This is a genomic window from Gemmatimonadota bacterium, assembly GCA_040882465.1.
Lineage (GTDB): Bacteria > Gemmatimonadota > Gemmatimonadetes > Longimicrobiales > Gaopeijiaceae > JBBEBG01.
In genome coordinates this window covers 106,519-149,835 of the sequence record JBBEBG010000008.1, presented here as the reverse complement: position 1 = coordinate 149,835, position 43,317 = coordinate 106,519, and the positions used below count along the sequence as shown (strand labels likewise).

Annotated in this window: 42 protein-coding genes (1 of these 42 only partly in view); 21 read left to right on the top strand and 21 right to left on the bottom strand. The window is 66.5% G+C overall.

Annotation, left to right across the window (positions count from 1 at the left end; genetic code table 11):
- Nucleotides 1–214: 214 nt before the first annotated feature.
- Together WEG36_02955 and WEG36_02950 are read right to left on the bottom strand one after the other, a co-directional pair.
- Nucleotides 215–514, bottom strand: coding sequence for a type II toxin-antitoxin system RelE/ParE family toxin (locus tag WEG36_02955; protein MEX1256557.1), 300 nt, complete (start codon nucleotides 512–514; stop codon nucleotides 215–217).
- On the bottom strand, nucleotides 511–786 hold the full coding sequence (locus tag WEG36_02950) for a type II toxin-antitoxin system ParD family antitoxin (GenBank protein ID MEX1256556.1): 276 nt from the start codon (nucleotides 784–786) through the stop codon (nucleotides 511–513). Before WEG36_02950 ends, WEG36_02955 begins: the two co-directional genes overlap by 4 nt.
- 463 nt (nucleotides 787–1,249) lie before the next feature.
- On the opposite strand from WEG36_02950, the gene ggt reads away from it, so the two are divergent.
- Nucleotides 1,250–3,019, top strand: a complete 1,770-nt coding sequence (gene ggt, locus WEG36_02945; GenBank protein MEX1256555.1) for a gamma-glutamyltransferase — start codon at nucleotides 1,250–1,252, stop codon at nucleotides 3,017–3,019.
- A 169-nt stretch (nucleotides 3,020–3,188) separates the two neighbouring features.
- Here ggt and rsgA read toward each other — a convergent pair whose 3' ends face one another.
- The 5 genes from rsgA to WEG36_02920 form a co-directional block, all read right to left on the bottom strand.
- A complete protein-coding gene (rsgA, locus tag WEG36_02940) occupies nucleotides 3,189–4,124 on the bottom strand; it encodes a ribosome small subunit-dependent GTPase A (protein ID MEX1256554.1) in 936 nt (311 codons plus the stop codon).
- 61 nt (nucleotides 4,125–4,185) lie between these two features.
- Entirely contained in the window at nucleotides 4,186–5,106 is a 921-nt protein-coding gene (locus tag WEG36_02935) for an RNA polymerase sigma factor RpoD/SigA (protein ID MEX1256553.1), read from the bottom strand.
- 263 nt (nucleotides 5,107–5,369) lie between these two features.
- Nucleotides 5,370–6,656: an HD domain-containing protein gene (locus tag WEG36_02930; protein ID MEX1256552.1), complete on the bottom strand. Its 1,287-nt coding sequence runs from the start codon at nucleotides 6,654–6,656 to the stop codon at nucleotides 5,370–5,372.
- Nucleotides 6,657–6,777: 121 nt separating this feature from the next.
- A complete protein-coding gene (locus WEG36_02925; GenBank protein MEX1256551.1) occupies nucleotides 6,778–8,883 on the bottom strand; it encodes a PQQ-binding-like beta-propeller repeat protein in 2,106 nt (701 codons plus the stop codon).
- Nucleotides 8,884–9,015: 132 nt separating this feature from the next.
- A complete protein-coding gene (locus tag WEG36_02920; protein ID MEX1256550.1) occupies nucleotides 9,016–9,774 on the bottom strand; it encodes a hypothetical protein in 759 nt (252 codons plus the stop codon).
- Nucleotides 9,775–9,911: 137 nt separating this feature from the next.
- On the opposite strand from WEG36_02920, the gene WEG36_02915 reads away from it, so the two are divergent.
- The 7 genes from WEG36_02915 (at nucleotide 9,912) to WEG36_02885 (ending at nucleotide 15,770) form a co-directional block, all read left to right on the top strand.
- Entirely contained in the window at nucleotides 9,912–10,760 is an 849-nt protein-coding gene (locus WEG36_02915; GenBank protein ID MEX1256549.1) for a transglutaminase-like domain-containing protein, read from the top strand.
- Nucleotides 10,757–11,884 carry a hypothetical protein gene (locus tag WEG36_02910; protein ID MEX1256548.1) on the top strand — a complete coding sequence of 376 codons (1,128 nt, stop codon included), beginning with the start codon at nucleotides 10,757–10,759 and terminating at the stop codon, nucleotides 11,882–11,884. The genes WEG36_02915 and WEG36_02910 overlap by 4 nt, the downstream gene beginning before the upstream one ends.
- A gap of 3 nt (nucleotides 11,885–11,887) precedes the next feature.
- Nucleotides 11,888–13,297 (top strand): magnesium transporter, encoded by a 1,410-nt coding sequence (gene mgtE, locus WEG36_02905; GenBank protein MEX1256547.1) that lies wholly within the window; start codon nucleotides 11,888–11,890, stop codon nucleotides 13,295–13,297.
- Nucleotides 13,298–13,395: 98 nt separating this feature from the next.
- Nucleotides 13,396–13,866, top strand: coding sequence for an SRPBCC family protein (locus WEG36_02900; GenBank protein ID MEX1256546.1), 471 nt, complete (start codon nucleotides 13,396–13,398; stop codon nucleotides 13,864–13,866).
- Between the two features lie 190 nt (nucleotides 13,867–14,056).
- Nucleotides 14,057–14,725 (top strand): epimerase, encoded by a 669-nt coding sequence (locus tag WEG36_02895; protein MEX1256545.1) that lies wholly within the window; start codon nucleotides 14,057–14,059, stop codon nucleotides 14,723–14,725.
- Between the two features lie 145 nt (nucleotides 14,726–14,870).
- Entirely contained in the window at nucleotides 14,871–15,071 is a 201-nt protein-coding gene (locus tag WEG36_02890) for a dodecin family protein (GenBank protein MEX1256544.1), read from the top strand.
- Nucleotides 15,072–15,143: 72 nt separating this feature from the next.
- Nucleotides 15,144–15,770 (top strand): DUF998 domain-containing protein, encoded by a 627-nt coding sequence (locus tag WEG36_02885; protein ID MEX1256543.1) that lies wholly within the window; start codon nucleotides 15,144–15,146, stop codon nucleotides 15,768–15,770.
- On the opposite strand, the gene WEG36_02880 is transcribed toward WEG36_02885, so the two are convergent.
- From WEG36_02880 to WEG36_02860, 5 genes are all read right to left on the bottom strand, one after another.
- The gene (locus WEG36_02880) at nucleotides 15,767–16,417 is read right to left on the bottom strand and encodes an NAD(P)-binding domain-containing protein (GenBank protein MEX1256542.1); all 651 of its coding nucleotides are present in this window, start codon (nucleotides 16,415–16,417) and stop codon (nucleotides 15,767–15,769) included. The genes WEG36_02885 and WEG36_02880 overlap by 4 nt on opposite strands.
- A 302-nt stretch (nucleotides 16,418–16,719) precedes the next feature.
- Entirely contained in the window at nucleotides 16,720–17,061 is a 342-nt protein-coding gene (locus WEG36_02875; protein MEX1256541.1) for a hypothetical protein, read from the bottom strand.
- A gap of 27 nt (nucleotides 17,062–17,088) precedes the next feature.
- Nucleotides 17,089–17,622, bottom strand: a complete 534-nt coding sequence (locus WEG36_02870; GenBank protein ID MEX1256540.1) for a hypothetical protein — start codon at nucleotides 17,620–17,622, stop codon at nucleotides 17,089–17,091.
- A gap of 127 nt (nucleotides 17,623–17,749) precedes the next feature.
- A complete protein-coding gene (locus WEG36_02865) occupies nucleotides 17,750–20,257 on the bottom strand; it encodes a M28 family peptidase (GenBank protein ID MEX1256539.1) in 2,508 nt (835 codons plus the stop codon).
- Nucleotides 20,254–21,249, bottom strand: coding sequence for a YpdA family putative bacillithiol disulfide reductase (locus WEG36_02860; protein ID MEX1256538.1), 996 nt, complete (start codon nucleotides 21,247–21,249; stop codon nucleotides 20,254–20,256). Before WEG36_02860 ends, WEG36_02865 begins: the two co-directional genes overlap by 4 nt.
- A gap of 72 nt (nucleotides 21,250–21,321) precedes the next feature.
- Here WEG36_02860 and WEG36_02855 point away from each other — a divergent pair, with 72 nt between their 5' ends.
- Genes WEG36_02855 through WEG36_02845 form a run of 3 tightly spaced genes read left to right on the top strand, consistent with a single transcriptional unit; the run spans nucleotide 21,322 to nucleotide 24,126 of the window.
- Nucleotides 21,322–21,627: a hypothetical protein gene (locus tag WEG36_02855; protein ID MEX1256537.1), complete on the top strand. Its 306-nt coding sequence runs from the start codon at nucleotides 21,322–21,324 to the stop codon at nucleotides 21,625–21,627.
- A gap of 16 nt (nucleotides 21,628–21,643) precedes the next feature.
- Nucleotides 21,644–22,789 (top strand): hypothetical protein, encoded by a 1,146-nt coding sequence (locus WEG36_02850; GenBank protein ID MEX1256536.1) that lies wholly within the window; start codon nucleotides 21,644–21,646, stop codon nucleotides 22,787–22,789.
- The gene (locus WEG36_02845) at nucleotides 22,786–24,126 is read left to right on the top strand and encodes an acyl-CoA reductase (GenBank protein ID MEX1256535.1); all 1,341 of its coding nucleotides are present in this window, start codon (nucleotides 22,786–22,788) and stop codon (nucleotides 24,124–24,126) included. The genes WEG36_02850 and WEG36_02845 overlap by 4 nt, the downstream gene beginning before the upstream one ends.
- Nucleotides 24,127–24,176: 50 nt before the next feature.
- Here WEG36_02845 and WEG36_02840 read toward each other — a convergent pair whose 3' ends face one another.
- The gene (locus WEG36_02840; protein MEX1256534.1) at nucleotides 24,177–24,368 is read right to left on the bottom strand and encodes an AbrB/MazE/SpoVT family DNA-binding domain-containing protein; all 192 of its coding nucleotides are present in this window, start codon (nucleotides 24,366–24,368) and stop codon (nucleotides 24,177–24,179) included.
- A gap of 284 nt (nucleotides 24,369–24,652) precedes the next feature.
- Between WEG36_02840 and WEG36_02835 the strand changes: the two genes are divergently transcribed.
- Entirely contained in the window at nucleotides 24,653–25,639 is a 987-nt protein-coding gene (locus WEG36_02835) for an ATP-binding cassette domain-containing protein (GenBank protein ID MEX1256533.1), read from the top strand.
- Nucleotides 25,636–26,892 (top strand): ABC transporter permease, encoded by a 1,257-nt coding sequence (locus WEG36_02830; protein MEX1256532.1) that lies wholly within the window; start codon nucleotides 25,636–25,638, stop codon nucleotides 26,890–26,892. Before WEG36_02835 ends, WEG36_02830 begins: the two co-directional genes overlap by 4 nt.
- Before the next feature lie 356 nt (nucleotides 26,893–27,248).
- Here the strand turns inward: WEG36_02830 and WEG36_02825 are convergent, their stop codons facing one another.
- Genes WEG36_02825 through WEG36_02815 form a run of 3 tightly spaced genes read right to left on the bottom strand, consistent with a single transcriptional unit; the run spans nucleotide 27,249 to nucleotide 29,391 of the window.
- Nucleotides 27,249–27,536, bottom strand: a complete 288-nt coding sequence (locus WEG36_02825; protein MEX1256531.1) for a hypothetical protein — start codon at nucleotides 27,534–27,536, stop codon at nucleotides 27,249–27,251.
- Nucleotides 27,533–28,495: a mechanosensitive ion channel family protein gene (locus tag WEG36_02820; GenBank protein ID MEX1256530.1), complete on the bottom strand. Its 963-nt coding sequence runs from the start codon at nucleotides 28,493–28,495 to the stop codon at nucleotides 27,533–27,535. The genes WEG36_02825 and WEG36_02820 overlap by 4 nt, the downstream gene beginning before the upstream one ends.
- Complete coding sequence (locus tag WEG36_02815) at nucleotides 28,492–29,391, bottom strand: DUF432 domain-containing protein (protein ID MEX1256529.1); 900 nt, start codon at nucleotides 29,389–29,391, stop codon at nucleotides 28,492–28,494. Before WEG36_02815 ends, WEG36_02820 begins: the two co-directional genes overlap by 4 nt.
- Before the next feature lie 142 nt (nucleotides 29,392–29,533).
- Between WEG36_02815 and WEG36_02810 the strand changes: the two genes are divergently transcribed.
- The 6 genes from WEG36_02810 to WEG36_02785 all read left to right on the top strand — a co-directional run bounded on the left by WEG36_02810 (nucleotide 29,534) and on the right by WEG36_02785 (nucleotide 37,134).
- Complete coding sequence (locus tag WEG36_02810) at nucleotides 29,534–30,187, top strand: cytochrome c3 family protein (protein MEX1256528.1); 654 nt, start codon at nucleotides 29,534–29,536, stop codon at nucleotides 30,185–30,187.
- A gap of 79 nt (nucleotides 30,188–30,266) precedes the next feature.
- Entirely contained in the window at nucleotides 30,267–33,266 is a 3,000-nt protein-coding gene (locus WEG36_02805; protein MEX1256527.1) for a molybdopterin-dependent oxidoreductase, read from the top strand.
- 33 nt (nucleotides 33,267–33,299) lie between these two features.
- On the top strand, nucleotides 33,300–34,682 hold the full coding sequence (nrfD, locus tag WEG36_02800) for an NrfD/PsrC family molybdoenzyme membrane anchor subunit (GenBank protein ID MEX1256526.1): 1,383 nt from the start codon (nucleotides 33,300–33,302) through the stop codon (nucleotides 34,680–34,682).
- The gene (locus tag WEG36_02795) at nucleotides 34,679–35,206 is read left to right on the top strand and encodes a DUF3341 domain-containing protein (protein ID MEX1256525.1); all 528 of its coding nucleotides are present in this window, start codon (nucleotides 34,679–34,681) and stop codon (nucleotides 35,204–35,206) included. The genes nrfD and WEG36_02795 overlap by 4 nt, the downstream gene beginning before the upstream one ends.
- A complete protein-coding gene (locus tag WEG36_02790; GenBank protein ID MEX1256524.1) occupies nucleotides 35,199–35,825 on the top strand; it encodes a cytochrome c in 627 nt (208 codons plus the stop codon). The genes WEG36_02795 and WEG36_02790 overlap by 8 nt, the downstream gene beginning before the upstream one ends.
- A 1-nt stretch (nucleotide 35,826) precedes the next feature.
- Nucleotides 35,827–37,134 carry a hypothetical protein gene (locus tag WEG36_02785; protein ID MEX1256523.1) on the top strand — a complete coding sequence of 436 codons (1,308 nt, stop codon included), beginning with the start codon at nucleotides 35,827–35,829 and terminating at the stop codon, nucleotides 37,132–37,134.
- Here the strand turns inward: WEG36_02785 and WEG36_02780 are convergent.
- From WEG36_02780 to tatA, 5 genes are all read right to left on the bottom strand, one after another.
- The gene (locus WEG36_02780; GenBank protein MEX1256522.1) at nucleotides 37,118–37,936 is read right to left on the bottom strand and encodes an inositol monophosphatase family protein; all 819 of its coding nucleotides are present in this window, start codon (nucleotides 37,934–37,936) and stop codon (nucleotides 37,118–37,120) included. The two genes, WEG36_02785 and WEG36_02780, sit on opposite strands and share 17 nt — an antisense overlap.
- A gap of 19 nt (nucleotides 37,937–37,955) precedes the next feature.
- Nucleotides 37,956–39,446 carry a diguanylate cyclase gene (locus tag WEG36_02775; GenBank protein MEX1256521.1) on the bottom strand — a complete coding sequence of 497 codons (1,491 nt, stop codon included), beginning with the start codon at nucleotides 39,444–39,446 and terminating at the stop codon, nucleotides 37,956–37,958.
- 174 nt (nucleotides 39,447–39,620) lie between these two features.
- A complete protein-coding gene (locus WEG36_02770) occupies nucleotides 39,621–39,926 on the bottom strand; it encodes a hypothetical protein (GenBank protein MEX1256520.1) in 306 nt (101 codons plus the stop codon).
- A gap of 266 nt (nucleotides 39,927–40,192) precedes the next feature.
- Nucleotides 40,193–40,966: an RNA methyltransferase gene (locus WEG36_02765; protein ID MEX1256519.1), complete on the bottom strand. Its 774-nt coding sequence runs from the start codon at nucleotides 40,964–40,966 to the stop codon at nucleotides 40,193–40,195.
- Nucleotides 40,967–41,012: 46 nt separating this feature from the next.
- The gene (gene tatA, locus WEG36_02760; GenBank protein ID MEX1256518.1) at nucleotides 41,013–41,210 is read right to left on the bottom strand and encodes a twin-arginine translocase TatA/TatE family subunit; all 198 of its coding nucleotides are present in this window, start codon (nucleotides 41,208–41,210) and stop codon (nucleotides 41,013–41,015) included.
- A 254-nt stretch (nucleotides 41,211–41,464) separates the two neighbouring features.
- Here tatA and gcvH point away from each other — a divergent pair, with 254 nt between their 5' ends.
- Nucleotides 41,465–41,851 carry a glycine cleavage system protein GcvH gene (gene gcvH / locus WEG36_02755; protein MEX1256517.1) on the top strand — a complete coding sequence of 129 codons (387 nt, stop codon included), beginning with the start codon at nucleotides 41,465–41,467 and terminating at the stop codon, nucleotides 41,849–41,851.
- A gap of 87 nt (nucleotides 41,852–41,938) precedes the next feature.
- Nucleotides 41,939–43,317: the beginning of an aminomethyl-transferring glycine dehydrogenase gene (gcvP, locus tag WEG36_02750; GenBank protein ID MEX1256516.1), read on the top strand. It continues 1,546 nt past the right edge of the window; only the first 1,379 of its 2,925 coding nucleotides appear in the window; the start codon lies at nucleotides 41,939–41,941; the stop codon falls past the right edge of the window.

The following is a 43,317-nucleotide window of genomic DNA, read 5'->3' as shown; positions in this document are numbered from 1 at the left end:
TCGCGCCACCTTCACGGCGCACTATAACGTTCCAGCGTTGCCGAACCCTGAGTCTTGGCGCGGGCCGTGCTTTGCACGGCGCGTGACAAGGCGAAGGGTTGCAGTGGAGGGCCGTAAGGCCCGGAACCGGCACACGCGCAGTTATACGCCGGTTTCACTCCCGAGGACTGATCAAGCTGCTAAGAAATTCAGGCACCCCTTCCAAGTGCAACGTTCATTCAAGAAGGGTGCTCTCGACATCGCGCCGTTCGTGGAGGATTCGTACGATTTCTACTTCGTGCCCCGTGTACCGAAAAAAGAGGACGTGAGGGGGCACGGAAAAACTACGAACTCCTGCACGGATGTCAGGACGCAAGACTCCAATTTCTCCCACCGTGTCGGCGAGAAGTCGGCACTTCTCGCGGATTCGCACGATCATCTCGCCGGCAATCGTCGGTCCCGCCGCGTTCGCGATGTACTCCGCGATTTCCGATAGGTCTCGACGGGCAGAAGGCGAGAGATAAAGTTCTCTCAAGCCGCCTCAGATCGGCCCAGGGCCTTGAGAATGTCTCGGAACGCGTCGTCGGCTGAAATCTTGTCGCCAGAATTCAGCTCCTTGATACCCTGGCCAATGCTTTGACGCAGCGCCTTCAGCTTTGCGCGTCGCTCCTCCTCCTGATCCTGAAGCGTACGGACTGCAGCGCGCACAACCTCGCTTGCCGAACGATACTGTCCGGCCTCCACCAACTTGCTAATGTACTGCTCGAGCTCTGGCGTGAGCGAAACGTTCACGGCCGCCGCCTCCATGAAGGAAGTCCTACCTGCTACCCCTTCGAAGCTAAGCGTCGAAGGCTGCGATGTCAAAGATTGTTATTGCGCCCCTCCACTCCTCCCCGGTCTTCCAAACAAAGTCAGAAAAGTGAAACTGGCGTATAACGGCCACATTGTCGCACTAAGGCTCGTGAAACATCCCTCTTTCCGGGGATGGCCGAAGGCGGGTTCGCAAATGTGGCTTCGTGGCGAGTCATTCGGCAACGATATCCGATCGCTCCCCGTCCCTCCCGATCCCGGGAGCAGGAAGCCCGTCGATGCTTACGGCGTTCCACTTCCGGTGAGGTCCAGGTAAGCGGCTCCGGATCGGCGAGACCGTATTCCCCAGCCCCCTTTCGGTGAAGTTGTCCGACCCTTCGGTGCCAGGGTGATGGGGATAGTGTTGCTCTGCCGGCGAGGCCGACGCATAATTTCATCCCCAACCTCGAAGGAGGCACTCATGATACGTCGCCGTTTCGTCCTCGTCCTCGCTTGCGGCGTCCTGGCCGCGAGCGGGTGTAGCCAGACCATTGGTTCCGGCGGCTCCGCCACCCTGTCCTCGCAGGACCTGCCGGGAGAGGGGCCGCTCGGGCTTCCCTCGACGGCCGGCCTCGTCGTCTCCCAGTCGGAGATCGGCTCGGAGGTGGGCGCCTCGATCCTGCGGCGGGGCGGAAACGCCGTGGACGCCGCGATCGCCACGGCTTTCGCGATGGTGATCACGAACCCGTCCAACGCCAACCTCGGCGGCGGCGGCTTCATGATGGTCCAGCTACCCGACGGCCGGACCGAATCGATCGACTTCCGGGAGAAGGCGCCGCTCGCCGCCTCCGCCGACATGTACGTGGATCCCGCGACCGGCGGGTCTGCCTGGCAGTCGTCCGGGTACCGCGCGCCCGGCGTTCCGGGGACGGTCGCGGGGATGTACCTCGCGCACCAACGCCACGGGAGGCTCCCCTGGAGAGAACTGGTGATGCCGGCCGCCGAGCTCGCCGACGGTGTGGTGCTCCCGTCGCTCGCGAACGCGATCAACGGCCTGACCCAGGGCACCGGGCGGATGACCCAGTTTCCCTCCTCGATGCGCGCCTACGCCAAGCCCGATGGCTCGCCCTGGGGCGCGGACGAGACGATTCGCCTTCCGGACCTCGCCCGCAGCATGAGGGCGATCGCCGAGGGGGGGCAGGACGCCTTCTACCGTGGCTGGATCGCCGACAGCATCGCCGTGGACATGAGCCGGAACAACGGGCTCATCACCAGGGAGGACCTCGCCCGTTACGAGGCGGTGGTGCGGGCGCCCATCACCACGACGTACCGAGGGTATGAGCTCGCGATGATGGGACCGCCCAGCGGAGGCGGGGTGATCATCGCCGAGTCCCTGAACATCCTTGAGAACTTCGATCTCAAGGGCATGGGGCAGACCTCCCCGCAGGCCGTCCATCTCGTGATCGAGGCCATGCGGCGGGCTTTCCTCGACCGAGCGCGGCACCTGGGTGACCTGGACTTCGACCCCTCCATGCCGATCGCGCGCCTCACCTCCAAGGAATACGGGAGGCAGCTCGCCTCGGAGATCAACCGGAGCCTCGCGTCGAACAGCGCCGACCTCGGCTCGGACATCCTCTCGATGGCCATGGTTCCGGAGACCAATGAAACGACGCACTACTCGGTCATCGACGGGGACGGGATGGCCGTGTCCGTCACCTACACGCTCGAGGGCGGGTACGGCTCGGCCGTCGTCGCGTCGGGCACGGGCTTCATCCTCAACAACGAGATGGGAGACTTCAACCGGGTTCCGGGCCTGACCGACACCGGCGGCAGCGTGGGCACGCTGCCCAATCAGATCGCTCCCGAGAAGCGCATGCTCAGCTCGATGACGCCCACGATCGTGACGCGCGACGGCAGGGTGGTGCTGATCACCGGTTCGCCGGGCGGGCGCTCGATCCCCAGCACCGTGCTCGGCGTTGTCTTGGGGTTCATGGAATTCGAGCGGAACGGTCGCGAGGCCGTCGACGGACCGCGCATCAACCACCAGTGGATGCCCGACCGGGCGAGCGTGGAGGTCGACGCGACGCCTACGATCCCGCAGGCCACGATCGACGCCCTCACCGCCATGGGACACGAGGTGCGCCCAGGTGGAGGCGGTCAGGCCAACTCCATCTGGGTGGATGTCGGGTCGGGAATTCAGTACGGCGTGCCGGATTACCGGAACAGCTCGGCGAGCGCGGCGAGGCCGTAGCTCCGCGGGTTCGGACACAGCGGGCGCGGCTCGAGCCATCGTGATTCGGTGGCCCGGGCCGCGCCCGAGTGTTTTTGGAGGGGCGAAGGCGCCCCAGGCGCGCTCGGCCCACGCCATTCCTGCGTCGAAGAACCGGGAAAGGCTTTCGGCCGCCTGATTCAGCGACCCGTCATGCCCTGCTAACCTCGGCCATCCCGCGGTAGCTCGCGTATCGGCTCTGGGCGATTTCCCCCGCCTCCACCCGCTCGCGGACGGCGCAATCCGGCTCGTGCAGGTGGGAGCAGCCGCGGAAGCGGCACTCTGTCGCAGCCGCCGCGATCTCCGGAAACGCGGCAGAAAGGGACTCACGCGCCACATCCCAGAGCCGGACGTCCGAAAATCCCGGCGTGTCGGCGACCCATCCCCCCGAGGCGAGAGGAAGGAGGCGGGCGCTCACCGTCGTATGCCGCCCTCTTCCCCCCTTCGAGCCCACCTCCTGGGTCCGAAGCTCGAATCCGGGGTCGAGTGCGTTCAGGAGGCTGGACTTCCCGACTCCGGACGGCCCGATGATCGCTGAAACCCCACTCGACAGGAGAGTCCGGAGCGCGGGCAATCCTTCGTCCGCACTCGCCGACGTCAGGACGACCTCATACCCGATCGCCCGATAGAGGGGCGCCAGGGCCATCGCGCGCTCGCGCGCACCCGGGAGATCCACCTTGTTCAGGACGAGGGCCGGAGAGATCCCGCAACTCTCCGCAAGAGCGAGAAAGCGGTCCGCGACTTCGGCTTCGAGGGGCGGATCCTCCCCCGAAAGGACGACGAGGCAACGATCCAGGTTGCTGGCCACGACACGTGCGCCCCGGCCCCCGGGTCCGGCGCGCACCAGCTCGTTTTCGCGGGGGAGGACCTCTTCGATCGCCTGGCTCTCCGGGCCCGTCGTTCCGGACACGAGAACGTGGTCACCGGGAACCACGCGGTCGCCCGTCCGGCTCCCTCGGCGGACGCGGCCGCGCAGCACCGCTTCACCCTCCGTGCCATCTTCGAATCGGATCCGGTAACGGCCGCCCACGGCCTCGAGAACTGTCCCCGCCCGAAAAGACGAAGCGCCCCGCCCGCCCGCAGTCATTCCTGACGACCTGGGCGAGCGGGGCGCGACGCCTCACTCTTCCGCGGCGACCTGCTCGAGCTCAGGCGGCGAACGACTCCAGCGCCGAGCCCTTCTCGCCCTCGCGAAGGCGCCGGAGCGCCCGATCCCGGAGCTGGCGGATCCGTTCACGAGTGACGCCGAGCATGTTGCCGATCTCTTCGAGCGTGTGCTCGCGCTCGCCGTCGAGTCCGAAGTAGAGCCGGAGCACCTTCGCGTCCCGCGCCTCGAGTGTATCCAGCGCACCCGAGACCGCTTCCGTCAGGAGCCGCATCTCGACCTCCTGCTCGGGCTCGGCGGCCTCCTCGTTGATGAACCGCTCGACGAGCTGCGAGTCCTCGCTGTCCCCGATGGGGGCGTCGAGACGGATCTCCGCGGCATTCAGCGTTTGGAGCGATTCGATGAGCTCCGGAGTCAGGTCGGTCGCGGCGCTCAGCTCGTCCGGATTCGGGTCGCGCCCCAGCTCCTGCTTGAGGCGCTCCTTCTCACGGAAGATGCGCGCGAGATCCGAGGCCCGGTTGAGGGGCACCCGGACGGAGCGGCCATGATTCGCCAGCGCGGCGAGAATCGCCTGACGGATCCACCAGACCGCGTACGAGATGAACTTGACCCCCTGCTCGGGATCGAACTTCCTCGCCGCGGTCACGAGCCCTACGTTCCCTTCCTGGATCAGGTCCGTGAGGGAAACGCCCCGGTTCTGGTACTTTTTCGCGACGCTGATGACGAAGCGCAGATTCGCCCGGGCAAGCTCCTGCACCGCCTCTTCATCGCCCGCCTGCGCGAGGGCGCCGAGCTCCTTCTCCCGGGCAGGGGTAATGAGCTCGTGCCGGCTGACGTCACGAAGGTATTGGTCCAGGGCGGTCTGCTCATCCAGGGCGGAATCGAATCCACCCAGGGATCCCCTAGAGCGCCCCTTCCTCTTGCCCGCGGCGCGGCCGCTAGTCGCGGTGCTGGCCATCTTCATCTATCTCCGTAGAGGCTCCGGGGATCTGCAAATCCGCAGTCTCGTGAATACTCCTAACATCTCCACCAAGCGACTCGTACCCGCCACCGGGGCGCAAGGTCCACAGCCATGAAAGCTAGTCTGTTCCAACCCTTCTGTCCATCCGGACCGAACTCAGCCGGGCGACCGCCTTCCCCTGGTCGTCGCTGCGGTTCCCAGGGCGGCTTGCGGGCCTGGTAACCCGCCCATCCCCCCTTGTTCCGGAGCGGCCTTGCGCGTCGCCCTCATCCTGCCGCGAGGTAACCCAAGGCCTCTTCGGCCTCGATGGTGCGCGGGCCCACGGTGAAGATCCGGAGGACGCGCGCCGTTCGATAAAGCTCTTCCGCCATCCGGGGAAGATCGATGACTCCCCGGAGCCCTCCGCTCCGGAGGCGCTCCACGGCACCTCCCCGCCGTTCGACAAGCAGGTCGAGATCCAGCATTCGCGCCTTGGCTGGGTAGTCGAGCATCACCTCGCCGGCTTCGAGACCCAGTTCGTCCGCGATCCGGTCCTCGACCCCCCGGCGCACCGGCGAATCCTGCGAAAGCCAGTCGGGGAGGGCAATCCCTTCGAGCTCCGCGGCCGTCAGCTCGCACGCGCGCTTCGGAAGCCTGCGCGACCGGAGATTCGGGATCCAGCGCTCTCCTATCCGTCGAACCATCGGATTTCCGTTGGAGTAGGTCCGCTCCTGAATCCGGTAGAGAAGCTCCTCATCCGTCGGTCCGACCAGCTCGTCCCTCCCAAAAACCCCGAGGCGCACGGACTCGTCCACGATGCGCCGATATAGTGCAGTGGCAGCCCTTACCGCATGGTGCCAGTAAACATTTCGGAACATCTGGTACTTGGCGAAGAGAAGGGACTCGAGCGCGCTCACCGCCTTCTCCTGCACGCCGACTTCGATTCGGCCGGATTCCGGATCTCTGAGGAGCACAAATCCCTGCAAAAGTCGGTCCACATCCACTTCCCCGTAAGGAACGCCGCAGAACCGAGCATCGCGCCGGAGATACTCCATCTTGTCGAGGTCGAGACTTCCGCTGACGAGCCCTCCGAGGGGGTGGTCGCTCTCGCCCCGGATGAGTGCGTGAATCTGCCCGGGCGCCTCCCCTCCGAGAGGTGCGAGCGCCTCGGCGAGCTCCGCGGATCCGAAGAAGCGTTCGCTCACCGCCTCATGGCTCCCCGGAATTCGATCGGGCTCGAGCTCCTCCAGTGCATGCGAAAAGGCATAGTGCCCGATGTCGTGGAGAAGCGCGGCATAGGGGATGAGCCCGGCGCCCTTCCATGCCTCCGCGAGCCCCTCGTCACGCTCCCGGAGGAGGCGAAGCGCCGTCCCCGCGAGGTGGTAGACACCGAGGGCGTGGTCGAAACGCGTGTGCGTGGCGCCCGGATAAACAAGGTGCGCGAAACCGAGCTGGCGGATGTACCGGAGGCGCTGGAAGGCAGCAGTGTCCACGATCCCGATGGCGACGGGGTCGAGGCGAATCGTGTTCCAGAGAGGGTCGCGAACGGTTCGAAAGGTGGGTGACCCGGTCATCGCCCGAGAATGCGGCGAAGTCTCGGGCGGGGCAATAAAGAAAGGGGGGCCCCGGAACCGGGGACCCCCTCTCCTCGAATCGGCATTGGCGCGCCTTCCGCAGCCAGTGCGCTCGCGCTACTCAGGGAAGCGCGTAAGCCAGTAGCCCACTCCCTTGCTGCACGAGAACGTACTGCTTGCCGTCATGCACGAAGCCTGACATGCCATATTGGCTCGGCGCCGGAATGGGAATCGCACCCACCCGCTCGCCGGTCATCTTGTCGATCGCGAAAAGATGGGGCGTGTTGTCGCTCGTCGCCCCGGTCGCGAAGAGGAGCGTCTCCGTCACGATCATCGCCGCGTGCCCGTTCCGTCCGCGGTTCGGATTGAAGTTCAGCCCCTGAAGGAGCGGGTGGTCTCGGATCGCGGCCTGCTCCTCCTCGGTCGCGTCTCCGTGTGGAATCACCCAGCGATAGTCGCCCGTGTTCAGGTCGATCGCGCTGATGGTTCCGCGCGGCAGCTCGAAGATGAAGTCGTTCGGGAGCCCCGCGAAGGGGTTCTCGACCGCTGGTGCGTCCCCGCCCCCACGTCCACCCCGGCCACCTCCGCCGCCACCGCGGGCCCAGTCCACCACCGTCGTCCCCGACGCCTCCTCCCAGTCGCTCTCGATGCCAGGAGTCAGCAGGACGCTCCCGCAACCATTGTGCGCGGTGATGAAGATGACTCCCTCCACCGGGTCGGCCACGGCAGGTCCGGTGATGTTCACGCCCCCTGTGTCTCCCGGACAGAGCCTTGCGGGACCGAGCCCCTGCTCGTTCCCCTGGTGCACGGGAGGATTATAGAAGGGTGCGAGCTGGTTCGTCGCCCGCGCATATTCCAGCGCGAGCCGGCGAATCTCCGGCGTGTAGTTGATGAGCTGGTCTTCCGTCCTCCCCTGCAGGGCATAGGGAGACGGCTTGGTCGGGAAGGGCTGCGTCGCCGCGAGCTGCTCGCCCGGCACGTTCGACTGCGGGACCGGACGCTCCTCGATCGGCCAGATCGGTTCGCCCGTCTCCCGATTGAAGACATAGAGGAAGGCCTGCTTCGTCGCCTGTGCGACGATCGGCACCCGCTCGCCGCCGATCGTCACGTCCATGAGGACGGGCGCCGTCGGCGTGTCGTAGTTCCAGACGTCATGGTGCACCATCTGGAAATGCCAACGGCGTTCACCCGTCTGCACGTCGAGCGCGATCAGGCTGTTCCCGTAGAGGTTGTCGCCGGGACGGAAGCCGCCGTAGAAGTCGAGCACCCCGCCCTTCGTGGCGATGTAGACGAGCCCCAGCTCGGGATCGGAGGCCATCGGGGCCCAGGATCCGATGTTCCCCGACCAATACCAGGCATCGTTCTCCCAGGTCTCGTGCCCGAATTCACCCGGGCGCGGGATCACATGGAACTTCCACTTGAGGTCTCCCGTCCGTGCATCGTACGCGACGATGTCGCCCGGGATGTTCTCCATGCGGGTCTGGTTGTATCCCTGCTCGTGGGAGGTCCCGACGATCACGACGTCGTTCACGACGATCGGGGGCGACGACGCCGTTGCATATCCAATCGAAAGCGGGATGCCCTGGTTCGGATCCCACTCCTGGTTTAGATCCTCCCAGGGTCCCCACCCCTCCGCCTGGTCGCGGAGCACGTCCACGACGCCGGTCTGAGCGAAGCCGGGGAGGTCTACTCCCTCGCCCCAGTTCTCGAGCGGCTGTCCCGTTCGCGCGTCGAGCGCGTAAAGGAAGCGGGCGGGCGTGACCATGTAGATGATCGGCCGACCGTCGATCTCCGCGTAGGAGACACCCTTCCCGTAAGCGGCCCGCATCGAGTACTCCCACCGCCAGGTATCTGGCTCCCGGAAGCTCCAAATCGTCGCCCCGGTGCTTGCGTCGATCGCGATCACGTTCCTGCGGTAGCCGGCCACGGTATAGAGGACACCGTCCACGTAGCTCGGCGTCGCGCGCATCACCCCCTGGCCTTCACCGAAGCTCCCGCCGTTCCATTCCCAGGCGAGCTCGAGGGTATTGAAGTTCTCCGCGGTGATCTGATCGGCCGGGAGATAGCGTGTATGCCAGGAGTCCCCTCCCAGGTAGCGCCATTCCCCGTTCTCCGTCCCCGGTCCTTGCGCGGACGCAACGCTCGGAGTCGCGACGAGTGCCGCGACGGCCAGGGCGAGCCAGGCGCCGGCGAGTACCGGGCCCAGGCTCTGCATTTGTCGTCTCATCTACTCTTTCTCCGGGTCAAGACCTACTGAGACAAAACTCGCTATTCCAATACGGTCGCGTCCTTGGATAAGCGATTCACGGTACGTCACTCGCGTCGGCCGTGCAACCACCCTGCGGAGGCGCACCCCCTTTCAGCCGGGGGGAGGATCGAAGGCCCCCTCCGGAACCGATGTTTCAACCCTCAAATGTGGGAAATGGATCCGTGGCACGCCGTCCACCCTGCGGTTCACCGCCAGCCGGATCGGACCGTACTGCGTCCAGTCCGTCCAGTCGGAGGGCGCAGGGTCGGCTTCGGCGTTCGGGAAATGATGCCAACGCTCCATCAGGCCGGTCTCCGGGTTGACGAAGGCGAGGTACCGATTCTGCGGGGTGAGGCCGGTCCCATCGTCGAAAGCGAGCTCGACGACCTCCCAGTTGCGCCCAGCCTCGTCCGATTGTTCGCCCATGTACCGGATCTGGACGCCCGGATCGGCCCACTTGTACGGCATGATGAGCCAGTAGGAATCGTTGATGTGGGCACGGTAGGCGGAGGTGAGCCGGTCCTGGGCTTCCTGGCCGGTCTGCTCCACGCCGTCGAGCCAGACTCTCCCCGCCGCGACGTCGTTGCTGTTGAAGAGGGCGACGAGGTTCTGGCCCTGCGTCTGTACTTCGTACCGGACTTGCCCCTCCCACCGGTCCCATCGATGGTGACGCACGGTTTGGCCGATCGCCCAATCGAACTCGAGGTATCGAGCTTCCTCCCACCCGTTGTCCGGAGCCATCTCTGACATCATGCGTGTGTAGATCCGGGCGACGTCCGGATCGGAGAATGCGGCACTGTAGTCCGGGCCCGAGGAGCAGCCCGCGGAAAGCACCCACAGACACGCTGCGACCGCCGTTCGATTGCCCATCTTGAAAAACCCCCCTCAATGGTGAATGCCACCGCGCCCGGCACGCGCGTATAATGTAGGTGTAGAGGCATTCACACGAAAACGGAATTGTGCCGGAACCGGCCTCGCCGGCTCCAGACCCCGAGAGGGCGACTCCCGTGACCCCTCCTCCCGCGACGCCGCAGGTGGAATTCCGGCGTGAGTTAAACCGGCCCGACGGCCAGGTCAATCTCGCGCGGGCCGCCTTGCTCATCGCTAGCGAGGCCTATCCACAGCTTCATGTCAATTCCTACCTGACGCGCCTCGACCAGCTGGCCGAGGAAGTCCGGGACCGGCTCGCCGACGAAAGCGCCCCCCTCGTCCTCCTCGAGGAGATGGGAAGGACCCTTTACGAGAGGCACGGATTCCGCGGCAACCGCGACGAGTATTACGACCCGAGGAACTCCTTCCTCTCGGATGTCCTGGATCGGCGGACCGGGATTCCGCTGACCCTCGGGATCGTCTATCTCGAGGTTGGCTGGCGACTCGGACTTCCCCTAGAAGGGGTGAACTTTCCCGGTCACTTCCTCGTGCGTTTCGCGGGTGAAGAAGTCCGGCTCCTCGTGGACCCGTTCGACGAGGGACGCGTGCGCTTCGAAGACGAAGCCCAGGCGCTCCTGGACCGAGGTTACGGCGGGCTGATCCGCGTCCGCCCCGAGTTCTTGAAGGCCGCCGGCCGCCGTGCCATGCTCGTCCGCCTTCTCACCAACCTCAGAGGCGTCTACCTCGGACAGGAGGATTACCCTCGCGCGCTGGCGGTCGTGGATCATATTCTCGCGATCCACCCCATGGCTCCGGGAGAGTTGCGGACTCGTGGAACGCTCCTGGCGCGGATGGGACGAGCCGACGAAGCGCTTCAGGAGCTCGAACGTTATCTCGACTCCACGCCCGGCGGTCCCGACGTGGCGCGCATCCGCGCCCTCGTAGAGGAGTTGCGCGGGGCCGGAAGGGAGAAGGAGGAGCGATGACGGCGAGCGCGGGATCCGGCCTTCCCAAGGACGACGCGAAGCAGGGCGGGCACATCGCCGCCGGGTACCGCTCGGCCATAGAGGGCGCCGCAGTCGTGGACCGTTCGGACCGGCGTTACGTCATCGTTTCGGGGCGGGCCCCCGCTCGTATGCTGGCCGGTCTTTTCTCCGGAAGCCTCCCCCCCGACCTCGGCGAGCCCAGCGCGTCAGGCCGACGTGGCCGGATGCCCTATTCCGCGCTTCTGACCCCCAAGGGGAAGATCGTCGCGGATCTCCGAATCGCCCGTCTCGGCAATGGAGAGGAGGGACCCTTCCTCATCGAGCTTCCGTCGGCCGGATACAAAGCCGCCCTCGAACGGATGCAGCAATACCTTCCGCCTCGATTCGCCCGCCTGGAGGAGCCGGGGGAGCCGATCGGCCTCCTCACCGTGATCGGTCCCCGGGCGCCCGAGCTGCTCAAGGCGGCGATCATGGAGCTCCCGGACCCGCGGCTTTCCCTCGCCGAGCTCGACGAGGGAGAGGAGGTCGTCCTCGAGGGCGCCGCAGCGGTCCCCACGAGGATCGTCCGGACGGGGGATGTAACGCCGCCGGCCTGGGATGTGATCGCGCCCCTCCCCGTGGTGCATGGGGTCCAGGAGCGTCTCGGCGCCCTCGACGCTGTCATCGCGCCCTTCGAGCTCTGGGAGACGCTTCGGATCGAGCGCGGGCGTCCGGCCTTCGGACTGGAGCTCGATGAGGACGTCCTACCTCCCGAAGCCGGAATCGAGGACCGCGCGATCGACTACCGGAAGGGGTGTTTTACGGGACAGGAGTTTATCGTGCGCATCCGCGACCGCGGCAAGGTGAATCGTCACCTCCGCGGAGCCCTCCTCGGGGATGCCACGCCTCCCGCGTTTGGAACCTCCCTCTTCCTCCCGGATCGTGAAGCCCCGGTCGGCGAGACGCGAAGCGCCGTACGTTCGCCCCGGTTCGGCCAGTCCATCGTCCTCGCCTACGTGCGCCGGGAAATCGAACCTCCGACCCACCTTCGATTGGGAACGAGGGAGGGTCCGGAGGCAAAGCTCCGGACAATCGACCTGAACGGTTGGGTGCTGGTGGAGGGAGACGCGGCTCCAATAGCTTAGGGGATGGCGCCGGCCCGCGAAGCATCCGAGATCCTCCTCCGCCTCCGCAGGCTCCTTGCGGGGCCCGACGAAGCCGCACTGTCGGCTGCCCTCGAAGAGCTTCCCGCGCACCAGCTTCACGACCTCTGGTTCGAGCTTTCGTCGGAGGAGGGGGAACGCGCCCTCCGTCACCTCTCTCCCGAACGCGCGGCCCAGGTCGTCTCCAACCTCTCCGAGGAGGATCAGCCGGAGCTGATCCAGTCGCTATCGGCCCCGGCGCTCGCCGAGGTGCTCGAGGAGCTGAGCCCGGACGACCTGGCCGACACCCTCCAGGCGCTGGAGGCGAGCAACCCCGCACATGCGAGCGAGGTGCGGTCGCTCCTCGAGCCGGCGACCCTCGCGGTTGCCGACGCGCTCGTGCGTTACGACGAGGAGGTCGCCGGCGGTCTCATGACCCCGGACTTCGTCTCGGTCCAGGCCTCGATGAGCGTCGAGCAGGTACTCGAGTTCCTCCGGCGCGCGCACCCGGACGCGGAGACGATCTACTACATCTACGTCGTGGACGACCGGTCGAGGCTGCAAGGCGTCCTCTCGCTCCGCGACCTGATCGTAGCGCCGCCCGCCGCCAAGGTCTCGGAGATCATGCGCCCTCAGGTCGTGAGCATCCCCGCGCACACGGACCAGGAAGAGGTCGCGCGCGCGATGTCCGACTATGACTTCTCCGTTCTTCCCGTCGTGGACGACGGCGGGGTCCTCGTGGGAATCGTGACGGTTGACGACGTCCTCGACGTCGTGGAAGAGGAGGCGACCGAGGACATCCACAGAATGGGTGGCGCGCCGATCGACATCGACTATGTCCGCGCGAATCCCTTGCTCCTCGCCTGGAAGCGAGCATCCTGGCTCGTCCTCCTCGTCGTTTCGATGACACTTACCTTCCACGTCATCGAAACCTACGAAGTGCTCCTTCAGGAAGTCGTGATCCTGGCCGCCTTCATTCCTCTCCTGATCGGAACCGGCGGAAACGTCGGATCGCAGGTCGCGACGCTCGTCGTCCGAGCCCTCGCGACGCGCGAGCTGGAGCTCAAGGACTATCTGAAGATCTTCGTGAAAGAGACCGGGACCGGGCTCCTCCTGGGGCTCGCTTTCGGGACTTTCATGACCGGGTACGTCCTGATCCTCCGGCCGGAAGCCGATCCTCGGATCGCGTTGGCGCTCGGCATCACGATGGTCCTCATCGCCCTTACGGCGAATCTCGTCGGCGCGTCCATGCCCTTCCTCTTTCGCCGCCTCGGAATAGATCCGGCGCTGACCTCCTCGCCGGGAATCACCACGGTGATGGACGTCGTGGGGCTCCTCATCTATTTCCGGGTGGTGATCTGGATCCTGGGTCCGCTGACGGGTGACCCGGGCGCCATCGGGGCGCCTCTTCCCTGATCGTCGAGCCGTTCCAGCCTCATGGCGGCAAGCGGAACGGAGCGCAGGGTGAGTGCGGAGCCTCGATCCGGCATCCATCGAAGGGAGGGCGGCGACCGATGCGCGTCGAAGTGGAGGTCACCATTCGGGCCCCGGGGGCGAGGGTCTGGCAACTCGTCACTGACATCCCAAACTCGGTCCGCACGATTTCGGGAATCCAAAAGGTGGAGGTCCTCGAACGGCCCCCGACCGGGATCCTGGGGTTGAAGTGGCGAGAAACCCGGACGCTCTTCGGAAAAACGGCGACCGAAGTCATGTGGATCACCGGTGTCGAAGAGGGCTCGTCGTATGAGACCGAAGCGCGGAGCCACGGATCCGTATATCGGAGCGAGATCCGTGTCAGCGAAGTGGGGGACCGGACGCGGCTCCGGATGGTCTTCGAGGCCGAGGCGCTGACATTCGGTGCGCGGGTATTTTCCGTCCTCCTGGCGTTCATGATCAAGGGCGCTACGAAAAAGGCGCTCCTCCAGGATCTCATGGACGTGAAGGCTGTTGCGGAAGGGGGAGAGACCCAGGGGTCAACGAGTTGAGGAGTTGAACTCGATCTGGCGCCCGGGTCGCGCGGAACGCTTCGCGGCGAGCGCATTGGCACGCGCGTGGTAGCGCACATCCTCCCGGGGCACGTCGGGCACCGTCTCGAAATCCCTCACGCCCGGTACGGTCTCCAAGTCCGTCCGACGCAAACCGCTCCTGGAGCCGGCTGATGGCACGCTCGCGGCGATGAAAGTCCTCCTATTCGGAGCGACCGGAATGATCGGGGCGGGAGTCCTCATCGAATGCCTGGAGGATCCCCGCGTCGAATCCCTCCTCGCGGTCGGACGGTCGCCCTGCGGGAGGACTCATCCGAAGTTTCACGAGCTACTGCGCACCGATTTCCTCGACTTTGGGGACGCGACGGACGCCCTAGCGGGCATGGACGCCTGCTTCTTCTGTTTGGGCGTTTCCTCCGCCGGGCTCGACGAGGCGGCGTATCGCCGCGCCACCTTCGACCTGACGATCGCGGCGGGTGAGGCCCTCGCCCGTGTGAACCCGGGAATGACTTTCTGCTACGTCTCCGGGGAAGGCGCGGACAGCACGGAGCGAGGACGGACGATGTGGGCGCGCGTGAAGGGGAAGACGGAGAACCGCCTCCTCGAACTCACGCTAGACTGCTACATCTTCCGGCCGGGCTTCGTTCAACCGTTGCGGGGGGTGCGATCGAAGACCTCGCTCTACCGAACCTTTTACGCGGTCTCGAGCCCCCTCTTTCCAATCCTCAGGCGCGTGGCCCCGAGCCACGTCACGACCACGCAGAACGTGGGGCGCGCGATGATTCGGGTCGCGGACGCCGGCCACTCGAAGCGCGTCCTGGAAAACCGCGACATCGATCTTTTGGCCTTCGTGGACTGAACGTCCGGGCGAGGCGCTCCGGAAGCACGACAGTACCCGACCGCAGCGGTTTCTCGCCGGGTTGCGGTCAGGCGGGGTGAACCTGCACACTCCAAGTAGTTGGCCGGTTCGGCTGGCGACTCACTCCAGACTGTCAGGAGGGCCCATGTCCGTCGCGAGAGTCACCGAAATCAAGACATCCTCGAAGAAGGGCTTCGACGACGCGGTGCGCGTGGGAATCGCGCGCGCCAACAAGACGCTCGAGAACGTGAAAGGAGCCTGGATCGCGGATCAGGAGGTCGTGGTGGAGGGCGGAAAGATTGTCGAGTACCGCGTCCTGATGAAGGTGACCTTCATCCTGAAGTGACCCGGGAAGCGGGGAGAGCCGCGCGCAGGCGGGCGCCTGACGTTGGCGCGGGCTAGAAACGACCGCCGGCGGATGGCACACCGGATACAGAACGACAACATCGTCGTCTCCTACGTCACGCTCCGGCGCGTGCTCGGAGTCCTCGGCGTCTCGCTCCCTCTCGTCCTCGCTTTCTGGGGCGTCGCCGAGACACGCACCTGGGACGTGCTCCCTTCGATCAGCGACTACTCCTCCCTTCGCGCACGGGACGCGCTCGTGGGAATCCTCTTCGCGATCGCCTGTTTTCTCTTTGCATACCGGGGATACGACAGGAGGGACGATATCGCGGGCGACCTGGGGAGTGTCTTCGCGCTCGGGGTCGCGCTTTTCTCGAATCGCGGGGGCCCCCTGGAAGGGGCGATCCACTTCGCGTCCGCCTCCGCTCTCTTCCTCGTCCTCGCCTACTTCTCCTTCTTCCTCTTCACGCGCTCGAACGGAAGCGTGACTCCGATGAAGGAGGTGCGAAACCCGGTCTACCGGGGGTGCGCGGTCACCATGGTGGCGTGCATCGTCCTGATCGGGATCTACTCCGTTTTCCTCCGCGAGAGTTGGCTTTCGTTCCTGCGCCCCGTCTTCTGGCTCGAGGCACTCGCCCTCTGGGCCTTCGGCGCATCGTGGTTCGTGAAGGGAGAAACGATCCTGCAGGACCGCGGGAATTAACCCTCGGGCCGCATCACCCTGTAGGCGCGCTTCCAGTCGTTCCGGAGAAACCCCGGGATGCACCAGAGGATGCAGAGGGGTTCGATCGCCCGTGCGGCAACGGCACTTCCCAGATCCTCCACTTCCCAACCGAAGGCGTCGAGAATATCCCCGACTTCCGCTTTCGCCGGGCCGTCGTTTCCGCAGATGAACATCGTCGGCTTTCCGCCGGGAAGGGCCGGATGCACCATCAGCGCGCTTCCCACGCACGAAAATGCCTTCACGAATCGGGCGTCGGGCGCGAGGCGCTGGAGCCGCTCCATGAGCGAATCCTCCAGCGTAGTGAAAAATTTTAGAACGCCGTCTTCCGGGGGCACAGGAGCGATCGGATTCGTCGTGTCGATCACCGTCTTCCCGGCGAGTGCTTCCGGCGGCGCTTTGCGCACCGCCTCTTCCGCCGCTTCTCCCTTGACCGCCAGGACGACGAGGTCCCCCCACACCGCCGCATCACCGGGCATCCCCGTCGAGGCGCGGCTCCCCGCTTCGCGGCGCCACTCCTCGAGCTTTTCGGGGGAGCGCGACGCGAGCATGACGGCGTGGCCGAGATCGAGAAATCCCTTCGCGAGAGCGTGCCCTACGGGACCGGAGCCGAGAATGCCGACCTTCATTCGGAAGAACTCGCTTCAGGAGGAGACCCAGCGCTCCGCCCGCTCCGCTTCGCCGGAATCCAAGAGGGTGCGGAGTCTGTCGTGGACGGTGCCAGACAAAAATGAGCTCGAACCAGAGTCGAGGGCGAGCCGAAAATATACGGGCGCCACGAACGCCCGCGAACCCCCCGGAAGCCGCCTCTCCCCTCGACCTGAAGCGCGTCGCCGGTCGACATGAGACCTTCCCCATAGGCCCCCGCTCGGGCGCACCCGCCCGGCGGGGACGGGGCCGCCACCCGGAGCAGCTCGGGGGAAAATACTCCTCAGAAGAGGCCCCATACGGGGGGGAAGGTCCCCAAGACCCCAAGGCCGATCAGCACAAAAACCGCGGGAGCGACGCGACCGGGCTCCACTTCGCGATTCCTCCAGCGCGCGTGCAGGAAAACCCACGCGATCAGCCAGAGGGCGACGGCAATCGTGGTTCGCCCCGACACGCCGCCCGCGGGCCCGTAGAGCGTCGGCGCGACGAAGATCCCGGCCTCGTTGAGGAGCACCACGAGTCCCATCGCAAAAGCGCCGATACCGGCGGCCAGGAATGCAGCCCAGACCGCTCCATTGGGTCCGGCGCCGTCAGCTGTAGACTTCTCCTCATACACGATGGTCATGGGAGTCCTCTCCGGTCAGAGTCATTGTTATTGAAGGGGGGCGACCTTGTTGACGAAGACGCCGAGGAGCGCCATGCAGGCCACCAGCGCGAGACAGATGGCCAGACCGGCCATCGTTGTGTTGCGCACCCCTGCGTCGTTCCAGAGTCGTCCCCGGTAGCGGGTGACCACGAAGGCCATCGCCGTCGCGAGAATGGCCGCAATCCAAGGAATGTGCTCCTTGCTCTCCATCGCGAAGGAGTGGAGCCAGGCCGTGCTCGGATCGGATTGGATGAGGGACCGCGGAAAGTCGGTGAGAATGGTGGTGCCTTCGGGCGGCGTCGCGCGGTAGGGGGGAAAGACGATATAGGTCCCTGCCAGCACGGTGAGCCAGAGCATTGCGGCGGAAGTCACGCTCAGCGCCCCGAGCGCCCGAGCGGGACCGGCCAGGTCGCCCCACGTCCGGCCGGGTCGGAAGGCAACCACGAGGACCAGTGCCCCGAAGAGAGTCATCATGGCGCCGCCCCCCAGTGCAATTCCATGCAACATCGTCCAGATGCTTCGGTCCGTAAAAAGCGCCATGTGACCCCCACGGTAGCGGTTTCGAAACAGTGATCACCGTCCCTCGCTGGCGGCCTCCGCGCCTCGCATCACCCCCGGGGATCGCTGGAACGGCCCCGCCGCGGAGGAGCTCTAGCCGCATCCAGCCTCAGGGCGAAACGACGGCGCGCGCCCAGTCCCACCCCTCGAGCCCCCGCTCGTTCACGGCCTTCACGGCGACCTCCGAGCCGGGGACGACGCTGTCGAGAGCGAGGGAGGCTCGTCCCCCCGCGCCTTCTGCCCCGGCCGCGACTTCCCGCTCCCGGACCGCTCCCGAGGGCGAAGTCACGCGAATCCGGTAGGCCCGTACGCCGCTCTCCCGTGCGGTATCCCAGGAGGCCACGGTGGATCCTCCGGCCCCCGATGCCCATTCCACGCCGGTCAGCCTCGACGGGCTCGAAGCCAGGAGTGCGAGGGTCGCGATCGTGACGCGGCTCACCTCCGCCACGAGCCGCTGGTTCACGGTCTCGAGTCGGTCCGTCGGCTGGTGATAATGCGGATTTCCCAGGACCGGGTACGAGCCGATCCCACCCACGATGTCCCCGTAAGCCTCGTAATACGCGGCGGCGTCGGTGGATTGGTAATAGTGCGAATCGAAGGTGATGAGCTCGGAGAAGAGGAAGGCCGCCGCGTGCTGGATGTCGCGGATGCCGGCGTTCGAATACCGGATCGTGTTGTCGAGGCGGTGGTCGTTCGTCCACCCGATCATGTCGTTATTGAGCGCGCCGGCGATGATCTTCCCCTCCTCTACCGCTCGCCGGACGTACTCCCGGCTCCCCAGGAGCCCTGCCTCTTCCCCGGTAAAGAAGCCGAGCTCGATCGTGGCGGCCTGCGGGTGGTCGCGGAGGACACGGGCCGCTTCGAGAAGTGCGGAAGACCCCGAGGAGTTGTCGTCTGCGCCGGGACCAGGCTCGACCGAGTCGAAGTGGCTGCTCGCGACGTAGACGAGGTGGGGATCCACCGTCCCCGGGATTCGGGCGATCACATTGGCGGACCGGATTCCGGGGCGCGGCTCGAACCACTGAAGCTCGGGTTCGTACCCCCATTCTCGGAGCTGCGCCTCGAGGTAGGCGATCGCGAGCGCGTTCCCAGGCTGAGTGATGTGCTTGGAGCCCGTCCCGTAGAGGGAGCGGGCGTACTGGTAGATTCGCTCGACGGAGACTCCCTCCACGATTCCGGCGACTTCACCGGCGATGGGCGCGAAGCTTCGTTCCCCCCGCGCCCGCAGGTCGCGTTCGCCTGCGAGGTTCGTCTCGAGCCGCGCGCGGAGCTCGTCCGCCCCGACGGTGCGGTCCAGGTGCAGGAGATAGACCCCGCGCTCGGGCGAAATCGTATCTCCGTCCCGGTCGGCGACCACGAGGATCCCCGTGCCCCCCGGCACGATCTGCCACTCGTACTCCGAGGAAATGGTTCGGACCGTGTTGTTGTGGAAGAGCTTCGTCGCACGACCGGTCTCGACATCGTACAGATAAGAGCGGCGGTGTCGCCCCTCTCCCTTCGCCGCAAAGACCGTTTCGTCATCGAGGAAACGCGGGGCGAGGTCATGCTGGATCTCGTTGGTAACCTGGCGTGCCGCTCCTCCATTCACGGGTGCCACGACGATCTCCCAGTCGTCCCAAGGGCGCGCCTGGAAGGCCACCCGGGTGCCCGAGGGCGAGAGCGCGGGCGCAGCGAGGGGCACGGGCGCACGGAAGACCTCCGACGGTGCCCCGGCTCCGGACTCCGCGAGCGAAAGCACCTCCACCGTGTAATCCGACCCTTCGCGGCCGAGGAAAACGAGGGAGCGCCCGTCCGCGGAGAGGGAAGGAGCGGAGCGACGTGGATATCCCGTCATCCTCCCCGACTCGAGATCGAGGACGACGGTCGAGGAAAGAGCGGCCTGCCCCGTGCCCTCCGTTTGGGTGAACACGAGCGTCTCCCCCCCCGGAACGGGGAGAACCCCGGACTTCCCTCCTTCCCCCGTGTCGAGAACCGCGAGGTCGCCCCCCGGCGCAATCCTGAGGATGTCCGTGGCGGGACCCGTCGCGTCCTGGCTGGCCAGCACGTAGAGCACGTCCGTCTCGGGCGCCCCGGTCAGGACGCCGACCGTCGAATTGGATCCGATCCGCGGGATCCACCCCCCGCGCAGGTCGATGGTCTCGTCCGAACCGGAGGGGAGGGCCCGCACGCGGATCTGCCGATCGACGACCGGCGTCGCGACGGTGAGGTAGGCCACCGCGCGGGGGCCAACGAAGGAAGCGCCGACTCCGGGAAGGCTTGCGATGGTCGCTCCCTCGGACTCGAGGTCCACGACTCGGGTGACTCCCCGCCCCCCCTCGGAGGTCTCGTAAAGCGCGTAACGCCCCGTGGAAGACACGCGCAGGCCGGCCCGCCCATCGGGAGCGAGCTCGTCCACGGCGTACCACTCACCGGTGAGGAGGGCGATCTCCTCGACGCGCATGCCGCCCTCCGGGCCGTTCAAGACGGCGAGGTAACCTTCGAGCGCCTCGACGTAGTCTCCCCGATCCCATGCGAAGTACGCCTCCTGGAGGCGGAGGTCCGACGGGAGGGGCGGAAGCTGAGCGGCGGCGGTGAATGGAACGGAGAGCGCGACGAAGGCGGGGAGCCACCGGGTCATGTTTTTCCTCTCGTGGTCAGGAGACGGTCCACGATTCTCCGCCCGTGCATCCGTCCGTTTTCGATGAAGATTCGATTCGCATCGTACCCTGCCGCGAGGACACCGGCCACAAAAAGGCCGGGGACAGGGGTTTCCATCGTCTCCGGATCGTGGGACGGAACCCCGGTCTGGACGTCGATCGAAACGCCCAGCGACCGGAGCAGCCCATGGTCAGGCTTCCAACCGGTGAGTGCGAGGACCCAGTCGTTCGGGATCGGTCGCGTCGCACCGCCCTCCTCGCTCCGCACCACGACCACATCTGGCCGGATCTCCTCGATCCGGTGCCGCCAGAGGACCTCGACCTCCCCTGCCGAAATTCGATTCCGAATGTCGGGAAGGAGCCAGGGCTTCACGCCGGGGTCCAGTTCCGAGCCGAAGTGGACGAGAGTGACTCGCGCGCCGACCCGGAAGAGCTCCAGCGAGGCCTCGACCGCCGAATTCCCGCCCCCCACGACGACGACATCCTGATTCCAGTAAGGGTGGGCTTCCCGATAATAGTGGGAAACCTTCGGAAGTTCTTCCCCCGGGATGCAGAGGAAGTTCGGCTCGTGGAAGCCCCCGGTCGCGATGACGACCACCCGCGCTCGCCACTCCAACTTCCTGTCGGCCCGGGTTGTCGTGAGGCGAAATCCGCCTTCTTCCGCATGTACCGACTCGACCGAATGATACTGACGCACGTCCAGGTGGAAGTAGCGGGCCACGCCCCGGAAATAGGCGAGCGCCTCCTGGCGCGTCGGATTCGGACGCGAGCAGGTAAACGGGAGTCCTCCCACCTCGAGCTTCTCCGCCGTCGAAAAAAAACTCATGTAGGGAGGGTACCCGATGAGCGCGGCACAGAGGGGACCTCGGTCGAAGAGAACCGCGGCACGCCCTGATTCGCGGGCCGCCGCGCCGACTGCGAGGCCGCACGGGCCGGCGCCGACCACGGCAATTTCCACGGCCTGGTCGTTCATGGCGCGCTCCGGGAGCAGCCGAGCTGGCTTCCTGGACCATTCATCCCGGGATGGTATAGAGAGGCGGCGGGAATGGCCATTGCTCGGGGTGGAGAGATCCCCCACCCTTTCCGCATGGGCACCATCGAATCCGAAGCGAGAAAGGCGCTGAACCGCCTGCGACGGTCGGTCGAAAAGAGCCGCCGGGAGCTGCACGCGCTCGTCGGCGCAATCCGGAGCGCGGAGGGGGACGACTTTCCGGCAACGGATTACGCGGGCGCCGAAGCGCGTATCGAGGAGATCCTCGCGTTCCTCGAGGAGGAGGGACAGCGGCTCGAGGCGAAGATCCTCCTGGCGGGTGGACTCGAGCCCGGCAGGGTTCGCCGATCGTCGTCCTGAGCGACCGGGGAAGGCCGTGACCCGCGCTTCCCTCGCCGAGTGCCGTGTCTCGCTCCGTGGGGAACTCGAGCGGGAGATCGGGAAGGGCGCCGGCCGTCCTTGGACCGACGAAGCCTTCAACGAGCTGGCGCTCGCGATCTTCCGATACCAGGTGGACGCGAATCCGGTCTACGGGACCTTCGTCCGCAACCGGGGCATCGACCCCGCCGCACTCGAGGATTGGCGTGGGATTCCCGCCGTCCCGAGCCGGGCCTTCAAGGAAGTCCCGCTCGTGTGCGCCGGGTCGGAGCCGCCCGAAGCCATCTTCCGGACGAGCGGGACAACCCAGGGCGCGGAGGCACGAGGCGAGCACCGGGTCCGCGACCTCTCCCTCTACCGTGCATCGCTCCTCGCGACCGCGACGGTGTATCTCCGCCCCGACCCGGAGACTCCCGAGCCGGTTCGCGTTCTCGCGCTCCTCCCGTCGCCGGCGGATCGGCCCGACTCCTCGCTCTCCGCGATGGTCGGCGCGATCGCCGAGGCGTGGGGCGACGCCGAGGGGGCTTTTTTCGCGGACGCCGATTGGGAGCTGCGATCCGAGAGATTCAGAGAGGCGCTCGCAGGGGCGGCGGCGGACGGCACTCCCGTCCTCCTTGCGGGAACGGCCTTCGCCTTCGTCCACTGGCTCGACCGGAGCGGCGGCGGCCCGAGCTTCGTTCTCCCCGAGGGATCGGTTCTCCTGGAGACCGGAGGCTTCAAGGGGCGAGCTCGCCGGGTATCGAGAGAGGAGTTGTATGGGTGGCTTCAGGAGCGGCTCGGCCTCCCCTTGTCGCGGATGGTGAGCGAATATGGGATGACGGAGATGCTCTCGCAGTTCTACGAACCGGTGCTTCGCGACGACCGGGCCCACCGGCTCGCCAACCGTTGGCACGTCGGCCCCCCCTGGGTGCGGACCCGGGTGCTCGACCCCTCGACGCTCGAACCGGTCGCCCGCGGAGAACCCGGGCTCCTTTCGCATCTCGACCTCGCCAATCTGGATTCGGTCACCGCCATCCTGACAGAAGATCTGGGCGTGACGACAGAGGGCGGTTTTCGACTGCGCGGACGGATCGTGGGGTCCGAGCCGCGTGGCTGCTCCCTCTCCATGGAAGATCTCCTCCTGGCCCGAGGGGGAGGCCCTTGAACGCGCTCGCACCGGAGACCCGCGCGGAAACGCTCCTCCGCGCCCTGCGCGACGCGGGAGACGCGCTCACGGACCGTCCCGTCGCCGACCTGGTCGAAGTGCTCGGCCGTGTCGGTGAACGGTTCCTCGACCCTCGGGACTCGCTCCGGGTCGAGGCAGAGGAGCAGGTTGCGCTGGAGGCCGGATTTTCGGCGCGGATGGCGAACGCGGTCGTGGAAGGGATGGCGCGCGACTGGACCAGGGAGCGTCTCGAAAGTCTCGTCCACGGAGATTTCCCCGATCCCAGGGTCCTCGACGGATTCGTTCCCGGACCGGGGGCGTCCCTCCTCCGCGCGGTGGGGGGGCGCCTCGCCTTTCACGTGGGGGCGGGGAGCGTTCCCGGGGTCGGCGCAACCTCGCTCCTCCGCTCCCTTCTCGTGAAATGCCCCGTGCTCCTCAAGCCGGGACTCGGCGACCAGGCCCTCCCCAGCCTCCTCCTTCGAGGACTCGAGGAGGAGGACGCTCGTCTCGCATGCGCGGCCGCGGTCGAGTATTGGCCCGGCGAGGACGGGAGCGCCCTCGAGACGGCCGCCCTGCGATCCGCCGATCGGGTGGTCGTATACGGAGGGCTCGACACCGTGGACTCCATTCGGAAGCGCTTGCCTCCCACGACCCCATTGGTGGCTTACCACCACCGCATCTCGGTCGGAGGGGTGACCCGCGCCGCACTCCATTCCGAAGAGTCGGCCCGGGCGGCCGCCGGGGAAGCCGCCTTGGCGGCCGTTCTCTTCGAGCAGCGCGGGTGCGTCTCGCCACATCTGATATGGGTGGAGGAGGGGGGGCACGTCTCTCCGCCGAAGTGGGCGGCTCTTCTCGGAGAGTCGCTCGAAGAGACCGAGGCGGTGCTCCCCGCCGCCCCGCTCGAGGCGGGACTAGCCACCGAGATCCAGCAGCTGAGGGCAGCGGCCGAAGTGCGCGGAGCCGCCGGGTCCGCGGATCTCGCGCTGGGCGGGGAGAAGGGAAGCTGGACCGTCCTCTTCGAGTCCGCGGATCGCCCGATCGGAACCTGCGGGGGACGCACGGTTCGGGTCCGAGCCATCGAGGAGCTGGGGCTTCTCGCGGAAGTCCTCGGACCTTATGGGTCGGTGCTCCAGTCCATTGCGGTCGCCGGCCCGGCCGAGGCGCGTCTGGAAGTGGCGGAGCGCCTGGTGCGCTCCGGGATCACCCGCGTAACGAGTTTCCGTGACCAGCCCTGGCCTCCTCCCTGGTGGCGCCACGACGGTCAGGGACCCCTGCTCGCCCTGGTCCGCTGGGTCGCTGTGGAGAACGACCTGACAGACAGCGCGATCATTCTTTGACGAATATTACTGTCGGTACGTCTCGACAGCCCGGAAAGGTGCCCCCCACCTCAATCGTCGGCCTGCTGCTCCGAGCGCCAGACGACCATCTGACGGGTTCCCGCGGAGTTCTCTTCGACGCGAACGGTGAGGACATCCCCTTCCTCGATCCCGAGATCGTCGCGCATGTCCTGAGGAATCGTGATCCTCCCCCCGACACCGACGGTCACGTCGCTATAGTAACGGGTCCGATAGATGGCCATCCGGTCTCCTCTGGGATCTCATCAGGGTGGGAAAAAAACTCGTGGAAGGGGTGGGTCCGGTCCCCGTCCGCGCCGGTCCGCGGATAACCCGGTAGAACCCCGCATCCCGGGCTGGAGATCCGCTTCCCGTGAAGATCTTTCGGCCCACATGCGTAGGGAGTCCGACTACCCGTCGGGCATCGGACAGTCGGGGGGCACCAAGATCAGCCGAGAGAACGCATCCTGCGGGGAGCGGGCGGCACGAGTCGCCCTTATGCCCACAAAAAGTGATGGGCGTTTAGCGTATGCACCAATTGAGTGACGACGCAAATGGCGTGGCCGTGCGGCTCCAGGGGATCACGAAGGACTTCGGGAAGCTCCGCGCGGTTTCGGAGCTCGACCTCGAAGTGCCCCGGGGAAGCCTTTACGGGCTCCTGGGACCCAACGGGTCCGGAAAAACCACGACGATTCGCATGATCATGGGCATCCTGCGCCCGGACCGGGGGACGGTCTCCCTTCTTGGGAGCGACCCCGCCAAGACGGGGCGGAACCGGATCGGATACCTCCCCGAAGAGCGCGGGCTCTACAAGGCGATGAAGGTGCTGGAACAACTCGTCTTCCTGGGTCAGATCCGCGGGATGGAGCGCAAGGAAGCGCAGAGGGAGGCGGCCCGCTGGCTGGAGCGGCTCGACCTCACGGATCGCGCGGACCAAAAGGTCGAGGACCTGTCGAAGGGAATGCAGCAGAAGGTCCAGTTCATCGGCACCGTCCTGCACCGTCCCGACCTCCTCGTGCTGGATGAGCCTTTTTCGGGGCTCGACCCCATCAATCAGGACCTTATGGAGGCGATCGTCCGGGAGTTCCACGAAGCGGGCGTCACCATCCTCTTTTCCACTCACCTCATGGATCAGGCCGAACGCCTCTGCGAACGGGTTTGTCTCATCTCCCAGTCGCGGAGGATTCTGGATGGAGACCTGAGGGAGCTGAAGCGGCAGGAAAGCGGGGGAGTGGTCGCGATCGACTTCGAGGGGGATGATGGCTGGGTTCGGGGGCGGGAGGTCCTGAACGTGGAGAGGACCCACACGGGAGTTCGCGTCCAGATCGAGGACGGGGCGGATCCCCATTCCCTCCTCGAACGGGCTGTGGCGTCGGGCGTCCGCGTGCGGCGGTTCCAGCTCATGGAGCCTCGCCTCCACGAGATCTTCGTTCGGCACGTCACCGCGTCCAGAGGTGCGCCCGGCGACCGGCTCGACTTCGCTCGCGAAACGGCCCGCCCAGGAGCTGACGTATGAGGAACGTCGGCATCGTCATACGGCGGGAGTACCTGCAGCGCGTGCGGACGCGCGGCTTCCTGATCGGCACGATCGCGGGGCCGGTCATCCTCGTCGGCTTCGTCGCCTTCACCGTGGCGATGGAGATGGGAGACCAGAACGCCTCCCGGAGCATCGCGCTCGTGGACCGAACGGGCGTGCTCGCGGACGGCCTCGCGGCCCGACTCGAGGAGGGAGACATCACAGTGGAGGTCGTCGCGCCGGGCACGCCCGCCGAACAGGGGCTACGAGGACGGGCGTCCGAGGGCGAGCTGGCCGGAATTCTCGAAGTGGACGCCGGGACACTCGAACGCGGCACTGGCCGGTGGATCGGGGAGTCGCCACCATCCGCGATCCGGAGCCTTGGCATTCGCCAGGCGCTCAGCCAGGCGGCGCTCGCCGCGCGACTCGGAGCGGCGGCTTCGGAAGAGGAGCTCTCGGCGTTGCTGGGGGGAGGAAGCCTCGACGTCGAGCTTCTCGACCCCGAGGCCGTGAATGAGGAGTCGCGGGGCACGGGGCTCGTGGCCGGCCTTCTCGGGGCCTTCATCCTCTACATCGTGATCCTCGTATACGGGACCACGGTCCTGCGGGCCGTGCTCGAGGAAAAGACGACCCGCATCGTCGAGGTGATCATTTCTTCGATGCACCCCTGGGAGCTCATGCTGGGCAAGGTGCTGGGGGTCGGCGCCGTGGGGCTCACCCAGCTCTCGATCTGGATCCTTTCGGGCGCGCTGATCGTTTCGATCGGGATCCCCTCCGCGATCGCATTCCTCCCGGACCCGGGGTTCCTCGACGAAGTGCGTGAAGGGATCCCGGGCCCGGGCGTCTTCGCCTTCTTCGGAATCTCGTTCCTTCTGGGGTACTTCATATACGCCTCGCTGTTCGCCGCGGTGGGCGCGATGTGCTCGAACGAACAGGAGGCCCATCAGATCCAGTTTCCGGTCGTGATGCTGATCGTCCTCCCGATCGCGACGATCGCGCCCGTCATGGACGACCCGGCGGCGCCCTTCGCGATCGCCGCTTCGCTTTTTCCGTTTTTCTCACCGATCCTGATGTTCGCCCGCGTCGCGGCCGGGGCGACGGCGCTCTGGGAGCCTCTGCTCTCGATCGTCCTGATGACCGCGACGCTCTTCGCGACAGCGTGGATCGCGGGAAGGATCTACCGGGTCGGGATCCTCATGCAGGGCAAGCGACCCACGATTCCCGAGCTCTGGCGGTGGATTCGGGAGGCCTAGCTCCCTTGTTGGTGTGGCCGACCGGCGCGGCGGGCGCGAAGGGGCGTCGTGCCGCTCCCTTCCGTCCGCAGTGCGCGGTCCTCTGGCCATCTTCCTTCGTCCCCCGCTCCCGGACGGTCGCGGCACGACGCCCCCTAGCGCCCACCGCTTCCGGTTGCTCTCCGGGGATGAGCTGGGCCTCATTTGGGGAAGTGCATGACGATTCCCCAACGCAAATATCGCTGACGCCCGGGAGAGTTGCGGGACGTGGGGAGCTCTGCGGCGACCGTCCAGGAGCGGAGGAGAGAGGAGGATAGCGAGAAGTGTTGCACCGCGGATGGCAGGGAGCCGCAGAGCTCCCCACGTCCCGCAACTCGTCAAGGAAGCAGCGACCTCAGGAACGCGATCAACTGGTGATCCTCGAGGTCGCGCGCCCGCCGCACCGCCTCTTCGTAGGACGCCTCGATGATGATCGGGATCGTGCGAAGCATCTTCTCGCCATCCGCACGATCCGCGGGCGAATACGCGAGGAGGGCCCGGAAGGCATCCGGACGGCGGAGATCGTCCTCGAACTCCAGATAGACGTCCCAGAATCGCCCGTCGTGACTGACCGTGGCGAGGTGCTGACCGGACGAAGGAGGCGGCTCGGGCGCACGTGGGCTCATCGGGATTCCTCGTCCGAGCCTGTGAGTTCGGGATCCGTTTCCCCGTTACCTCGGAGTTCCTCCATTCGATCCCCCTCTTCCTCCCCGACCAGTCGCACCTGAAGCGGTCCGGCGTCCAGGCCCGGGAAAAAGGTCCGATGGGGGAAGGGGATCTCGACTCCCTCCAAGTCGAACCGCGCCTTCACTTCCTCGGGGAGGGAGTTCTTCAGGCCGAGATATTTGTCCTGGACGACCCAGACACCGAGGCGCAGGTCCACGGACGACTCCCCGTACCCCTCGAAAAAAACCACTGGAGAGGGCTCCATCAGGGCGGCGGGATTCTTGGCAGCCACGTCGAGGAGGATCCCCCGAACTCGCCCCACATCCTCCCGATACGCGACCCCCACCTTCAGATCGAGTCGTCGGATCGGGAAGCGGGTGAGCGTCGTCACCTCGCTCTTCACGATCGTCTCGTTCGGAATGCGCACGAACTTGTTGTCGAAGGTGCGGAGCTTGATCGAAAGAGTATCAATGGAAAGAACGCGCCCCGTGGTCGTACCGACCTGGATCACGTCGTCCACCTCGAAGGGGCGCTCCGCGATCAGAAAAAGTCCCGAGATGATATTCGACACCGACGTCTGTGAAGCGAAGCCGATCGCGATCCCGACGACCCCCGCGGCGCCGAGGATCGGAGTGAGCCCGAAGCCGAGCTCGCCCAGGATGGAAATCATCAGGACGATGATTCCCGGATAAAAGACGATCTTCCCCGCGATCAGTCCCCGCTGAGCCGAATACCGGCTTCCGACGGTGCGGCGGGCCCAGCGCGACGCGAAGAGAAGGAGGGGGAGTCCCACGACGAGCATCGCGGAAGAGCGCAGTAGCTCTCCCCAACCGAATCCGAGCCCCGGGAGAATCGCGTCGGCCACCTCGACCGGAGTGGACTCCTGGGCAATGACGAGCAGGGAAAAGAGCCCGATCACTCTCCACCTCCCGGAAACGGGAACGCGGCAAGTCGCCCGAAGGTGCGCGCACGCATTCCCCGATGCGCCGGAATCCTTGGACCCATCACGAGCCGCCCATTCGGCGCCTCAGCCGGAGGAAGACCGGCCATCTCCACCTGGGCCCCCTCCCCTTCCCCCAGATAGGTGACGGCCGACTCGTCCGCCCAGAAACGACCCTCCGCCGTGAACAACGAAAGGTGGGCCACCCGGAAGGCGAGTTTTTCCACTTGGAGGTCGTCCGACGCCTGGTTCGTCACGAGGAGAGGGCAGGCCGCGAGGTGAGGGGACCAGAGCTCGGGCCGCATCTCCCTCCGGGCCGTCGTGGGAAGCCAATAGGCGAGCTCACCGTGCGACAGCGCGCCCCACCAGGTGTCCGAGAGGGGGCTCAGTGGAATCTCGTCCAGGAGGGCGGTGCGATTCGGCGTGTCCGTCAGTGGGAGCTCGACACGGACCCAGAGGGGCACGCGTACATAGACGCGGGCTTTCGCCCGAGGGAGAAGGCGGAAGGGACGCTCCGGCTGGAGCACGAGCGCTCGGTCGGGGAAGACCGGCCGGAGGGAGACTTTCGCCTCTCCACTCGGCGTCGCCCAGCGGGACCAGCCGCTCCCTTCGGGTGGAACACTCGGTGGTGCCTCGTCACGACTCGTACGGATTTCGAACCCTGAAGGCGGGGGGCCGAGCGCCAACCAGATCTCGCCGTTGCGCCGGTGGAGCCAGAGATCCCTGGGGCCGATCCGGACGGCCCGAGGCTCTCCGGAAGAGAGGTCGTAGCTCCCCCAGGGAGCGGGCAATTCGGCAAGCGAATCGGTCTGGATCATGACCCGGAATCTGCCGGACGCACCCCCGTCGAAGCAACCGATCGGACCGCGGTTCATCCCTGCCGAGCCGCACGTTGACGCCCCGGGCGGGGCTCCGTAACTTCCGGCCCAGTTTCGCGGGCAGGCGAATGTGCTCGCGGGTCGGAGAGCGGGGAGAGCACGTCTCCCGGCCGATCTGGGACAGAGACTTTGGGGGGAGATGAAGAAGCGCTCGTCCATCGTCCGCGGGGGCGTTCTGGGGATCGCGGGACTGGCCATCGCCGGCCTCGGGTTCGCCCTTTCGAGCCGGCCCGCGGTGCCCGGAACCGACTCCGGGAATCCCTTCGAATCCATTCTCCGGGAAGCCCAGGCACAGACTGCGGAACCGCAGGCCGTGGAAGCCCAGGTGGCCGAGTCCGACAGCGCGGGCGCGACGCCCGAGGAGGCAGCCCCGGCTTCCCAGCCGATCGCCTTCCCCCACGACCGGCATGCCCGGGATTTCCAGATCGACTGCCAATACTGCCACTTCTCGGTCGAACGCTCCATGAGCGCCGGCATCCCGCCCGTCGCGACCTGCATGGGGTGCCACTCCTTCGTGTCGGGAAGCCAGAATCCGGACGAGATCGTGAAGCTGCGTGGATACGCGGAGCGGGGGGAGCCCATCCCGTGGAACCGGATTTACAAGGTGGCCGATCACGTGCAGTTCCCGCACATGCGCCACATCTCGGCAGGCGTGAACTGCACCGCCTGCCACGGGAACGTGCAGGGGATGGGAGTCATCGAACAGGTGAATCAGCCCCTCACGATGGGGTGGTGCGTGAACTGCCACGTCGCGCTGGGAGCTTCCCGGGACTGCACGGTCTGTCACTATTGACGACGGTTCCGGCGATTCGGGGGCGCAGGCGCGCGATGTCCGCCCCGCCCCGAAAGTCGCTGGATCCAGAGAGAGCTAGATGAGCGAAGGAATCAAGCGGCGGGACTTTCTCAAGGTGCTCGGTGTCACGAGCGCCGGAGCGGGGCTCGTCGGTTGCTCCACCGGCGAGGTGGAGAAGCTGATTCCCTATCTCACCCCCCCCGAGACCATCACTCCAGGCGTCGCGACCTGGTACGCGACCGCCTGCGGAGAGTGCGCGGCGGGTTGCGGGGTCTGGGTGAAGACGCGCGAAGGGCGCGCGATCAAGCTCGAGGGGAATCCGCACGACCCGATCTCACGGGGCTCCCTTTGCTCGCGTGGGCATTCGTCGCTCCAGGCTCTCTACGATCCGGACCGCCTCGCCTCCCCCATGCGCCGGGACGGAGAGACCTTCACCGCGATCTCCTGGGAAGAAGCGGAGACCGCGCTGGCCGAGGGACTGCGTGGCGCCGGGCCGGACGTCCTTCTGGTCAGCGGGCGGACTGGCCCGTCCCTCACCGCGCTCCAGGAGAGCTGGGTCCAGGCTCTCGGCGGCCGCCGGATCGAATACGAGGCACTTTCGGAGGCCCCGCTCAGGGAGGCCGCGCGGATCGCCTTCGGGACGGACCAGGTCCCGACCTTCGACTTCGAGGCGGCCGGAATCGTATTCTCCTTCGGCGCCGACTTCCTCGAGAGCTGGCTCTCCCCCGTCGAACACGCCCGCGGGTTCGCGCGCGCGTCCAGCACGGATGAAGCGCACCAGAAAGGACGCTTCGTCTTCATCGGACCACGGCTCTCCCTCACGGGACAAAACGCGGACGAGTGGGTGCCCGTGGATCCCGGGGCGGAGGGGCTCGTGGCTCTCGCCCTCGCCCACGTCATCGCGAGAGGTGGCGCGGACGCGGGCCCCTATGCCGAGCTCCTCGCAGCCTACGATCCGCAGTCGGTGGCCGGAGCGGTGGGAATCCCGGCGGAGACGCTCGAGGCGCTCGCGCAGCGCTTTGTCTCGGAAGGTCCGGGGCTCGCCGTGGGACCCGGCATCGTCGGCCAGGGACGCAACGCGACCGCGGTGAATCTGGCTGTCCTCCTCCTGAACGCGGTGGCGGGAAGCGTGGGAACGACGGTACACCCGGGGCGGGCGCACCTGGGTGCCGCAGCCACCCGAACGGGGGATCTGACCCAGGCGCTCGCGGCGTTGGCACAGACCCGGGCACTCGTCTTTTTTGGAACGAACCCCGCCTACTCGCTCCCGCTGGGCGTCGGGTTCGCGCAGGCGGTGGGAGCGGTTCCGTTCACGGTGGCGATCACCGACCGCCTCGACGAGACGGCGCGGCTCGCCCACCTGGTACTTCCCGACCGGCACTTCCTCGAGTCGTGGGGGGACGCGAATCCGCGTCCCGGGCTCTGGTCGGTGCAGCAGCCCGCCATGCGCCCTGTGCCCCACTTCGACGCGCGCCCCGGCGCCGACATCCTGCTCGCCGCGGCACGCCGGCTCGGGCAGGACCTCGGCGCGGAGACATTCTACGACTACCTGCGGGTTCGGTGGAGCGAACGGCATGCGGCGTCCGGTAGCCCGGGGGAAAGCTTCGACGCCTTCTGGCGAGAAGCTCTTCGCTTGGGGGTCGTCGAGCTGCCCGTGGAAGAGGCGGCGGTCCCCGCCCTTCAGGTCCCGGACCGCGTCCTCGCCTTCGAGCCCCCCGTCCTCGACGGAGAGGGACTCGCGCTCCTCGTCCCCCCTTCCTCCCGGTTCGGCGACGGACGGGGCGCGAACCGGAGCTGGCTCCAGGAGCTCCCGGACCCCGTCTCGAAGATCTCTTGGCACTCCTGGGTCGAGCTCCACCCGGACACGGCGACGGATCTCGGGGTCCGCACCGGCGATGTCGTGCGCGTGACTTCGCCTCATGGGGAGGTCACGGTTCCGGTCTGGACCTATCCGGGGATCCGCCCCGGCGCGGCTTCCATCTCGATGGGGGGCGGCCACACGAGCTTCGGGCGCTTCGCGGACGGAAACGGGGTGAACCCCATGGTCCTCCTTCCGGGCGAGGTCGAGCAGACCTCGGGCGCGCTGGTTCACCTCGCCACTCGCGTGCAGATCGAACCGACGGGCGACTGGCGGCGGATCGCCACCGTGGCCGGAGCGGACGAGCAGCACGAGCGCGACATCGCGCCCGCCGTTGCACTGGAGACGCTTCAGGCGGACGGGCTCCACCACGAGGAGGCGCACCTCGAGGAGCTTCAGGGGGTTGGTGGGTTCGTCCCGACGGAGACCGACGGCGCACCGGCGGCCTTCCCTCTAGAGGGCGCGCGTCACGGAGAATACGACATCGAAGGCACCGTCCGCTGGGCGATGGCCATCGATCTCGACAAGTGCACGGGGTGCTCGGCGTGTGTCACCGCCTGCCAGTCCGAGAACAACGTCGCCGTCGTCGGGGAGAGCCAGATCATGATGGGGCGCGACCTCCAGTGGATTCGCCTCGAGCGCTTTTACGAGGAAGTGCACGCGGACGCCCCCGGACCACTCGACATCCGCTTCCTCCCGATGCTCTGCCAGCACTGCGGGAACGCGCCCTGCGAGCCGGTTTGCCCGGTGTACGCGGCATACCACACTCCCGACGGCCTCAATGCGCAGGTCTACAACCGGTGCGTCGGGACGCGGTACTGCGCGAACAACTGCCCGTACAAGGTCCGCGTCTTCAACTGGTTCTCCTTCTCCGACGTCCCGGAGCCCCTGAACTGGCAATACAACCCGGACGTCACCGTCCGCGGACAGGGGGTGATGGAGAAGTGCTCCTTCTGCGTGCAGCGGATCCGGCAAGCCGAGCACCGCAATGCGCTCGAAGGCAGCACGCCCGCCGACGGAGACGTGATTCCCGCGTGCCAACAAAGCTGTCCGGCGGAGGCGATCGTCTTTGGGAACATCCGCGATCCGAACTCGCGCGTGGCGCAGGTCACCCAGAACGAACGGACGTACCGCGTGCTCGACGCCCTCATCAACACGCAGCCGGCGGTGAGTTATCTGCGAAAGGTCACCTTCCACCCGGTGCCGGAGGCCCATGTCTAGGCGTTCGCCGCACGCGGGTCCGGGGGCGCGCGAATGGCCACGGTAACCGAACGGGAGCGAGGCGCGCAGACCCACCCCGACATCAAGACGATCGGGGAGGTCAACTCCGCCGTCCTGCGCGTCCTGGAGCCACCCAAGAAGCTCTGGTGGTTCCTCTTCGGGCTCGCCACCGCGGGAGTAGGACTCTTCGCCTTCTCCTGGGGAAACCAGATCATCAACGGGATCGGCCTCTCCGGGCTGAACGGACCCGTCGGATGGGGCGTGTACATCACGACCTTCGTCTTCTGGGTCGGTATCGCGCACTCGGGAACGCTCATCTCGGCGATTCTCTTCCTCTTCCGGGCGAAGTGGCGCCAGTCCATTTATCGCGCGGCCGAGGCCATGACCGTCTTCGCCGTGATGACGGCGGGCCTCTTCCCGCTGATCCATCTCGGACGCGTCTGGCACGCGTACTGGCTCTTCCCCTACCCGAACGAGCGGATGCTCTGGCCGAACTTCCGGTCACCCCTCGTCTGGGACGTCTTCGCGGTCACGACCTATTTCACGGTCTCGTCGCTCTTCTTCCTCCTCGGGCTGATCCCGGACATCGCGGCCGCCCGCGATGCGGCCAAGCCCGGGACGATCCGGAAGACGCTGTACACGCTGGTTTCCTTCGGCTGGCGGGGCACGGACAGACAGTGGCACCACTTCGGGAAGGCGTACCTCTACCTCGCCGCGCTCGCGACACCCCTGGTGCTCTCGGTGCACTCTGTCGTGTCCTGGGACTTCGCGATGGCGATCGTCCCGGGGTGGCACGCGACGATCTTCGCCCCCTACTTCGTGGCGGGCGCAATCTTCTCCGGGGTCGCGATGGTGATCACGATCCTCGTCCCGATGAGGAAGTGGTTCGGCCTCGAGAAATACCTGACTACGAAGCACTTCGACGCGATGGCGAAGCTCTGCCTGCTCACGGGGCTCATCGTCTTTTATGCGTACCTGACCGAGTTTTTCATGGCCTGGTATTCGGGTGAAGCTCCAGAGCGGCAGGCCTTCTGGAACCGGTTGTTCGGGAACTACTGGTGGGCGACCTGGATCATGCTCACCTGCAACGGGCTGGTGCCGATCCTCCTCTGGTTCAAGCGCGTCAGGCACTCGATCCCAGCGCTCTTCACGATCTCGATCCTGATCAACATCGGGATGTGGTTCGAGCGCTTCGTGATCATCGTGACTTCGCTCTCGCACGAGTACATGCCCTTCGCCTGGGGGACGTACCGGCCGTCGGTGACGGAGATGGGGATCCTCGTGGGAAGCTTTTCCTGGTTCTTCTTCTGGTTCCTCCTCTTCGTCCGGCTCCTTCCGCCGGTCGCGATCGCCGAGATCAAGGAGGTCGTCCCGGCCCCGATGCGCCCCGGCCGGCGCCATGAGGTGCACGGATGAGCGCGCGGCAAGGCGTTCTCGCTTCATACGACTATGTGGACGCCGCGGTAGAGGCGATCGAGAAGCTCCGTGGTGAAGGATTCGAGGAGATCACGGCCTTCTCCCCCTTCCCCGAGCACCACATCGAAAGGGCTCTCGGATACGGGGCGAGTCCGGTACGGCTCTTCACCCTGGTCGGCGGCCTCACGGGAGCGGCGACGGGCTTCGCCTTCACCGTCTTCACTTCCCTCGACTGGCCGCTCGTCACGGGTGGAAAGCCGATCCTCTCCATGCCGGCTTACGTCGTGATCGCGTTCGAGATGACGATCCTCTTCGGCGTTCTCGCCACCGTGATCGGCGTCTTCTGGAACATGCGGGTCCCCGATCCGCGCCGGGACATCGTCTACGATCCCGAATTTTCGGCCGGCCGATTCGGCGTGTACGTAACCGCCCCGGCCGACCGCGTCGCGTCGGCGCGGAAGATTCTCGAGTCGAGCGGACCCGCGCGGCTCGAGGACGATCCGACGGGAGAATCCCATGGCTGAGCGGGGCGTGCCGACGGTCGGACGGTGGGGCGTGCGGGGCACCGTCCTCGTTTTGCTCGCGGCGGGTTCGGGATGCACTCCGCTCGACGACGCCCTCGTCGCCATCTTCGGGCGGAGCATGCGGGACCAATCCTCGCTGGGGAGCTACGAAAGCCCGCTCCTTCCGCCAGAGGGCGCCGTTCCCTTCGCCTCGGGGAATTTCCCCCTTGGACCGGGGATGGTGAACCTGGGGCAGCCCGAGGGGACGCCGGTCCCCGAGCCGGTCACGGCCATCGAGGTCTCTTCCGCGGCACGGCTTCCGGAGGATTACCCCCAGATCACCGGGCTCGTGAACCCGGTCCCGGTCAGCGAGGCCTCGCTCGCGCGGGGCGAGCAGATGTTCAATCGGGCCTGCTCTCCCTGCCACGGGATTTCGGCGGCGGGTGATGGGCCGATCACACGGGTCGTTCCTTTCCTCGGGATATCCCTCCTCACCGAGCAGGCGCGAGGACTTTCCGACGGGTACATCTACTCGATCATTCGCGTGGGGCGCGCCTCCATGCCCCAGTACGGTCACCAGGTGTCCCACTTCGACCGGTGGCACATCGTGAACTACGTCCGCCAGCTCCAGGGCCAGTAGGATGCACGACGTTTCGATCCCATCCGGGCTCCAAGCCCGCTACCTCCCGCGGAGCAAGGGTGCGCTCCTCGTTTCCGGAGTGATGGTCGCCATCGGGGTAGCCGCCTTCGCCGTGCTCCTCGGGACGGACCCGGACCGTGCCTGGCAGGCCTACGTCTCGAACTGGCTCTTTTTCACCAGCGTCGCGATGGGGGGAATCATCCTCTGCGCCGTCACCACGATCACGAAGGCGAGGTGGAACTGGTCGGTGCGGCGGATCTCTCTCGCATTCGGGAGCTTCCTTCCCTTCTCCTTCCTCCTCCTCGTTCCGATGCTCCTTTTCCTCCGGGAGGACTATTTCCACTGGATCGAGGAGATCGCGACGGATGAAATCCTCCAGAAAAAGGCCGCCTACCTGAACATCCCCTTCCTCGTCGCGAGAAATGCGGTGGGCGCGCTCGTCCTCTTCTCCCTCTCACTTCTCTTCATGGCGCGGGCGCTCCGACCCGACCTGGGTCCGGAGCGAGCCGGCGAAGAAGAGGGGGACGGGGGGAGGGCCCGCTGGCGGAGCCGCCTTTCGGGGGGATGGCGCGGGCAGGCGGAGGAGGAAGCGAGGAGCTGGAGTACGCTGAAGACGCTCTCGCCTGCCCTCGTGCTCGTTTACGCCGTCGTGATGAGCCTCTTCGTCGTGGACTGGGCGATGACACTCGTCCCGCACTGGCTCTCGACGATGCTTCCGGGGTGGTTTTTCATGGGGGCGTTCTGGACGGGAATCCTGGCGACCGCGCTCACCTCGGTCCTCCTGCGGCGCTCCGACCCTTACCTCCGGGAGCATATCGGCTCCGACCAGCTGCACGACCTCGGGAAGGCTTCTTTCGCCTTCTCCGTCTTCTGGGCCTATCTCTTCTTCGCCCAGTACCTCGTGATCTGGTACGGAAAACTTCCCTGGGAGCAGGAGTGGATCGTCATGCGCTCCGGCCCGGAGTGGGGTCCGCTGGGGATTCTCGTGGTCGCGCTCTGCTTCATCGTTCCCTTCGCGGCCCTGATTGGAAAGACACCGAAGCTCGTCCCCTGGTGGCTCGGTGGAGTGGCGGCGCTCGCCCTCACGGGGGTCTGGCTCGAGCGCTTCCTCCTCATCGCGCCCTCGCTGCACGAGGCGGGAACGCCGACTTTCACCTTCTGGGAGCCGCTGATCGCCCTCGGATTCCTCGGAATCTTCACCGGAGGGGTGCGGTGGTTCCTCTCCACCTTCCCCGTGATTCAGCTCTGGCAGCTGAAGCCCGAGCCCGAGATGGTCGAGGCCGAGGGACCCGTCACCCAGCCGGGTTGAGCAGCGCCAGAACCTCCGCGTGAAGGTGTCCGTTGCTGGACACCCCGCGCCCCCCGTGGATCGTCTCCACCCCCGAAAAGTCCGTGAAACGTCCGCCCGCCTCCCGGAGGATGGGGAGAAATGGAGCCGCGTCCCACGGGGCTAAAATGGGGTCCACCATGATCTCAGCTCGCCCGGTCGCGACGAGGAGGTGGCCGTAGGCGTCTCCCCACCCCCGCGCGAGATCCACCTGGGCGGCTAGCCTCTTCCATCCCTCGCCGAGTGAAGGGGAGAGGGCGACCCGGGGGTCGGTGACGAGGACGGCCGCGTCCGAGAGCCCGGTGACCTCCGAGACGCGGGCGGGACGCGCTTCCGAGGCGCCTCGCACCATCCAGCGGCACCCCAACCCGTTGGCGGCGGAGACCGTCTCCCCGAGGGGGGGGAAGTGTGCGACTCCAACCGCGGCCTCTCCCTCGACCTCGATCCCGATCAGGACTCCGTAAAGAGGAACTCCTCGCATGAAGCCCCGCGTGCCATCGATCGGATCGAGAATCCAGCGGACCGGGGCCGACCCGGCCTCTTCCCCGAACTCCTCCCCGAGGATGGTGTGGGTGGGAAAGGCCGTCCGGATCCGGGACCGGAGATAACGCTCGGCTTCGCGGTCGGCGATGGTGACGGGGCTGCCATCCGACTTCGCTTCCGCGGCGAGAAGGGCCCCGAAGTGTTTGAGGGTGAGGGTACCCGCGGCCACCGCGAATCGCTCGGCGGCTTCGAGGAGCTCGGCGAGATCCAGAGATGGCCCGTCGTTCCGGGGCCCCTTCATCACCACGCCGGGCCTTCCCTCAAAGGGCTTCCCGAGCCGCTTTTGCCCTGTACATGTCTTCGTCCACAGCCCGGATGAGGTCTTTGACCGTCTCCATCCCCTCGGTGAATTCGGCAACCCCCGCGGTCACCCCGATTCCGTGCGGCCCGAGAGCCGGGTGCCTTGCGACCTGGTCCGCGACCCGCGCGGCGTGATGCCTGGCCCCCTCCGCCGAGGTTTCCGAGAGGACTGCCACGAACTCGTCGCCCCCGTACCGGGCAACGAGGTTCATGGCACGGGTTTCCCCGGAGAGAACCTCCCCCATTGCCTCGAGAACTCCGTCGCCGGCGAGGTGTCCGAAGGCGTCGTTGTACTGCTTGAAGTTGTCTAGATCGAAAAGAACCATGGAGATCCGTCGCCCCCGCTGGGCCGCGGCGAACTCCCGCGCCAGGTGCATCTCGAGGTGACGCCGGTTTGGAAGCTTCGTGAGTGGATCGGTCAGGGAAAGGGTTTGAAGCCGCGAATGGAGGCGAGCGTTTTTGAGTGCGACCGCCGCGTGTCCTGCGAGGCGTTGGAGGAGATGCGCCTCGTCATCGGTGAAGACGCGGTCGTGTTCGACCCCCACGAAGAGAGCCCCCGTGATCCGGTCGCCTACCGTGAGCGGGGCGATGAGGCCGGACTTGCCCTGAAAAGCCTTTCGGACTCCATCTGTGAGGAGGGGCGACTCCTGGATGTTCTCGAGGAGGACGGGGCGCCGTTCCTCGAGGAGAATGCGGGCCCATTCCCCCTCGAAGGGGATTTCGCTCCCCACCGCCGGCGCGCGTGGGCCCCGACTCGCTGCAACCCGCGCCGTCTCCTCGCCGAGGAGCCAAACGACCGCTTCGCCGCCCTCGAGAAGGTCGAGGGCCGCCTCCGCGACTCGTGACAGAACTTCCTCGACGTCGAGGGAGCTGACGAGCGCGCGGACGATCTCCTCCATGTTCTCGGCTTCCCGCCGCCGGTGATCGAGCAGGGAGACGTGAATCACGTTTTGGCTCGCGACAGCGGCGAGATCGGCGATGCCCGCGAGAAGCTCGAGGTCCGAGTGCGTATAGGCGTCGGGTCGGTAACTCTGCGCGCTGATCACACCCAGGACCGCCTTGCGGGCCCGCATGGGCGCCGAGATGGCCGACCGGGTGACCCGTTCGCCCCCGTCGCCGAGGACGAGAAGCGAACCATCCGCGAGCCGGTCCGAAACCATTGCGGGGACCCCCGTCCGGATCACCTGACTCTCGGAGCCCGGATAGGTGATGCGGGCACGGCGGCTTTCCCCTCCCTCCGCCCAGAAGACGACCGTCGCGCGGTCGTTGGTGGCGTCGTAAAGGGAGACGTAGAAGCCGTCAGCCTCGATGACCCGGGAGGTCTCCCTGTGGATCGCCGTATAGAGCTCGTCGTCGCTCAGGGCGCTCGTCAGCGCGCGGCCGATCTCGAGGAGGACGCGGTACCGTTCCGCCAAAGAGGCGGGCTCGGTGATCCGTTCCGGGGTTGCCATCCGTCGCTTCAGTTCCGGGTTCTTGAGTGGGGAAAGGGCCGCGGCGGCGGCCTGGGCAAAGATAGGCGCGCCGTGGTGCGAGCTACAACTGGCCGCGAGGACCGGCTCCGGCCGTGGAGCGATGCGTCGTCCCCGGCCGGAGCGGACCCCCACACACCGAAAGGTCCCCCGAAATCAATCCTTGCAGAGGACGCCGATCATCATTCCGCCGTCGAGGCACCCGTCGTTATTGATCGCGAGGGTCTGCGTGTCCCCGTCAATCGTGACATGCACCCGGTCACCATCCACTTCGTACGTGCCGGTCTCGATCCCCAACATCGTAGAAATCTCAACTTCTCCCCCATCGAAGGTCATGGACTGAATCATCCCCTGATTCCCCGTATAGGTCCCCGACACGGGGTTGCATCCCGCGAGGAGGAGGAGGAGGGCGAGCGTGGGCACGATGTGGCGGCGCTTCGGGCTTTCCTGATTGCGGCGCATACGGGGACATCTCCGGCAAGGGGTTGTGTTGGCCAACGCCGACGGACGAAATCCCTCCTCCCCGGCGACCGCAGATGGTGGGTCGAAGGTCCCGCATCGCAGGAGGGTCGCGACGCTCAGCTGGTTGCGGCGGGCGCTTCGCGCGGAACCGCGCGAGGGAAATCTCGTCCGTCATGGCCCCGAGCGATGGAAAACATAGGTGGGGAAAAGGAGTGCGGCAACGAAAGCTTTGCGAGGGGGGGGCACAAGCGATCGGATCGGATGTCCTAGTCGCCCTCTTCCGGCGAAGCCATCGAGGTGTCCCTCCTGTCCAGGAAATTCCCGATCTCGAATCCGAGCGCCTTCACGAGCCCGGCCTCGTGCCGGTCGAGCTCGGCGCGCGCGAGCAGGGTTCGAAAGGTCCGCATCACACTTTCGGCCGGGCGGGCTTTGAAGAAATCAATGCGCCAAAGGCCCCCCTCGAGGGCTTCCAGCATGGCCTCCAGCTCTCCGCGCGTCGCCGGACCCGCCGAACGCTTCCCCTGGGGGAGCGGCCGTTCGTCCCCCTCGAGGGCGAGGAAAACCTCATACGCCAAGAGCAGGCAGGCCTGAGCGAGGTTCAGGCTTCGGTACCCGGGGTCCGTCGGAATCACGACGACGCCGTCGCAACGGTCGAGGGCCTCGTTGGAGAGTCCCTTGTCCTCCCGCCCGAACACGATGGCGACGGGGCCCTCCCGGGCCTTCTCGGCGATCCTCGGGGCCCACTCCCGTGGATGTCCGTAGTTTCGCTGGGCGGTGCGGGCGCGGGCCGAAGTCCCGATGACGAGGAGGCAGTCCGAGAGGGCTTCGTCGAGGGTGTCCACAATAGCGGCGGACTCGACGACGTCTTCGGAGCGGTGTGCGATCCCCTCGATTCTCCAGGGGTCGAATTCCAGCGGACGCACGAGCCGGAGGCGGTGGAGCCCCATGTTCTTCATCGCCCGTACGACGCCGGCGACGTTCACCAGGTTCTGGGGCTCGTCGAGCACGATCACCACGTTGCCCCGGCCCGCCTCGTTCACGGACAATGCGCCTCACGCGGGGAGGGAGTGGGGCCCTGCCGAAGAATCAGCTCTTCCTCTCCTCTTCCCGACTCCGCTCTCCTTCGCCTTTCTCCAGCCGCTCCGGGTCCTTGATCCCCGACTTGAAGTTCCGAATCCCCTCGCCGAGGCCTCTTGCAATCTGAGGAATCCGCTTCGCCCCGAAGAGGAGGAGAAGGAGAAAGAGAATCAGCGCGATCTCCCACGCACCGATGCCACCGATCATGTCTTAGCCTCCCTAGCACGAGACGACGGGCCGGCACGCCCGGCGGGTCGCCGTGGACCCCGGCGCTCTTCCCGCGAACACCAGCCAGCCCGGGAAATCTCTGCAACCCGGGCTCCGAAAGCCACCCGGAGGCAACGCGCGCGGGTTCCGCGCCGCCCTGACTCCCTGTCGGGACGGGCCGCTTGACGCTTCCCCGGAGAAAATATCTATTCCCGGGGCGCCGCATCCCCCTCACCATATCGGAGACAGTCCGGATGTCCCGGATCCCCGCCGGCCTGCATTACACCGAAGAGCACGAATACCTAAAACCCACTGATGAAACGAACGTGTTTCTGGTCGGGGTCACCGATTATGCCCAGGGCGAGTTGGGGGACGTCGTCTTCCTCGAGCTTCCCGGAGTCGGGGAGGCCTTCGACCGAATGGAAGTGTTCGGAACCATCGAGGCGGTGAAGGCGGTGAGCGATCTGTTTTCCCCGGTGGCGGGCGAAGTGGTGGAGATCAACTCGGCGCTCGACCAGGATCCCGCCCTCGTGAACACCGATCCCTATGGTGAGGGGTGGATGATCCGCCTTCGCGTGAGCGACCCATCCGCAGTCGAGGAGCTCCTCGATCACGAAGCCTACCGCAAGCTCGTCGGCTGACCCTTTTGGCGAACGCCCCGCCGCCGGGTGGCGAGGCTTCCCGTCCAACCCGGCCCGTCATTTCCTGGGGAGTGTGAGCCGCTCGTCATGACACGCGCCTTCGACCGAGACGACCGTTTCGTACGCAGGCATCTGGGTCCGGACGAGAGAGCCGTCGAGGAAATGCTCGGGACGCTCGGTTGCAGCTCCCTGGCGGAGCTCATCGGGCAGACCGTCCCCGCCGCCATTCGGAACGAAGCTCTCCCCGGGATCGGAGACGCCCTCTCCGAGCCCCAGCTCCTCCAACGCCTCCGCGAAATCGCCGCGGAAAACCGGCCCTTCCGTTCCTTCATCGGAATGGGTTACCACGACACGGTGGTCCCGTCGGTGATCCTGCGAACGGTACTCGAGAATCCAGGGTGGTACACGGCCTACACCCCCTACCAGGCGGAAATCTCGCAGGGGCGGCTCGAGGCGCTCCTCAACTTCCAGACGGTCGTGATGGATCTGACTGGTCTCGCAATTGCGAACGCCTCCCTCCTCGACGAGGGGACGGCCGCAGCCGAGGCGATGTCGCTCTTCCTCTCGGAAGGGGTGAGCGAGCGAAATGTCTTCCTTGTGGACCGTGGATGCCATCCGCAGACGATCGAGGTCGTCCGGGGGCGGGCACTCCCGCTCGGAATCGAGCTCCGGATCGAGGACCCGGCGGACGCCGCGTTCGACGATTCGGTCTTCGGAGTTCTTCTCGCTTATCCGGACACCAACGGCGAGGTGACGGACCCGCGCCCGACGATCGCGAAGGCGCACGACGGGGGCGTGCTCGTCGCCGTCGTCGCGGATCTCCTTTCGCTGACCCTTCTCTTCCCTCCGGGCGAGATGGGCGCCGACGTGGTCGTGGGAAACAGCCAGCGTTTTGGGGTCCCGCTCGGGTACGGGGGCCCCCACGCCGCCTACTTCGCCACGACTGAGGCGCTCAAGCGTGGAATTCCGGGGCGGATCATCGGCGTTTCCAAGGACGCGGACGGTGCACCCGCCCTCCGCATGGCGCTCCAGACCCGCGAGCAGCATATCCGGCGGGAAAAAGCGACCTCGAACATCTGCACGGCCCAGGTCCTGCTCGCGGTGATGGCGTCGATGTACGCGGTTTATCATGGACCCGAAGGGCTTCGCCGCATCGCGAAGCGGATCCACGAACTGACGCGCGCCCTCGCTGCCGCGATGGTCGGGCAGGGTCATGAAATTCTCCACGAGCACTACTTCGACACGATCCGGGTGCGGCCATCGGATCCGGACATCCGGACCGTCCTCGGGCGCGCCGCCGAAGTCCACATCAATCTCCGAGATTTCGGTGACGGGACCCTCGGCATCGCCCTTGACGAAACGGTCGAGATGGAAGACCTGGAGGCGCTTTTCGAGCTCTTCGTTCCGGATGGACGGAAGTCGCCCGACCCGCGACACCTCCTCGACGAAATCTCCCGGAAGGGCAC

Bases quoted from the DNA above. Each gene is read 5' to 3' on its own strand.
- WEG36_02830 (MEX1256532.1), top strand. From the start codon at position 25,636: ATGAGGAACGTCGGCATCGTCATACGGCGGGAGTACCTGCAGCGCGTG.
- ggt (MEX1256555.1), top strand. From the start codon at position 1,250: ATGATACGTCGCCGTTTCGTCCTCGTCCTCGCTTGCGGCGTCCTGGCC.
- WEG36_02805 (MEX1256527.1), top strand. From the start codon at position 30,267: ATGAGCGAAGGAATCAAGCGGCGGGACTTTCTCAAGGTGCTCGGTGTC.
- WEG36_02895 (MEX1256545.1), top strand. From the start codon at position 14,057: ATGAAAGTCCTCCTATTCGGAGCGACCGGAATGATCGGGGCGGGAGTC.
- WEG36_02815 (MEX1256529.1), bottom strand. From the start codon at position 29,391: ATGAACCGCGGTCCGATCGGTTGCTTCGACGGGGGTGCGTCCGGCAGA.
- tatA (MEX1256518.1), bottom strand. From the start codon at position 41,210: ATGATCGGTGGCATCGGTGCGTGGGAGATCGCGCTGATTCTCTTTCTC.
- WEG36_02835 (MEX1256533.1), top strand. From the start codon at position 24,653: ATGCACCAATTGAGTGACGACGCAAATGGCGTGGCCGTGCGGCTCCAG.
- WEG36_02840 (MEX1256534.1), bottom strand. From the start codon at position 24,368: ATGGCCATCTATCGGACCCGTTACTATAGCGACGTGACCGTCGGTGTC.
- WEG36_02855 (MEX1256537.1), top strand. From the start codon at position 21,322: ATGGCCATTGCTCGGGGTGGAGAGATCCCCCACCCTTTCCGCATGGGC.
- WEG36_02860 (MEX1256538.1), bottom strand. From the start codon at position 21,249: ATGAACGACCAGGCCGTGGAAATTGCCGTGGTCGGCGCCGGCCCGTGC.
- WEG36_02810 (MEX1256528.1), top strand. From the start codon at position 29,534: ATGAAGAAGCGCTCGTCCATCGTCCGCGGGGGCGTTCTGGGGATCGCG.
- WEG36_02935 (MEX1256553.1), bottom strand. From the start codon at position 5,106: ATGAAGATGGCCAGCACCGCGACTAGCGGCCGCGCCGCGGGCAAGAGG.
- gcvH (MEX1256517.1), top strand. From the start codon at position 41,465: ATGTCCCGGATCCCCGCCGGCCTGCATTACACCGAAGAGCACGAATAC.
- WEG36_02890 (MEX1256544.1), top strand. From the start codon at position 14,871: ATGTCCGTCGCGAGAGTCACCGAAATCAAGACATCCTCGAAGAAGGGC.
- WEG36_02775 (MEX1256521.1), bottom strand. From the start codon at position 39,446: ATGGCAACCCCGGAACGGATCACCGAGCCCGCCTCTTTGGCGGAACGG.
- WEG36_02870 (MEX1256540.1), bottom strand. From the start codon at position 17,622: ATGGCGCTTTTTACGGACCGAAGCATCTGGACGATGTTGCATGGAATT.
- WEG36_02875 (MEX1256541.1), bottom strand. From the start codon at position 17,061: ATGACCATCGTGTATGAGGAGAAGTCTACAGCTGACGGCGCCGGACCC.
- WEG36_02920 (MEX1256550.1), bottom strand. From the start codon at position 9,774: ATGGGCAATCGAACGGCGGTCGCAGCGTGTCTGTGGGTGCTTTCCGCG.
- nrfD (MEX1256526.1), top strand. From the start codon at position 33,300: ATGGCCACGGTAACCGAACGGGAGCGAGGCGCGCAGACCCACCCCGAC.
- WEG36_02795 (MEX1256525.1), top strand. From the start codon at position 34,679: ATGAGCGCGCGGCAAGGCGTTCTCGCTTCATACGACTATGTGGACGCC.
- WEG36_02885 (MEX1256543.1), top strand. From the start codon at position 15,144: ATGGCACACCGGATACAGAACGACAACATCGTCGTCTCCTACGTCACG.
- WEG36_02780 (MEX1256522.1), bottom strand. From the start codon at position 37,936: ATGAAGGGGCCCCGGAACGACGGGCCATCTCTGGATCTCGCCGAGCTC.
- WEG36_02825 (MEX1256531.1), bottom strand. From the start codon at position 27,536: ATGAGCCCACGTGCGCCCGAGCCGCCTCCTTCGTCCGGTCAGCACCTC.
- rsgA (MEX1256554.1), bottom strand. From the start codon at position 4,124: ATGACTGCGGGCGGGCGGGGCGCTTCGTCTTTTCGGGCGGGGACAGTT.
- WEG36_02865 (MEX1256539.1), bottom strand. From the start codon at position 20,257: ATGACCCGGTGGCTCCCCGCCTTCGTCGCGCTCTCCGTTCCATTCACC.
- WEG36_02770 (MEX1256520.1), bottom strand. From the start codon at position 39,926: ATGCGCCGCAATCAGGAAAGCCCGAAGCGCCGCCACATCGTGCCCACG.
- WEG36_02785 (MEX1256523.1), top strand. From the start codon at position 35,827: ATGCACGACGTTTCGATCCCATCCGGGCTCCAAGCCCGCTACCTCCCG.
- WEG36_02950 (MEX1256556.1), bottom strand. From the start codon at position 786: ATGGAGGCGGCGGCCGTGAACGTTTCGCTCACGCCAGAGCTCGAGCAG.
- WEG36_02790 (MEX1256524.1), top strand. From the start codon at position 35,199: ATGGCTGAGCGGGGCGTGCCGACGGTCGGACGGTGGGGCGTGCGGGGC.
- WEG36_02900 (MEX1256546.1), top strand. From the start codon at position 13,396: ATGCGCGTCGAAGTGGAGGTCACCATTCGGGCCCCGGGGGCGAGGGTC.
- WEG36_02925 (MEX1256551.1), bottom strand. From the start codon at position 8,883: ATGAGACGACAAATGCAGAGCCTGGGCCCGGTACTCGCCGGCGCCTGG.
- WEG36_02880 (MEX1256542.1), bottom strand. From the start codon at position 16,417: ATGAAGGTCGGCATTCTCGGCTCCGGTCCCGTAGGGCACGCTCTCGCG.
- WEG36_02910 (MEX1256548.1), top strand. From the start codon at position 10,757: ATGACGGCGAGCGCGGGATCCGGCCTTCCCAAGGACGACGCGAAGCAG.
- WEG36_02930 (MEX1256552.1), bottom strand. From the start codon at position 6,656: ATGACCGGGTCACCCACCTTTCGAACCGTTCGCGACCCTCTCTGGAAC.
- mgtE (MEX1256547.1), top strand. From the start codon at position 11,888: ATGGCGCCGGCCCGCGAAGCATCCGAGATCCTCCTCCGCCTCCGCAGG.